Origin of the sequence: Desulfofundulus thermosubterraneus DSM 16057 (genome assembly GCF_900142025.1) — a bacterium.
Taxonomy (GTDB): Bacteria; Bacillota; Desulfotomaculia; order Desulfotomaculales; family Desulfovirgulaceae; genus Desulfofundulus; species Desulfofundulus thermosubterraneus.
In genome coordinates this window covers 1-57,671 of record NZ_FQZM01000013.1, presented here as the reverse complement: position 1 = coordinate 57,671, position 57,671 = coordinate 1, and the positions used below count along the sequence as shown (strand labels likewise).

Annotated in this window: 54 protein-coding genes and 2 riboswitches (1 of these 56 running past the window's edge); of the genes, 41 read left to right on the top strand and 13 right to left on the bottom strand. The window is 54.6% G+C overall.

Features of this window, described 5'->3' with window-relative positions; translation table 11 throughout:
• The 3 genes in view from fabF to ftsY are tightly spaced (at most 18 nt apart) and all read left to right on the top strand, a layout consistent with a single transcriptional unit that may run on beyond the window.
• Positions 1–395, top strand: partial view of a beta-ketoacyl-ACP synthase II gene (gene fabF / locus BUA65_RS06055; protein WP_072868051.1) — the 3' portion only. The gene continues 841 nt to the left of window position 1, outside the view; the window shows 395 of its 1,236 coding nt (coding positions 842–1,236); the start codon falls outside the window, past its left edge; its stop codon occupies positions 393–395.
• Between the two features lie 18 nt (positions 396–413).
• Positions 414–1,133 carry a ribonuclease III gene (gene rnc / locus BUA65_RS06050; RefSeq protein WP_072868050.1) on the top strand — a complete coding sequence of 240 codons (720 nt, stop codon included), beginning with the start codon at positions 414–416 and terminating at the stop codon, positions 1,131–1,133.
• Between the two features lie 14 nt (positions 1,134–1,147).
• Positions 1,148–2,059: a signal recognition particle-docking protein FtsY gene (gene ftsY / locus BUA65_RS06045; RefSeq protein ID WP_072868048.1), complete on the top strand. Its 912-nt coding sequence runs from the start codon at positions 1,148–1,150 to the stop codon at positions 2,057–2,059.
• A gap of 33 nt (positions 2,060–2,092) precedes the next feature.
• On the opposite strand, the gene BUA65_RS06040 is transcribed toward ftsY, so the two are convergent.
• Positions 2,093–3,193 carry an NAD(P)/FAD-dependent oxidoreductase gene (locus BUA65_RS06040; RefSeq protein WP_072868046.1) on the bottom strand — a complete coding sequence of 367 codons (1,101 nt, stop codon included), beginning with the start codon at positions 3,191–3,193 and terminating at the stop codon, positions 2,093–2,095.
• A 115-nt stretch (positions 3,194–3,308) separates the two neighbouring features.
• Between BUA65_RS06040 and BUA65_RS06035 the strand changes: the two genes are divergently transcribed.
• On the top strand, positions 3,309–4,424 hold the full coding sequence (locus BUA65_RS06035; protein WP_165613205.1) for a GerAB/ArcD/ProY family transporter: 1,116 nt from the start codon (positions 3,309–3,311) through the stop codon (positions 4,422–4,424).
• On the opposite strand, the gene BUA65_RS18995 is transcribed toward BUA65_RS06035, so the two are convergent.
• Positions 4,421–5,482 (bottom strand): NAD(P)/FAD-dependent oxidoreductase, encoded by a 1,062-nt coding sequence (locus BUA65_RS18995; protein ID WP_072868042.1) that lies wholly within the window; start codon positions 5,480–5,482, stop codon positions 4,421–4,423. The two genes, BUA65_RS06035 and BUA65_RS18995, sit on opposite strands and share 4 nt — an antisense overlap.
• Positions 5,483–5,625: 143 nt before the next feature.
• On the opposite strand from BUA65_RS18995, the gene BUA65_RS06025 reads away from it, so the two are divergent.
• Positions 5,626–6,066: a hypothetical protein gene (locus tag BUA65_RS06025; RefSeq protein WP_072868041.1), complete on the top strand. Its 441-nt coding sequence runs from the start codon at positions 5,626–5,628 to the stop codon at positions 6,064–6,066.
• A 317-nt stretch (positions 6,067–6,383) separates the two neighbouring features.
• Positions 6,384–6,827 (top strand): hypothetical protein, encoded by a 444-nt coding sequence (locus BUA65_RS06020; protein ID WP_072868039.1) that lies wholly within the window; start codon positions 6,384–6,386, stop codon positions 6,825–6,827.
• Positions 6,828–6,848: 21 nt separating this feature from the next.
• Here BUA65_RS06020 and BUA65_RS06015 read toward each other — a convergent pair whose 3' ends face one another.
• Genes BUA65_RS06015 through BUA65_RS06005 form a run of 3 tightly spaced genes read right to left on the bottom strand, consistent with a single transcriptional unit; the run spans position 6,849 to position 7,637 of the window.
• On the bottom strand, positions 6,849–7,091 hold the full coding sequence (locus tag BUA65_RS06015; protein ID WP_072868037.1) for a hypothetical protein: 243 nt from the start codon (positions 7,089–7,091) through the stop codon (positions 6,849–6,851).
• Positions 7,092–7,105: 14 nt separating this feature from the next.
• The gene (locus BUA65_RS06010; RefSeq protein WP_072868035.1) at positions 7,106–7,312 is read right to left on the bottom strand and encodes a hypothetical protein; all 207 of its coding nucleotides are present in this window, start codon (positions 7,310–7,312) and stop codon (positions 7,106–7,108) included.
• Between the two features lie 49 nt (positions 7,313–7,361).
• Entirely contained in the window at positions 7,362–7,637 is a 276-nt protein-coding gene (locus tag BUA65_RS06005; RefSeq protein WP_072868033.1) for an ArsR/SmtB family transcription factor, read from the bottom strand.
• 196 nt (positions 7,638–7,833) lie between these two features.
• On the opposite strand from BUA65_RS06005, the gene mtnP reads away from it, so the two are divergent.
• The 9 genes from mtnP to BUA65_RS05960 all read left to right on the top strand — a co-directional run bounded on the left by mtnP (position 7,834) and on the right by BUA65_RS05960 (position 15,963).
• Positions 7,834–8,616, top strand: coding sequence for an S-methyl-5'-thioadenosine phosphorylase (gene mtnP / locus BUA65_RS06000; protein WP_072868032.1), 783 nt, complete (start codon positions 7,834–7,836; stop codon positions 8,614–8,616).
• A 17-nt stretch (positions 8,617–8,633) separates the two neighbouring features.
• On the top strand, positions 8,634–9,668 hold the full coding sequence (gene mtnA / locus BUA65_RS05995; protein WP_072868030.1) for an S-methyl-5-thioribose-1-phosphate isomerase: 1,035 nt from the start codon (positions 8,634–8,636) through the stop codon (positions 9,666–9,668).
• Positions 9,669–9,778: 110 nt separating this feature from the next.
• The gene (locus tag BUA65_RS05990) at positions 9,779–11,032 is read left to right on the top strand and encodes an adenosylhomocysteinase (protein ID WP_072868028.1); all 1,254 of its coding nucleotides are present in this window, start codon (positions 9,779–9,781) and stop codon (positions 11,030–11,032) included.
• 43 nt (positions 11,033–11,075) lie between these two features.
• Positions 11,076–11,777 (top strand): class II aldolase/adducin family protein, encoded by a 702-nt coding sequence (locus BUA65_RS05985; RefSeq protein WP_072868027.1) that lies wholly within the window; start codon positions 11,076–11,078, stop codon positions 11,775–11,777.
• A gap of 82 nt (positions 11,778–11,859) precedes the next feature.
• Complete coding sequence (locus BUA65_RS05980; RefSeq protein WP_072868025.1) at positions 11,860–13,161, top strand: amidohydrolase; 1,302 nt, start codon at positions 11,860–11,862, stop codon at positions 13,159–13,161.
• A gap of 258 nt (positions 13,162–13,419) precedes the next feature.
• Positions 13,420–14,595, top strand: coding sequence for a class I SAM-dependent rRNA methyltransferase (locus BUA65_RS05975; protein ID WP_072868123.1), 1,176 nt, complete (start codon positions 13,420–13,422; stop codon positions 14,593–14,595).
• Positions 14,596–14,845: 250 nt separating this feature from the next.
• Positions 14,846–15,268, top strand: a complete 423-nt coding sequence (locus tag BUA65_RS05970) for a hypothetical protein (RefSeq protein ID WP_072868023.1) — start codon at positions 14,846–14,848, stop codon at positions 15,266–15,268.
• Complete coding sequence (locus BUA65_RS19180; protein ID WP_084062103.1) at positions 15,228–15,434, top strand: type II toxin-antitoxin system PemK/MazF family toxin; 207 nt, start codon at positions 15,228–15,230, stop codon at positions 15,432–15,434. The genes BUA65_RS05970 and BUA65_RS19180 overlap by 41 nt, the downstream gene beginning before the upstream one ends.
• Before the next feature lie 157 nt (positions 15,435–15,591).
• Positions 15,592–15,963, top strand: a complete 372-nt coding sequence (locus BUA65_RS05960) for a PD-(D/E)XK nuclease family transposase (protein ID WP_278246268.1) — start codon at positions 15,592–15,594, stop codon at positions 15,961–15,963.
• Between the two features lie 249 nt (positions 15,964–16,212).
• Here the strand turns inward: BUA65_RS05960 and BUA65_RS05955 are convergent, their stop codons facing one another.
• Positions 16,213–17,379: a sensor domain-containing diguanylate cyclase gene (locus BUA65_RS05955; protein WP_072868012.1), complete on the bottom strand. Its 1,167-nt coding sequence runs from the start codon at positions 17,377–17,379 to the stop codon at positions 16,213–16,215.
• Between the two features lie 46 nt (positions 17,380–17,425).
• Here BUA65_RS05955 and BUA65_RS18515 point away from each other — a divergent pair, with 46 nt between their 5' ends.
• Together BUA65_RS18515 and BUA65_RS05950 are read left to right on the top strand one after the other, a co-directional pair.
• Positions 17,426–17,818 carry a hypothetical protein gene (locus BUA65_RS18515; RefSeq protein ID WP_207543864.1) on the top strand — a complete coding sequence of 131 codons (393 nt, stop codon included), beginning with the start codon at positions 17,426–17,428 and terminating at the stop codon, positions 17,816–17,818.
• 228 nt (positions 17,819–18,046) lie between these two features.
• Positions 18,047–19,015 carry a copper amine oxidase N-terminal domain-containing protein gene (locus BUA65_RS05950; RefSeq protein ID WP_072868009.1) on the top strand — a complete coding sequence of 323 codons (969 nt, stop codon included), beginning with the start codon at positions 18,047–18,049 and terminating at the stop codon, positions 19,013–19,015.
• Between the two features lie 159 nt (positions 19,016–19,174).
• Here BUA65_RS05950 and BUA65_RS05945 read toward each other — a convergent pair whose 3' ends face one another.
• The 3 genes from BUA65_RS05945 to BUA65_RS05935 form a co-directional block, all read right to left on the bottom strand.
• On the bottom strand, positions 19,175–19,996 hold the full coding sequence (locus tag BUA65_RS05945) for an aminotransferase class IV (protein ID WP_072868121.1): 822 nt from the start codon (positions 19,994–19,996) through the stop codon (positions 19,175–19,177).
• A gap of 71 nt (positions 19,997–20,067) precedes the next feature.
• Positions 20,068–21,633 carry an aminodeoxychorismate synthase component I gene (gene pabB / locus BUA65_RS05940; RefSeq protein WP_072868007.1) on the bottom strand — a complete coding sequence of 522 codons (1,566 nt, stop codon included), beginning with the start codon at positions 21,631–21,633 and terminating at the stop codon, positions 20,068–20,070.
• A 25-nt stretch (positions 21,634–21,658) separates the two neighbouring features.
• The gene (locus tag BUA65_RS05935; RefSeq protein WP_072868119.1) at positions 21,659–22,225 is read right to left on the bottom strand and encodes an anthranilate synthase component II; all 567 of its coding nucleotides are present in this window, start codon (positions 22,223–22,225) and stop codon (positions 21,659–21,661) included.
• A gap of 356 nt (positions 22,226–22,581) precedes the next feature.
• Here BUA65_RS05935 and BUA65_RS05930 point away from each other — a divergent pair, with 356 nt between their 5' ends.
• Positions 22,582–23,295 (top strand): type 1 glutamine amidotransferase, encoded by a 714-nt coding sequence (locus tag BUA65_RS05930; RefSeq protein WP_072868006.1) that lies wholly within the window; start codon positions 22,582–22,584, stop codon positions 23,293–23,295.
• A 103-nt stretch (positions 23,296–23,398) separates the two neighbouring features.
• Positions 23,399–23,953: an O-acetyl-ADP-ribose deacetylase gene (locus tag BUA65_RS05925; protein WP_072868004.1), complete on the top strand. Its 555-nt coding sequence runs from the start codon at positions 23,399–23,401 to the stop codon at positions 23,951–23,953.
• Between the two features lie 117 nt (positions 23,954–24,070).
• Here the strand turns inward: BUA65_RS05925 and BUA65_RS05920 are convergent, their stop codons facing one another.
• The 3 genes from BUA65_RS05920 to BUA65_RS05910 all read right to left on the bottom strand — a co-directional run bounded on the left by BUA65_RS05920 (position 24,071) and on the right by BUA65_RS05910 (position 28,518).
• Entirely contained in the window at positions 24,071–25,873 is a 1,803-nt protein-coding gene (locus BUA65_RS05920; RefSeq protein ID WP_072868002.1) for a carbon starvation CstA family protein, read from the bottom strand.
• 169 nt (positions 25,874–26,042) lie between these two features.
• Complete coding sequence (locus BUA65_RS05915) at positions 26,043–26,816, bottom strand: LytR/AlgR family response regulator transcription factor (protein WP_072868001.1); 774 nt, start codon at positions 26,814–26,816, stop codon at positions 26,043–26,045.
• The gene (locus tag BUA65_RS05910; protein ID WP_114281465.1) at positions 26,791–28,518 is read right to left on the bottom strand and encodes a sensor histidine kinase; all 1,728 of its coding nucleotides are present in this window, start codon (positions 28,516–28,518) and stop codon (positions 26,791–26,793) included. The genes BUA65_RS05915 and BUA65_RS05910 overlap by 26 nt, the downstream gene beginning before the upstream one ends.
• Before the next feature lie 173 nt (positions 28,519–28,691).
• Between BUA65_RS05910 and BUA65_RS05905 the strand changes: the two genes are divergently transcribed.
• From BUA65_RS05905 to BUA65_RS05840, 14 genes are all read left to right on the top strand, one after another.
• Complete coding sequence (locus BUA65_RS05905; RefSeq protein WP_084062100.1) at positions 28,692–28,943, top strand: AbrB/MazE/SpoVT family DNA-binding domain-containing protein; 252 nt, start codon at positions 28,692–28,694, stop codon at positions 28,941–28,943.
• Positions 28,937–29,368, top strand: a complete 432-nt coding sequence (locus BUA65_RS05900) for a type II toxin-antitoxin system VapC family toxin (protein WP_072867999.1) — start codon at positions 28,937–28,939, stop codon at positions 29,366–29,368. Before BUA65_RS05905 ends, BUA65_RS05900 begins: the two co-directional genes overlap by 7 nt.
• A gap of 189 nt (positions 29,369–29,557) precedes the next feature.
• Positions 29,558–29,839: riboswitch (cobalamin riboswitch) on the top strand.
• 160 nt (positions 29,840–29,999) lie between these two features.
• A riboswitch (cobalamin riboswitch) is annotated at positions 30,000–30,277 on the top strand.
• Between the two features lie 254 nt (positions 30,278–30,531).
• A complete protein-coding gene (locus tag BUA65_RS05895) occupies positions 30,532–32,148 on the top strand; it encodes an S-layer homology domain-containing protein (RefSeq protein WP_072867997.1) in 1,617 nt (538 codons plus the stop codon).
• A 162-nt stretch (positions 32,149–32,310) separates the two neighbouring features.
• Positions 32,311–35,127 (top strand): S-layer homology domain-containing protein, encoded by a 2,817-nt coding sequence (locus tag BUA65_RS05890; protein WP_072867995.1) that lies wholly within the window; start codon positions 32,311–32,313, stop codon positions 35,125–35,127.
• A gap of 257 nt (positions 35,128–35,384) precedes the next feature.
• A complete protein-coding gene (locus BUA65_RS05885; protein WP_072867993.1) occupies positions 35,385–36,116 on the top strand; it encodes a DUF4430 domain-containing protein in 732 nt (243 codons plus the stop codon).
• Between the two features lie 12 nt (positions 36,117–36,128).
• Positions 36,129–37,058, top strand: a complete 930-nt coding sequence (locus tag BUA65_RS05880; RefSeq protein ID WP_072867991.1) for an energy-coupling factor transporter transmembrane component T — start codon at positions 36,129–36,131, stop codon at positions 37,056–37,058.
• Complete coding sequence (locus BUA65_RS05875; protein WP_072867990.1) at positions 37,031–38,776, top strand: ABC transporter ATP-binding protein; 1,746 nt, start codon at positions 37,031–37,033, stop codon at positions 38,774–38,776. The genes BUA65_RS05880 and BUA65_RS05875 overlap by 28 nt, the downstream gene beginning before the upstream one ends.
• Positions 38,743–39,366 carry an ECF transporter S component gene (locus BUA65_RS05870; RefSeq protein WP_084062098.1) on the top strand — a complete coding sequence of 208 codons (624 nt, stop codon included), beginning with the start codon at positions 38,743–38,745 and terminating at the stop codon, positions 39,364–39,366. Before BUA65_RS05875 ends, BUA65_RS05870 begins: the two co-directional genes overlap by 34 nt.
• Positions 39,367–39,615: 249 nt before the next feature.
• A complete protein-coding gene (locus BUA65_RS05865; RefSeq protein WP_072867987.1) occupies positions 39,616–40,908 on the top strand; it encodes a PQQ-binding-like beta-propeller repeat protein in 1,293 nt (430 codons plus the stop codon).
• 460 nt (positions 40,909–41,368) lie between these two features.
• Positions 41,369–41,803, top strand: coding sequence for a DUF3842 family protein (locus BUA65_RS05860; protein ID WP_072867985.1), 435 nt, complete (start codon positions 41,369–41,371; stop codon positions 41,801–41,803).
• Between the two features lie 34 nt (positions 41,804–41,837).
• Positions 41,838–43,874, top strand: a complete 2,037-nt coding sequence (locus BUA65_RS05855; RefSeq protein ID WP_072867984.1) for a putative cobaltochelatase — start codon at positions 41,838–41,840, stop codon at positions 43,872–43,874.
• A gap of 27 nt (positions 43,875–43,901) precedes the next feature.
• Positions 43,902–44,969, top strand: a complete 1,068-nt coding sequence (gene bchI, locus BUA65_RS05850) for a magnesium chelatase ATPase subunit I (RefSeq protein ID WP_072867982.1) — start codon at positions 43,902–43,904, stop codon at positions 44,967–44,969.
• 71 nt (positions 44,970–45,040) lie between these two features.
• Positions 45,041–45,880: an ABC transporter ATP-binding protein gene (locus tag BUA65_RS05845; protein ID WP_072867981.1), complete on the top strand. Its 840-nt coding sequence runs from the start codon at positions 45,041–45,043 to the stop codon at positions 45,878–45,880.
• Complete coding sequence (locus BUA65_RS05840; RefSeq protein WP_072867979.1) at positions 45,873–46,613, top strand: ABC transporter permease; 741 nt, start codon at positions 45,873–45,875, stop codon at positions 46,611–46,613. Before BUA65_RS05845 ends, BUA65_RS05840 begins: the two co-directional genes overlap by 8 nt.
• A 27-nt stretch (positions 46,614–46,640) precedes the next feature.
• Here BUA65_RS05840 and BUA65_RS05835 read toward each other — a convergent pair whose 3' ends face one another.
• Positions 46,641–46,874: a hypothetical protein gene (locus tag BUA65_RS05835; RefSeq protein ID WP_072867977.1), complete on the bottom strand. Its 234-nt coding sequence runs from the start codon at positions 46,872–46,874 to the stop codon at positions 46,641–46,643.
• Between the two features lie 323 nt (positions 46,875–47,197).
• On the opposite strand from BUA65_RS05835, the gene BUA65_RS18200 reads away from it, so the two are divergent.
• The 8 genes from BUA65_RS18200 to BUA65_RS05790 all read left to right on the top strand — a co-directional run.
• Entirely contained in the window at positions 47,198–47,521 is a 324-nt protein-coding gene (locus BUA65_RS18200) for a cobaltochelatase subunit CobN (RefSeq protein WP_072867976.1), read from the top strand.
• On the top strand, positions 47,415–48,773 hold the full coding sequence (locus BUA65_RS05820; RefSeq protein WP_165613203.1) for an ABC transporter substrate-binding protein: 1,359 nt from the start codon (positions 47,415–47,417) through the stop codon (positions 48,771–48,773). The genes BUA65_RS18200 and BUA65_RS05820 overlap by 107 nt, the downstream gene beginning before the upstream one ends.
• A 153-nt stretch (positions 48,774–48,926) precedes the next feature.
• Entirely contained in the window at positions 48,927–50,030 is a 1,104-nt protein-coding gene (locus tag BUA65_RS05815; RefSeq protein WP_072867974.1) for a GerAB/ArcD/ProY family transporter, read from the top strand.
• A 42-nt stretch (positions 50,031–50,072) separates the two neighbouring features.
• Positions 50,073–51,722 (top strand): spore germination protein, encoded by a 1,650-nt coding sequence (locus BUA65_RS05810; RefSeq protein WP_072867972.1) that lies wholly within the window; start codon positions 50,073–50,075, stop codon positions 51,720–51,722.
• Positions 51,719–52,930, top strand: a complete 1,212-nt coding sequence (locus BUA65_RS05805; protein ID WP_072867970.1) for a Ger(x)C family spore germination protein — start codon at positions 51,719–51,721, stop codon at positions 52,928–52,930. The genes BUA65_RS05810 and BUA65_RS05805 overlap by 4 nt, the downstream gene beginning before the upstream one ends.
• A 50-nt stretch (positions 52,931–52,980) precedes the next feature.
• Entirely contained in the window at positions 52,981–53,220 is a 240-nt protein-coding gene (locus BUA65_RS05800; protein WP_072867969.1) for a hypothetical protein, read from the top strand.
• Between the two features lie 205 nt (positions 53,221–53,425).
• Positions 53,426–57,319 carry a cobaltochelatase subunit CobN gene (cobN, locus tag BUA65_RS05795; protein WP_072867967.1) on the top strand — a complete coding sequence of 1,298 codons (3,894 nt, stop codon included), beginning with the start codon at positions 53,426–53,428 and terminating at the stop codon, positions 57,317–57,319.
• Between the two features lie 44 nt (positions 57,320–57,363).
• The coding region (locus BUA65_RS05790; protein WP_131821466.1) for a copper amine oxidase N-terminal domain-containing protein at positions 57,364–57,671 on the top strand (308 nt) is incomplete at its 3' end.

Below are 57,671 nucleotides of genomic sequence, written 5' to 3'. Positions count from 1 at the left end.
TATCCATGGAATTGGCCCTCAAAGATGCCGGCCTTCCGCCGGAAAAGGTGGATTATATCAACGCCCACGGTACCTCCACCCCTCTGGGAGACCGGCTGGAGACAGTGGCCATTAAACGTGTCTTTGGTGATCACGCTTACCGGCTGGCCGTCAGTTCCACCAAGTCCATGACCGGCCACCTCCTGGGGGCGGCGGGTGGCCTGGAGGCAGCCGTCTGCGTGCTGGCCCTTTACCACGGAGTAATTCCCCCGACCATCAATTATGAGGAACCGGATCCGGAATGCGACCTGGACTATGTACCCAACCAGGCCCGCAATGTGCCTGTGGAGGTGGCCTTAAGCAACTCCTTTGGTTTTGGGGGACATAACGCCACCTTAATATTCCGGAAGCTTTAAGGTTAAAATGGTGATAAAATGACGTATCATGAAGATAGAATCGGCATTTTGAAGAATAAACTGGGTTTTAGTTGGCAAAACGAGGATCTGTTGCACCTGGCTTTGACCCACAGCTCCTATGCCTACGAAAAATCTTCCCGGGGCCAGGAAAACAACCAGCGGTTGGAGTTCCTCGGCGATGCGGTACTGGAACTGGTGGTCAGCGATTATCTCTACCGCACCTATCCCGGGCACACCGAGGGGGAATTGACCCGGTTGCGGGCGGCGGTAGTCTGCGAGCCCTCCCTGGCCCGGACGGCCCGGGAACTGGATCTGGGTTCCTGCCTTTACATGGGCCGGGGAGAGGAGCGCTCGGGGGGGCGGGAACGCCCCTCCATCCTGGCTGATGCCTTTGAGGCCCTTTTAGGAGCCGTTTACCTGGACCAGGGGCTGGAGATGGCCAGAAAGGTTGCCCTGCAATATCTCAAACCGGTTATTAAAGATGTGCTAGAAGGCCGTGTGGAGCGGGACTATAAGACAGAACTGCAGGAAATCCTGCAGGAGGAAGGTACAGTGGACATCAGTTACGCCATTTTGCGTGAGGAAGGACCTGATCATCATAAAATCTTCACTGCTGCGGTGTATTTTGGGGGTAAAGAGATGGGTCGGGGACAGGGGCGTTCGAAAAAAGAAGCGGAGCAACAGGCAGCGTGCCGGGCACTGACCAGGCTGGGATATCTCCAGGGGAAAGGGTTGTAGGAGGTTTTATGGGGATGGGACTTTTTAACCGCCTGAAGGAAAGTTTAACCAAAACCCGCCAGGGCCTGGTGGAGAAGATCGAAAATCTCGTTACCGGACGCCAGGCCATTGACGAAAGCCTCTTTGATGAGCTGGAGGAAGCGCTAATCGGTGCCGACGTGGGGGTGGAAACGGCCCTGGAGTTGATGGAAACCCTGCGCCGGCAGGTTAAAGAACGAAAGGTAAAAGATCCCGCGCAGTTGAAGCCCCTTTTGCAGGAGCTCATCCAGGGCATATTAAGTGCGGGAGAGAGTTCCCTTAACAGGGGTGGCCCCCCGACGGTAATCCTGGTGGTGGGGGTGAACGGCGTGGGTAAGACCACCACCATCGGTAAACTGGCCCACTACTTCAAATCACGGGGGGAGCGGGTAATTCTAGGGGCGGCGGATACCTTCCGGGCGGCAGCCATCGACCAGCTGGAGATCTGGAGCCGGCGGGTAGGAGTGGATGTCATCAAACATAAGGAAGGATCCGACCCGGCAGCCGTAGCCTATGATGCCCTGCAGGCGGCCCGCGCGCGTAAAATGGACATGGTCATTATCGATACTGCCGGGCGGTTGCACACCAAAAGCAACCTTATGGATGAACTGAAAAAGATCCGCCGGGTGCTGGGGCGGGAACTGCGCGGGGCGCCCCACGAGGTGTTGCTGGTGCTTGATGCCACCACCGGGCAGAATGCCATTTCCCAGGCCCGCCTGTTTGGCGAAGCCACTGGTGTGACGGGCATTGTTCTGACCAAACTGGACGGTACCGCCAAAGGCGGGGTGATTATCGGCATCAGCCGGATGCTGAAGGTACCCGTTAAGTTTATCGGCATCGGTGAAGGAGTGGAGGACCTTCGTCCCTTTGACCCGCAGGAATTTGTAGCTGCTCTCTTTGAAATATAACCAACCGAACCGGGCGAGACGAGCCTGGTTTTTTTACGTCCCGGGGCGAATTTTTTTCTTTACTTGTTCGGAGAATCTAAGTAATGCCGTTACATATTGTAAAATATCAATGTTGGTGTTATAGATGAACTGTTTAATACCCGGGGTGGTGATCAATTTCACCAGGTTATCGAAGTCTTCGTTTTCCATATTGTTTAAGAGCTGGCGCAAAGTCGCCAGGTAAGAGATCTTCCGGCGCAAATCACTGGTCAGGCTGGTATAGGATTCCCCCCGGGCCAGGGCCCGGCCGGCATAAACCCCGCTCCTGATGGAGGCCATGACGCCGAATCCTAAAAAAGGCTCCATAAAGCCCCCGGCATTTCCGATCATCAATACATTGCCAACTTGCGGCGGATAGCAATAGCCGCTGGTATGTTGTACGGAAAAATTCTCTAAAACCTGGTAATCAAGTTCTTCCATTTCCCAAAAGAGACGCCATTTCTCTTCAACCTCATCGGCATTGCTATTGCTGACTATTAAAATCAGGGAGGCACGGTGAGCATTAAAAGGTGTGAGGTAGGCGTAGGTATGGCGTGTGTATTTGGTATTCACCCACATGATCAGGGTGTTGGGGTCGAAGTTCCCCAGTACCACCGCTCCCCGCACCCAGGTTTTCAAGAACTCCTGCCAGCAGCCCAGCGTACGCGCGACCGTTGGTGTGCCGTCGGCCACCACTACGTAGTCGTAATGGCGCGCCAGCACCTGCCAGTTGGCATAACGGTTGAAATATACCGGCGTTTTTAGAAAGGAATAGAGCTGGCTTTCTGTGGAATTTTCGTCCTGTCCCCGCAGAAGCAAATAGCCCAGCTTTCCGGTGACGGTGCGTGTAACGTTGGGCATGTGCATAATTATCCTCTTCAACGGGGCCAGCGCCTTAACAGGCAAATGCAGTTCTTTTCGCAAGTAATCCATTTCGTCTCTAATAGGCCGGGACATCAGCTGTAAAAGTCCGCCAACGTGGTTAAAAGTTTCCCCAGCACGGGAGCGCTGCTCAAAAATAGCCGGGGCGATGCCGTGACGCTCCAGTTCCAGGGCGCAGGCCAGGCCGGAAATACCGGCGCCGATAATGGCAATCCGGGGCGTGGGGCGACCCATGTTTGTCCCTCCCATGCTCAAGTGAACTCCACCTTAGGTTTCTATAAGAGCATTGGCCATGCATATCGCCCCCCTTTTCCATACACAATATGTGGAAGCAAAGGGGTGTATGCTGGTGAACCAGGGTGGAAGTGGCAACTTCATTGAAAAGGGAAGAATTACCTCCCGCCAGATGGCCATGTTGCTCTTTACTTTAATCATTTCCACTATTGATGTTTACATGCCGGCAGTGGTGGCCGGTGTTGCCGGACGGGATGCCTGGATTGCAGTAATTCTGGCTGTCTTGTATGCCCTGATTATCTGGGCGGTGGCCATAGCCCTGGCCTCCCGTTTTCCCCGTCAGACCATTATCCATTACAGCAGGGAATTATTGGGACCCCTTCTCGGGAGCCTTGTTGGAATATTGCAGGTTATTTTTTTCTTTTTTATAGGGGCCAGCATCACCCGAATTTTGGCAGACATTATGAAAACGTCTTTTATGCCCTATACACCTATGGTTGTTTTTACCATCAGCGTGATGCTGGTGGCTTCTTATGCTGCCTCCGGTGGGCTTGAGGTTATAGCCCGGTTAAACGAAATTTTGCTTCCCCTGGGACTCGCCGCACTTATTTTTGTTGGTTTCGGTTCTTTGCCTCAGGTAGATTTTGGTAACTTCTTACCCGTGATGGAACAGGGTCTGGGGCCGGTGAATTGGGGAGGTGTTGTCTTAGTCAGTATCTTAGCCGAAATTGTGATTGTACTGATGCTCTATCCATATTTAAGTGACCAGACCCGGGCCGGGGTAAATGGCCTGTGGGCGCTCCTGGGTTTGGGGGCGGCCATGCAAATTGGCGTGCTGGCCATCGGTCTTTTTACCGCAGAGGTTACCGCCGCCATGAACTTTCCGGCCCTGGAAATGGTGCGGGCCATCAGGTTAGGACCCTTAATGACCCATCCGGATGTGGTGATCGTGGCCGTTTGGGTGGGAGGCATTTTTATAAAACTGGCCCTGCTTTATTATGTGGTGACTTTGGGGCTAGCCCAGTGGCTGGGCCTGAACAGTTACCAATTCCTGTTGGCGCCAGTAGGGATCTGGATGGTTGTCTATTCACTGGTCGCCTATCATTCCTTGGCCGATTTTTGGGTTCTGGAGACGAAGGTATTTCCCGGATACGCTTTGTTTCATACATTTCTAATTCCCTTGTTTCTTTTACTGGTGGCGTGGGTGCGCGGATTGGGTGCGAAAAGTTAATTTTTAAACCCGGATAAGATGGCATAAATTTTAGGTATTATATCCAACCCGGAGTGGTAAATAAGATGCTTTATACCGAGCATCCCCAGAATGCCTACCAGGCGGTCTAGACCGTGGTTATCCAGTTTGTCCAGCTTTGAGCGCAGCTCGTTCAGTTCGTTAATGCGCCGGGTCAAAGGCTTTACCAGCCTTTCATAATCATCATTGCCGGCAATGGCCCGGGCAGCCAGCACTCCACTGATCATCCCGGGAAAAAGGCCCAGGCCGAGGAGGTTGCAGACAAAGCCCCCACTGTTGCCAATCAGGAGGATGTTGCCCACCTGGCGACGGTTGACCCGGCCGCAGTGAAATTGCTGTTCATGGGTTTCTATGATGTGATAATGCAGTTTCTCCGCTTCCAGAAAAAGTTCCCAGTAATCATCCATCTCTTCAGGTTTAATCCCCCCTACACAGAGGTGGATACTGGCCCGGCCCCGGTCGAGGGGAGCCAGATAACCATAGCCGTGGTTGGCGTAACGGGTGTCCCAGAACATATGGAAGGTGTGGGGATCAAATTGCCCCAGCACAAGGGCCCCCTTGATGACTACACTGTCATATTCCTCCCACAGACCCAGCTGGCGGGCGGGTATGCTGTCTCCCGTGGCCACCACCACCCGGTCGAATTCCCGGGCCAGGTCCCGCGGATCGGCAATGGTATCAAAAACTACCGGCGAGCTGAGTCCGGCTGCCAGCTGGTTTTCAATGGAAAGGGGAGAGCGTCCCCGGTGGACCAGATATCCGAGACGCCGGCTTCGGATGACCATCCGGCGGCTGGGGCTGTACATGATAATGGTACGCAGGGGAGCCATGGGGTGCAGATAAAGGCCGCATTTACGGGCCAGGTAATCCAGCTGGTCTTTTACGGGAAGCCACGCCAAGTGCAAGAGTATATCCGCCCGCTCCACCGGATGGCCTACGCGGTGAAAGCGCTCAAAGACAACCGGTTTAATACCCAGGCGTTGCAGTTGCAGGGCACAGGCCAAACCGCTGGGGCCGGCCCCGATGATGGCTACGCGCAACTTTGATCATCTCCCGTTCATAGTGTTCGTTGCGCCGGGGGATATTATGAGCTGGTGGCTTGATAAAGTCTTATTCCCGGATCTGTAACATGATAGTGCAGGTTGGGGGGGTAGAATAAGGAAAATGCGGAGGAGCAAAGGAGATGCCCTGGGTAATCACTTTTGCAATTAGCTGGCTTGTTTTCTTTGCCCTGGCGGAACGACGGTCCCGCGTATCTCTCCTGGTAGGCGGGTTGGTGGCGTGCGTTATACAACTTTTCACTGATTTCATCGGACAGGATCTGCATCTTTATCGGATTTCTGATCCCGTCCTGCCTATTTTTTGTTCCTCAGCGTTCTTTACCTTCGGCTCGGTGTTTACCATGGGGGCCCTGTTTGGGCAGTATCTTCCTTCCCCACGCTGGCTCCAGGGGCTGCATATACTTGTCTTTTCCGGCCTTTTCCTGTTGCAGGAGCACATGTTCATGCTGGCAGGTGTCCTGGAATACATCCGCTGGTATCATCCGGCCAGTTTTCTGGTGAATTTTACGGTTTTTGTCACCCTGGCCTGGGTGGTGGAAAGTCAGCGAAGGGGCTGGCGGTAGTTTGACCAAGTACGTCTGGCGTGTAAATTGTTCCAGATTTGGGGGGATTGGCGTGAATCTGTTCACCTTTACAGTTTTTTCTCTGGGAGTGGCCCTGGCGGTTGTCCTCTGGCTGCAGGTGGTTAAAGGGTTGCGTTTGTAAGGACACGTTTATTATAAGGGCAACCGTGACGCCGCCCAGCACTCACCCAGCACTCACCGGGTCCAAGTACCTTCGTAGTAACAAAAACTAGCTATGGTTAGCATTCGTACCATTAAAGAATCCTGGTTACGGTGAGTGCTGGGGTGGCAGGCAAAGAAAAAGGAGGGGTATTCCCGTGGCCTGGTTGGTCTGGTTTCTCTTCTCCTTTTTTTTGACGGTTTTGCTCGTGGGGAAAAAAGGTTGGCTTCAACTCTGGCCCGTGGGTCTGGCCGCTTTGGCGGTAGTCTACGTGCTGGACAGCACCCTGATCAGGTTGGGGGCTTTCGCTTATAGTTTTGGCCTCCCGGCTCTGGGAGGGTTGCCATTGCTTTACTTTCTATCCACCTTAATTAACGCTGCCGCGGTAGCCCGGTTTTACCCGGTCAGGCGCTGGCTGCGGTTGCCCTATATAATCGTGCTGTCTGCAGTGTACTTGTTGGTTGAATGGGTGATGATTCTTACGGGAAATTTCCGGCATATTAACTGGTCCTTATGGCGGAGCCTGGGGCTGAACGTGGTTGGCTTTACCCTGTTCCTGTGGTTGGGGGAGTGGCTGGGGGTAATAAAACCTGGGGAATAGAGATGTGAGGGGTAGTCCGGATTACAGCCGGAAACGCAAGCGTTTTTCCAGCCCGGACATAATTCTGTTTGGCGGGAGAGGGTTTGCTTCCATGGCTATGATTTCACTGCGCAGGGCCAGCACGTGCTGGCCTTCTTCATCCCTTAAACGCGTAAAAAGATCCCGTGCCACAGGGTTGACCGTCATGAGCACCTGTTCGTTATAAAAATGCTGGCTCCACAGCTTGTCGGTAAGGGCATCGTACAGTAAATCCAGCTTATTCACCGTTCTTTTGCACCTCAACCAATGTTTAAATTCTTCATTTCCGTCTTCATCAGGGCGATGCGCCGGCGGCTGGTCACGGCAAAGTTGCCGAAAAGCTCCTGTAACTTTTTGTCCCGGGCATTGCGGGCTAAAAAGGCATATTTTGCCTGGCGCTTTTGTTCCATTTCTATGGCCATTTTAAAAGCATAATTGAGGATTTCCTTTTCAGTAAGGAGGGACAAGCAAACCACCTCTATTTTATTCTTTGCCCTTGAAGCTCCGGCTATACACTCACTTATTCATTAAAACCTTCATCAATTCCTTGACCAGCTCACTGGTTACGGTATAACAGATTTCCGTCCCTTTGCGCCGGCCCCTGATGATTCCCCGGGATTTCAAAATGCTCAAATGTTGGGAAACGGTAGATTGTGGTAAATCGAGACATTCTCGCATTCTGGTCACGTTGCATTCATTGTTGATCAGCCCTTCTACAATGCACAGGCGAATAGGGTGGGCCAGGGCTTTTAGGATCTCGGCCTTTTCCTCGTATTGCTGGACTTTGTTCATAGTATCACCTGCTATCGTCTTATCAGTATATTACGATTTTAAAGCGGCTTTTCCCGACCTGTCAATGACCGTTGGGCGGGTCAATTTTGATAAATTAAAAGGAAAGTAAGCGGCAAGGGCGAATAGTAGCTAAGGTTACAAAGAAGGCTAATTGAACGAGGGGAATAACGCTTGCCTGAAACGGAGGGGTTATAATATGACTGTACGCATAGCCATCATTGGCGGGACGGGAGTGTACCCCAATATTTTAAGCGATGTTCGCCAAAAACGCCTGGAAACCCCCTTTGGCCCAGCCTGGGTAAAGATCGGTACCTACCGCGGCAGGGAGGTGGCCTTTATGGCCCGGCACGGGGAAGACCACTCGGTGCCTCCCCACCTTGTTAACTACCGGGCCAACATTTGGGGTCTCAGGCAACTGGGGGTGAAAAACGTCTTTGCCACGGCTGCCGTGGGTTCTTTAAACACGGAAATGAAGCCCAAACAGTTTGTTTTCGTGGATCAATTTCTGGATTTTACCAGGTCCCGGGTTCAGACTTTTGTGGAGAAAGGGGTGGTCCACCTGGACATGACCGACCCCTATTGTCCAGAGTTGCGGATGACGCTGGCCCGGGCCGCGCAGGAGCTGGAACTGGAGTATCATGCCGCAGGTACCTATGTTTGTACCGAGGGGCCGCGCTTTGAAACCCCGGCGGAGATCCGCATGTTCCGGCAGTTGGGAGGGGACCTGGTGGGCATGACCAGTGTGCCCGAGGTGGTTCTGGCCCGGGAGGCGGGTATTTGTTACGCCACCATTGCCATGGTGACCAATTTTGCTGCAGGTATTTCACCCACCCGCCTCTCCCACCAGGAAGTGGTGGATGTGATGGCCGAAAATGTAGGCAACCTGCGCCGGCTGGTTATGCGGGCCATTGAGCTTTTGGACCCGGATCGCACCTGCCTGTGTCACGAGTCACCGCTGGATCCCTCGGCCGTGAAATAAAGGAAGGGGTGGGCACCTTGGACACCATGCGCTGGGAGAACGGGACGCTGGTGCTTCTGGATCAAACTAAATTGCCCGGTATGGTGGAATATATCCACTGCCGGGATCACGAAACTGTGGCGGAAGCCATTCGTAGTTTGCGGGTGCGGGGGGCGCCGGCCATCGGCGCGGCGGCGGCTTACGGCCTGGTGCTGGGGGTTCTGGCAGCGGGAGCTAAAAATCGCGAAGAACTGCTTGCCCGGGCCCGGGAGGTGGCGAACGTTCTAGCTTCCACCCGGCCCACTGCCGTCAACCTTGCCTGGGCCTTGAACCGCCTCCTGGCCCGGCTGGAGGCGTCCCCGGCCTCGGATCCCCAGGAATTAACAGAGCTTTTAATTAACGAAGCCCACGCCATTTACCGGGAGGATCGGGAGGCAAATAAGCGCATCGGTCAATTCGGTCAGGAGCTGGTTCCCTACGGGGCGAGGATTCTTACCCATTGCAATGCCGGCGCACTGGCTACGGCCGGTTACGGCACTGCCCTGGGAGTTATCCGGGCTGCCCACGAGGCAGGAAAACGGGTCAGCGTTTATGCCGGTGAAACCCGGCCCCTGTTGCAGGGGGCGCGCCTTACCACCTGGGAGTTGATCCAGGATAATATACCGGTAACCCTGGTCACGGACAATATGGCCGCTTATCTTATGGGCCGGGGCATGGTGGACCTGGTGGTAGTGGGGGCGGACCGCATTGCGGCCAACGGGGACGTGGCCAACAAAATCGGTACTTACGGCCTGGCCGTACTGGCTAAAGAACACGGCCTGCCCTTTTATGTGGCTGCCCCCCTGTCCACCATAGACCTTTCCCTGGCCAGCGGTAAGGATATTCCCATTGAGGAGCGCAAGTCGGAAGAGGTGACCCACCTGGCCGGGGTACCGGTGGCTCCCCCCGGGGTTAAGGCTTGGAACCCTGCCTTTGACGTTACTCCGGCCCGGCTGGTGACGGCCATTATCACTGACCGGGGGGTGGTCCGGCCGCCATACAGGGAAAGCTTGGCCGGGCTTTACGGCAGCTGAACCTTTGCATGATCTCGGGGTTCGGAAAATAAAAGTCGAAGGAGAATACTCAGATAGCGCCGCATACAAAGGGTTCTTTGAATACTTACGTTGAAGGAGAGCTATAGAATATGCAGGACTATCTTGTTCGGGATATCAACCTGGCGCCCGGGGGGAGACTGAAAATAGACTGGGTGCGTGTTCACATGCCGGTTCTGAACGCCATCCGGGAGGAATTCGAAAGGGAAAAACCCTTTACCGGAGTGCGGGTGGCCATGAGCATTCACCTGGAAGCCAAAACGGCTTACCTGGCCGAGGTGCTCAAGGCCGGCGGGGCACAGGTGGCCATTTCCGGGTCCAATCCCCTCTCCACCCAGGACGACGTGGCCGCGGCTCTGGCGGCAGCCGGCGTTCACGTTTATGCTTGGCACGGCGCCACCGACCGGGAATATACGGAGCACCTGGTCAAAGTTCTGGAAATCCGCCCCCACGTAGTTATTGATGACGGCGGTGACCTGGTCCACCTGCTGCATACCCGTTGCCAGGAGCTGGCCTCGGAGGTGGCCGGGGGATGCGAGGAAACCACCACCGGGGTATCCCGCCTGAAAGCCATGGAGCGGGAGGGCAAACTGCTCTTCCCCATGATTGCCGTTAACGATGCCCGCTGTAAATTCCTTTTTGATAACCGCTACGGGACCGGAGAATCGGTTTGGGCCGGGATTATGCGTACCACCAATCTGCTGGTGGCGGGCAAGACCGTGGTGGTTCTGGGTTACGGTTGGTGCGGCAGGGGGGTGGCCATGCGCGCCGCGGGACTGGGGGCGAAGGTGGTAGTTTGCGAGGTGGACCCCGTAAGGGCACTGGAAGCGTACATGGACGGCTACCAGGTGATGAAAAGCCAGGAAGCTGCAACCATTGGCGATATCTTTATTACTGTTACTGGCTGTCGCAACGTTTTAAGGGGTGAGCATTTCCGGCGCATGAAAGACGGGGCCATTCTGGCCAACGCCGGCCACTTTGACGTGGAAATCAACAAGCCCGAGCTGGCAGTAGCGGCTGTTTCCCGCCGGGTGGTGCGGCAAAATATTGAAGAATTTACCCTCCCGGACGGGCGGCGCATTTACCTCCTGGGGGAGGGGCGCCTGGTGAATCTGGCCGCCGGGGACGGCCATCCGGCAGAAATCATGGACATGTCCTTTGCCCTGCAGGCCCTGTCCGCCCGTTATATCTGGCAGAATAAAGACCGCCTGGCGCCCCGTCTTTACCTGGTACCGGCCGAGCTGGACCGGCAGGTGGCGGAACTCAAATTATCCTCTTTGGGCGTTGAAATTGACCGGTTGACGCCGGACCAGGAAGCCTATATCCAGAGCTGGCAGGGTGAATGAAATTTTTAAGGAGCATCCAATTGCGGGGGGGCATTGGTTTGTCATGACGATAGCAGCGGAAAAATATAAAGAACAGGTATACAAGATGAGTCTGCGTATGGCCACCAGCGGACTGGTGACGGGGACCTGGGGTAATCTTTCCGCCCGGGTACCCAAGGAAGATCTGGTGGTGATCACGCCCAGCGGTGTACCCTATGCCATTCTCCAGGTCCGGGACATGGTGGTTATGGACATGAACGGCCAGGTGGTGGAGGGAGAACGTCGTCCCTCCACGGAATTCCAGCTGCATCTGGCCATTTACCGTGCCCGTCCCGACGTTTATGCCGTGATGCACACCCACAGCGTTTTTGCCAGCGCCCTGGCCGTGGCCCGCAAGCCCATTCCCCCTATTTTGGAAGACCTGGCCCAGACGGTAGGCGACGGGGTACCCGTGGCCAGCTATGCCCGGGCTGGTACGGAGGAACTGGCCTGGGCGGCGGTGGAAGCTTTAGGAAACCGGGGGGCGGTACTCCTGGCCAATCACGGCGTGGTGGGTGTTGGACGCAACCTGGAGGAGGCGTTTATGGTTTGCCAGATTGTAGAAAAGTCGGCCAAGGTTTATGTGTGGGCCGACCTGGTGGGGCAGCCTGCCATTTTACCACCGGGAGAGGTGGAAGCATTGAGGAGTTCCTACCTTCAAAGTTACAGCCAGGCCATGGTACGGAATTACTCCGGAGTGATTAACCGGCCGGGAAATGACCGGTAAGGTATAGGCGGACTGCCCGGCAGGTATTATGTTCTGTCCGCGAAAGTTTTGGAAACTTTTCTGGGTTTGGAGGAGTTAATAAATGAATATATTGATCCGCGGAGCCACTGTGCTGACTATGGAGCAGCCACAACCCCTCCTTCATAATGGGGAAATCATTGTGGAAGGGCAGTACATAACCCATGTGGGTCCGGCTGGGAGCGTTTCCCCGGAGCGCACCTTCGATCGGGTAATGGACGCCCGGGGTATGCTGGCCATGCCGGGCTTTGTGAACTGCCATACCCACGCGGCCATGACCTTATTTCGCGGTTATGCCGACGACCTGCCCTTGATGCAGTGGCTGCAGGAGAAAATCTGGCCTGTGGAAGAACGGCTCGAGCCTGAAGATGTTTACTGGGGTACCATGCTTTGCTGCCTGGAAATGATCCGGTCCGGGACCACTACCTTTGCCGATATGTACTTCCATATGGACGAGGCAGCCCGGGCGGTGGAAAAGGCGGGCTTGAGAGCCAGCCTGTCCCGGGGGATGATTGGGCTTTCCCCGGGGGCGGGGGAGGCCCTGGACTACAGCCGCCGTTTTATCCGTGACTGGCATGGACGGGCCGGGGGTCGCATTACCACCATGCTGGGCCCCCATGCCCCCTATACCTGCCCGCCCGATTTTTTGAACCGGGTTATGGAAGTTGCTGCCGATTTGAAGGTGGGAATCCACATCCACATTGCGGAAACCCGGGCCGAAATCGAGGAAATACGTCAGAAATACGGCAAAACACCTGTTGTGCTCATGGATGAGGTGGGCTTGTTTGAGTTTCCCGTGCTGGCTGCCCATTGCGTCCACCTCAACGAAGATGACATCCGCATTCTGGTCGAAAAGAAGGTGGGTATAGCCCATAACCCTGAAAGCAATATGAAACTGGCCAGCGGTATTGCCCCGGTAACCCGTTTACTGGCCGCCGGAGCGCTGGTGGGCCTGGGCACCGACGGGGCGGCCAGCAACAATAACCTGGATATGATGGAAGAGATGCGTTTTGCGGCGCTGCTCCAGAAGGTGGCCACCATGGATCCCACGGCCCTGGCTGCCTTTGATGCCCTGTCCATGGCCACAGCAAACGGTGCACGGGTGCTGGGACTTCATGATGTGGGCCTGCTTAAACCCGGCTATAAAGCGGATATTATTTTAATTAATCTTGACCAACCCCATTTCTACCCGCGGCATGACCTGGTGGCCCACCTGGTTTACGCAGCCCGGTCGTCCGATGTGGAAACGGTCATTGTAGACGGCCGGGTGGTCATGGAGAAAAGACGGGTGCTGACCATGGACGAAGAAGAGGTATACCATGAAGTGCAGAAACGTTCCCAGAGGTTGGTGGGGACAGGCCTTTAAATACGAGCAGGGTAATTATCCTGCAAAACAGCTGCCCTCGGCACGTTGCCGTGTTGTCCGATAGCGAGCCGCGGTGCTTTCAGCGCGGAGCACCGGAGGAGCGTGGACCCAGCACTCACTGGAAATACCAGGTCTTCGTAAAACCAGAGGTACCAATTGAACCTGAAATATCAGGAGCAGAGCCATATTGTGGTGAGTGCTGAGCGGCACTATAGCGGGATCACTGAAATAATTTACGGAGCAGGTGAAAGCGACTATATGGCAGTAGTTAAACTAACCCGGGGCCGTTACCACCGGGTTTTGAACGGGCACCCCTGGATTTACCGCACCGAGGTGGAGGAAATACACGGCCATTTTAATCCCGGTGATGTGGTGGAAGTGGTGGACCACCGGGGGCGGTTTGTCGGCCGGGGCTATATTAATCCCTCCTCCCAAATTCTGGTGCGCCTGCTTACCCGGGAGCAGGGGGAAAAGATTGACCGGGAATTTTTTCGCCGGCGCTTAGTGGCAGCTATAGAATACCGCCGCCGGGTGGTCAGGCATACCAGTGCCTGCCGGCTGGTTTTTGCCGAGGCCGATTTTCTGCCCGCGCTGATCGTGGACCGGTTTGGCGATTACCTGTCTTTACAGACCCTGGCCCTGGGGATAGACCTGCACAAAGAGACGATCGTCGAGCTTCTTGATGAATTGTTAAATCCCGCCGGTATTTACGAAAGAAACGACGTGGCGGTGCGGCAACTGGAGGGGCTGCCCCTAAAGACGGGTTTTCTCAAAGGCCCCTTTAATCCTGTAGTGGAAATAGAAGAAAATGGACTGCGCTTTTTAGTGGACCTGGCCGGGGGGCAGAAAACAGGTTATTTTTTAGATCAGCGGGAAAACCGGCTGGCCCTGCATGGGCTGGCCGGGGGTGCCAGGGTGCTGGATTGTTTTTGCCACACCGGCACTTTTTCCATCTATGCCGCCCGTTTCGGGGCCAGAGAGGTGGTGGGTATTGATGTGGCGGGCGACGCCCTGGAGATGGCCCGGGAAAACGCGGCCCGGAACGGGTTCGGGCAGGTTTGCACCTTCCGGGAGGGTAACGCCTTTGATGAACTGCGGGCCATGGACCGGGCCGGGGAACGGTTTGACTTAATTATTCTCGACCCGCCGGCCTTTACCAAATCCAAAGAGGCGCTGGAGGGAGCCATCCGGGGCTACAAGGAGATCAACCTGCGGGCCATGAAGCTGTTACCTTCAGGTGGTTTTCTGGTTACCTGCTCCTGTTCTTACCATATGACCGAGGATCTCTTCCTGGAAGTATTGCTGGATGCTGCCCGGGATGCAGGGCGGCAGTTGCGCCTGGTGGAAATGCGCCGCCAGGCCAAAGACCACCCTATGCTTCTCGCTTCGCCGGAAACGTATTACCTGAAATGTTTCGTGCTTCAGGTCTTCTGAAGCCTGAAAAATCGCGGTTGCGCGGGGAATGTCAGCAAACGGCAATGGGGAGCTGTTTTCTTCCATTGTCCGGGCGCTCCGGAGCTTGAGGAAGCGCACTTTGCGGTCATTAGGAAAAAATAAGCTGTATCTGGAGCGGTAATCGAAGTTCCACCAGCAAGAAAGGCCGTCGGGTAAAAAGTTAACCGCCCGGCGGCCTTAAATTTCATCGCTAGAAAGGAGAATTCCCATTCAAAAACTCACGGAATTATTGGTTAACACCACCGAGATCAAAGTCGCCGCAGGTCGTGCTTTTGCGGCGAAATGCCGCATCTACGACCTGGACGCGCAGTTAAAGGCGCAGGAAGCCGCCCTGCCCCCGAACCAGCGGGCAAACTCCCCTGAGCTGGCGAAGCTCCGGGAAGAGCTGAACGCCGCCCGCGTCCGGGTGACCGGCATTTTTCGGAAGGGAGTGGCTATGATGAAAACGTTGTGTTATTATAGTCCTGGGGCGATTCTTATGGGCAAGATAGAAGAGCTTCTTCAGGAAATAAACCAGCTTTCGATTGAAGAAGCAAAAATTCTTTACAAGGAATTACTTCGGCGGATAGCGACGCCACTCCGGGACCCGGAAGAAATTTACGACGACTGGAATGACCCGGAGGTGGATAAAGCCTATGCCAAATCCTGGTGAGGTAGTGGTTACTAATTTCGCGTATTCTGACCTGAGCGGGGCGAAAGTGCGGCCCGCTCTTGTTGTAAGTAAACCCGAATTTACTGCGGTGACAGGCTTAGTTGTCGTAGCGGCAATATCAGGGCAACCGGTGAAAAATGCTTTCGAGTACGCTTTAAACAACTAGAAGGAAGCTGGTCTTAATCTACCCTCTAAGGTTTGTGCGAGCAAGTTATTTGCGGTAAATTCGAGCTTAGTTAAGAAAATAGGGAAGTTAAGCGAAAGCGATTTTGTCGAGGTTAAAAAATTATTGGCAAACGCTTTGGTCTAAATAAAATTACGCACTGGAAGCCTGGTTAATGTACCTGAACAACCTTCCGGGCGACGAATTGGAGGCGATACCGGTGGAAGTGCCGGGCCTGAAAAAAGCGTTGACCATCGAAGAAATCTTCAAGAAAAGCGAGAAAGAACGCCGCCTCTATGAGCTGCGGGAAAAGGCCATCCGGGACGAGATTTCTATGGTGGTCGGAGCTAAAGCAGAAGGCGTAAGAGAATCCATTATTAGATTTGTCCGGAAGAGATTCAAATCGGTATCAAGCGAGTTGCAAGCAAAAATTAAACAGATAACCGATATTGAAGCATTGGAACGCCTTTACGATGAATTGCTTGACGCGGAAACACCGGAGCAGGCGGCAGAAATCGTTTCCAGGATGTGAGCCCTGGTTAACCCGCCTCCTGCTTCAATAAGAATTTTGAACCCGGCAGGGATAAGTGACCCTTGCCGGGTGTTTTTGTTTTCTTGGTGGGGCCTTCTGTCTTAATCGCTGTGTGGTTTTGCGAGAGCCGTCGAACTGAACCACCGGTCGCCGCTTCTTTTCCCGGAGTGCTGTCCGGGTACCTGCGGTTTATTCACTTCGTTAGAACACAAAACCGGGTGCGATAGGTTTCCCTTGAAAGCCGGGAATTTAGTTCAGCTTATCGGCAACTATCCTGTTGCGCCCGCTGCTTTTGGCCAGGTAGAGCCTCTCGTCCGCTGTTTTTAACAGCGAAAGGGCGTCTTCTCCGTCGTGCGGAAACTGAGCGATGCCGCCGCTGAGAGTCAGGTTCTTTGCGCACAGGACATCGGTTAAACTGGCTTCATTAAATACCCTGCAGAATCGTTCGACGACCGCGCATGCCCTCTTGATGTCGGTTTCCGGGAGGATAATTAAAAATTCCTCTCCGCCGAATCTGGCAACCAGGTCCACATTTCTCAAACACTTGCGGGCCAGGTCAGCCATCAGCGTGAGCACTTTGTCGCCTTCGGTGTGGCCGTAGTTGTCGTTCACCAGCTTGAAATTATCGATGTCCAGCATAGCGACAGAGAATACATGGCCGTATCTTTTGCTCCGGTTGATTTCGCCTTGCAGGGCTTCCATACCGAAACGCCGGTTGGGAAGACCGGTTAGTTTATCTGTCAGTGCCTCTCTTTTCACGGTTTTGATGAGCCGGTTATTGTATATTGCCAACGATGCATAGCCCGCTAGAATGTTAATCAAATCTATGTTCTCTTTCAACCGGTCCATCTTAGTTTCATGTTCAAAGAGAATATTTATGCAGCCGAATGCCACGCCCTCCGCGACCAGCGGTACACAGGCATACGTGTACTGGTCGGGTGAGTCCAGCATTTCCGGGCAGGGGACGGTGCTTTCCAGCGGTGAGTAGATTATGGAGCGGCACGTCTTAATTGCAATGCAGTTGAGCGGGCTTTTTGAGCATACGTTTTTGATATCGTGCGCGGCAGATTTCTCTTCCGCAACGGTTTCCAATTTGGTACGACTGCTGGAAGCGCATAAAATCCTGATTGTTACCGGTTCCTGGAGTAATTTGCGCAGGATGTTTATGGCGCTGACGCAGATGCTCTTTTCGTCTTCAATGCTGAACATTAGGGAGCACAGGAATGCCGTTTCTTTCAACATTTTAATCAGTCTTTGCGATTCTTGGTAGTAGCTTTTTACCAGCGTGTAGTGATTGTCCTTGATTTCTGCAACTTTCTGACAAAACACTTTCTGATTTTCAGTTATGTTTTGAACCAGGCTATCAAGGGATTTAAGAATCTGGTAATTTTCTGAAGGGTGTACGAAAGATTGCATAAATAAAAAGCCCCTCCCTGTTTTAACACAAACTGGCAGGCGGCGGTTGCGCTACTGGCTCACTCCGGTCCAAGCGCCCACGTTACAGACCGCAGTTCATCGCTCACCTTTTTACGGGGGGACTTTATTCGACAAAAAAACGGAATCTCCTGCTTTATATGGACAAAATTTTAAACAGCACCACAAAAAACCGGAAAAACCCTGCCTGTACCGGCAGGGTTCTTATTTTTTTAAGGTAAAGCTGCGAAAGGAGCTGTTTGTCATGGGCAGGACCACAAAGAAAAGAAAAAGCCAGAGGCAGGGGCCGGTGGAACTCACGGTTAGGTCACGCCAGCGTAAAGACCACGCTGGATACCTACTCCATCTGCTGCCGGACACCCAGGCAGCGGCTGCCGCAGCTATCGGGGAGGTATTGGGCAACGGCGTTAGCAAGCGTTAGCAAACCGCCAGGAGCGGGCCTGGAACCCTTGCGGCGCAAGGGATTCCGGCCCTACCCTTGATGCATACTATTTGAAGTGTTTTGTTCTTCAAGTATGGTGATAAGATTCTCAAGCACTTGCTGAAATAAGCAGCAATCGGAAAAAAGGTTGGCCCTTCACCCCTTAAAACTGACTGGCCAATCGTATAAAATGTACGAAGCAAAAAACAAAAGAATGGAGGGTGGTTTATGAAGGGGTTGAAAAAGTTTTTCTCCCTGGCACTGGTTACCGTACTGATCTTTTCCCTGGCGGCCGGTGCGTGGGCTGCGCCAAAAGGTTGGGGTCAGTCCGGCCAGGCCAGAGGACACGCTGAACGGAACATTGAGCAAGAACATGAAAGGAACATGAATGAAGGGGCCACAATTGAGGAAAAAGAGCAGAACCAGAATAAGGAAAGAGAGGAAAATGGGCTAAAAAAGCAGGAAAAAAAGAAGAGCGTGACAGAACACGTTTATAAGGGTGTAGAAAACGCCCTGCAGCATGTGAAAAACCCGGTGGCCCGGGCCGCTCTGCAGGCCATTTTGGAAGGGAGAAGCGTTGCCCAGGCGGTTTATGAAGCAAAGCAGTACCTTAAGGATTGGAACGACCAGAATGAGATCGTCATCGTAGCCGGGGAATTGAAAGAGGCGTTAGAAGAGGATATGTCCGCCGATAGCCTTACCAGGGCACAAGGTTATAAACACCTGGGTGAGATGTTCATTAAGGCCGGAAAAATGGAGGATGCCCGTTCGCTGTTAGAGCAGGCCCTGAGGAACAACCCGGGTGACGATGAAATCTATTCTGTCTTAAATAAGGTTTTTGCTAAAATAAAAGATAATAATAAGGTAAAAGTGTATATAAAAGGAAACATGCCCATGTTTGATGTGGCCCCCGTGGTTGAAAATGGCCGCGTCCTGGTGCCGCTCCGGGTACTGGCAGAGGGTCTCGGTGCCGCCGTTGATTACAAGGATAACACCATTAACATTCAACTCAACAACTCCACCGTTAAACTGGTAGTGGGCAGCGGGAAGGCATTGGTTGACGGGAAACCGGTTATGCTGGAGGTTCCCGCCAGGGTTGTTGACGGACGGGCACTGGTGCCTCTGCGCTTTATTGGAGAAGGTTTGAAAGCTAAAGTAAATTACTACCGGGAAGGCAATCTTGTGGCGGTAGAATAGTGAATAAAATGCTCGCAAAAGCCACCCTATCGGGTGGCTTCGATATTATGATCCCCAGAACTGAGGTTACCCCGCGATGAGAACCGCCGGGGGAAGTGGCCTATGCTATGCTTATGGTCACTTACCGTTTATCCGGCCTTTTCCGCATCCGCTCCCGGACTATGATATGTGGTCCCTTACCGCCATTTTTATCTCTTCGGTTACAACTCCTGGTTGTCCGCTTCCGATGGGGCGGTCATAAATTTTTACCAGGGGCATTACCATCATTAAAGAATTGGTCAGGAAACACTCGTCGGCGTCGAGCAGTTCATGCGGCGAGACCGGCCGCTCCTGTGCCGCAATGCCCAGCCGGCGGCAGGTTTCCAGCACCACCTGCCTCATGATGCCGGGCAGCAACCCCTGATCCGGAGAGGGAGTAATCACCTGGCCGTTTTTAACCAGAAAGATATTGCTCACTGCTCCTTCTGCCACATAGCCGGCGGTGTTCAAAAAAAGTGCCTCATCCCACCCCCTTTCCCGGGCTTCCTTTTTGGCCAGCACATTTTCCAGGTAGTTTAAAGTTTTGAATTTTACCAGAGGAGATTGTTCATTACGCCGGAAAGACGACCAGCCGGCCCGAAACCCCTTCTGGTAGTCCGGGGTGCTGTAAGGCAGGGGGCGGGTGGAGATGACCAGGTTACCGGCGGCTTCGCCCGGGGCCGTTCCGGCGGAAAGGGTTAGACGCAGGGCGCCGTCTGTGGTATCGTTTAGTTTTATTGTTTGATGTACCAGACTGCCCAACTCAGTCAGTAACAGGGGCAGGGCCATCCCCAGGGCTGTGCATCCCTTCTCCAGCCGTTTCAGGTGTGCTTCCAGCAACACGGGTTGACCCCCACGTACCAGGATGGTCTCAAAAAGGCCGTAGCCATAAAGGAATCCCTGGTCCAGGGCGGGAACTTGAGCGCGGCTTGCCGGCAAAAACTGGCCGTTTATACATATCACGGTGTTCAATTATCTATCACCTCTTTTGGGGCACTTCAGGGGGAGAAACATCCCGCCAGACGTTATATCTATCACTGGGTTGATCGATGCTCCTCATGCACCACCGGCCTGACGGCCAGGGAAGTAAAGGCCTGCCGGTCATCCAGACCCAGCGCCCGTACCAGTGCCCGGGCCTTGTCCAGCGTTTCTACGTACTCCATGTAAGGATCTGAATCGATAGTAATGCCGCCGCCAACCTGGAAGTAGATTTGTTCCCCTTTAAATATCAGCGTGCGGATCACTATATTTAAATCGGCGTTACCGTCAAAGCCGATGTAACCGATGGAGCCGGTGTAAATACCCCGGCGTACCGGTTCCAGTTCCTCAATGATTTCCATGGCCCGGATCTTTGGCGCCCCGCTGATGGAGCCGCCGGGAAAGGCCGCCGCCAGCAGGTCCACCACATCTTTACCCGGGGCCAGTTCCCCTTCCACAGTGGAAACCAGATGAAATACGGTGGCGTACTCCTCCAGCCGGTAAAGTTCCGGCACCCGCACCGATCCCGTCCGGCAGACCCGTCCCAGGTCGTTGCGCTCCATATCCACAATCATCACCAGTTCGGCCCGGTCTTTTTCACTGTTCCATAACTCCTCCCTGAACAGCATATCGCTGGCCGGGTCTTTTCCCCGGGGGCGGGTTCCTTTAATGGGCCGCGTTTCCACGCGGCGGCCGGTTACTTTTAAAAAGCGTTCCGGTGAAGAGCAGACCACCTGGAATTCTCCAAAGTTCAGGTAGGCCGCCATGGGAGCGGCGTTGATGGCCCTCAGGCGCCGGTACAGGGGCCAGGGCTCCACCACCCGGGGCAGGGAAAAGCGCTGGGACAGGTTGACCTGAAAGATATCCCCGGCGGCAATGTAATCTTTGGCCCGCTGCACCGCCCGGCAGTAGCTGGTTTCGTCAAAATGGGCAAAAAGGACGGGCGCGTTTCGTTTCCCGGGATGGCTTCCATGGTGAGAGCTGTTTACCCGTGGTATGCCCGTGTCGCCGGCATGTGACCACGGTTCCCGGCTTGTTTCTACGGGAACGGTTACCATTTGTTGCCGTTGCAGCCCGCTGGCCAGCAAACTGCAGGTTTCAGCCAGCCTTTGCCGCGCCCGCCGTACGGCAACTGCGGGACCGGTTTCCGGAAAACCAGTGGAAACCACCCATACTTCTCCCGTAACCCGGTCTACCACCGTGACCACGTCGTAAAACCCCAGGCAGAGGTCGGGGGTTTGTAAATCATCCATGGCCAGGGAAGGCATTTTTTCCAGTACCCGCCCCAGGTCATAGCTGAAGTATCCCACCGCGCCGCCGCAAAAAGGAAGGGGACAGCTGCCCGGGGGCAGGCGATAATCGGCCAGTAAATCTTTTAGCTTTTCCAGAGGGTGGCCGGTTAAAAGAGTAGTTTCCCCTTCCCGTTCCAGCCATAAGCGTTTTCCCCGGGAGCGCAACACCAGAAAGGGATCTGCTCCCATGAGGGAGTACCGGCCCAGTCCCTGGACGACCAACCCGCTGTCCAGCAAAAAGCTGTAGGGGCGGGAGGATAGCTCTTCGAAGAGGGCCAATACGTCTGCTGTTACCGGTATTTTCTTTATTAGAGGTAAACACACCGGCATAATCGATCCGCCCTTTCATTGGGATTCAGGCCAGGGTCAGGAAATTTACCAGCAGTTTTTTCCCTACCATCGTTAAAATGGATTCCGGGTGAAACTGTACCCCCTCCACCGGGTATTCCCGGTGCCTTAAACCCATGATTTCCCCCTGATCGGTTTGGGCGGTAATGGTCAGGCAACCCGGGAGGGTTTCTCTTTCCACCAGCAGGGAGTGGTACCGGGCAGCGGCAAAGGGATTGGGTAGCCCGCGGTAAATACCCGTGCCGTCATGGTAGACCAGGGAAGTCTTGCCGTGCATGGGCCGGCCGGCCCTTACGACTCGCCCGCCAAAGGCCTGACCGATGGCTTGGTGGCCCAGGCATACGCCCAGGATGGGGATGCGTCCGGCAAAGTGTTTGATCGCAGCCAGGGATATTCCTGCTTCATCTGGTGTGCAGGGACCGGGGGAAATCACAATGTGGCTGGGAGAAAGATCTTCCATTTCCTCCAGGGTCACCCGGTCGTTACGGAAAACCCGTACCTCTTGCCCCAGTTCTTGCAAGTACTGGACCAGGTTGTACACAAAGGAGTCGTAGTTATCGATCATGATGACCACAGTAAAAACCTCCACCAATTGGAAGATTCAGTGAAACCACTCCCGCACCGTAAAAACAGAAAGACCAGCCCCTGGCTGGTCCTCACCCCGAAATCTCCGAGTCGTCTCAAGCTCCCCCTGGCTCTTCCCTGCTCAGCTCAAGCTCAGCTTTCAGTTGTCAAGGTCAGCTTACCACGGTAATTAGCGGGTGTCAAGATCGAGGTATCCGGTAAGGTAAGGCTTGCCCGGTACGTGCGGTCATGGTAATATGGGAAGTAAAGACGGCTGGAAGGCTGTGACCGGGACTAAAAAATAATGCTATTTCAAAAGATTTTAGGCTAAAAATAATTCAAAAGGCGGACGGGAGGTTTTTTGACTTGCGAGCGCTGGTAGTACAAAATGTGACCATTGAAGGGCCGGGTCTTTTGCAGCCGGCCATGGAGAAAGAGGGCTGGCAGCTTGATATACGGGTGATGGATCAACCGGGGGCACACCTGCCCGCCTCTTTAGATGGCTATGGCGCCCTGGTAATCCTGGGCGGCCCGATGAACGTCTATGAAGAGGAGTCCTATCCGTATTTAAGGCAAGTTGATCAACTGATTAAAGAAGCAATACAAAAAAGTTTACCTGTGCTGGGTATCTGCCTGGGCGGCCAGCTCATCGCCAAAGCCCTGGGAGCTCCCGTCACCCGCAATCCGGTGCAGGAGATAGGCTGGTACAGGCTCCGCCTTACCCCTGCCGGCCAAAAGTCCCCTTTATTTGCCGGACTACCCGGGGAATTCCCCGTTTTTCAGTGGCACGGCGATACCTTTGCCATGCCTGCCGGTGCGTTACACCTGGCGGCCAGCAAGGATTGCCCTAATCAGGCCTTTTCTCTGGGCCGGCACATCTTTGCCCTGCAGTTTCATCTGGAGGTAAACCCGGAGATAATTAACACCTGGGCGGAAGCTTATGCCGATGAATTAGAAGAATACGGCGGTCCCGGTGCCGCCGGCCGCCTGATGCAGGAGACCGCGGCCATCTGGGAGGAATACCGGCAGGTGGCCGGGCAATTTCTGACTAACTGGATCGCTATTTTGTCAAGGCACTAAAACAGGTGTTTTTAGGTTAAAATAAAACGCAAAAAAGAGAGGAAAACTTTGCCCGAACGAGAATTATTTGGGCAAAGTTTTTTGATTCCGGGAGGGATTTTTCATGGAGGTGCGTTTGGGTTCAACCTTGCTACGCTTAATGGTGGGGGATATCACCCAGCAGGATACCGAAGCCATTGTTAATGCAGCCAATTCCAGCCTGATGGGCGGCGGCGGGGTGGACGGGGCCATCCACCGGGCCGGCGGGCCGCAGATCCTGGAGGAGTGCAAACAAATTGTGGCCCGGATAGGCAGCCTGCCTACCGGCCAGGCGGTGATGACCACCGGTGGCAAATTAAAGGCCCGCTTTGTAATCCATACCGTGGGACCAGTCTGGTCCGGAGGCAACCGGGGGGAGGATGAATTGCTCAGAAACGCCTATTACAACAGCCTCTCCCTGGCCGGTGATAAGGGGATCCGTTCCATTTCCTTTCCCTCCATCAGCACCGGGGCCTACCGCTTTCCCATGGAACGGGCGGCGCTCATTGCCCTGACCACGGTACGCGACTTTATCCGGGAACATCATTTCTTTGAGGAAGTGCGTTTTGTCCTGTTCCGGGAGGATGACTACAGGGTATACCGGGAGGCTTGGGAAAAAATATCCGGTGAAACGAATTAAAACAATCACCGGGCGTACTTTAAATTAACGTTGCCCGGCATATGAAAAAACCCGGGGTAACCTCAAAAAAGCCCCGGGTTTTCTGCACGTCTATATTGCATGTACCTGTTCACTGGCTTATTTGGTTGTTCCGGTAAGGGGCGCCCGGACCTTTGTCCCGGGTTTGCTGCCGGAGAGCAGCTGAATCCACACCCTGACGGAATCGGCGATGATCAGGATGACCATGATGAGCATGACTGCGGAAATTCCGGCCAGCAGGTAATTCTGCTTGGGCAGGTAGTTGATGACAATGTTTTGATATCCGGCTGTAATGGTGGTTGCTGACAAGAAGACCATAGGGATGAAGGTGGTCCAGGCATACCGGGCCTTGCCCATCCTGATCAGCATGGTGGTACCAATGGCCAGGGCCATGCTGCCCAGCAGCTGGTTGTTCACACCGAAAAGGGGCCAGATGGTGGAAATACTGCCGCCGTACAGCAGGTATCCCCAGGCCAGGGTGAAAATACCGCTGGTCAGGATGATGCCCGGCCACCAGTTGTGGTCCTTTAACGGCTTATATACCGTACCGCCGATTTCCTGCATCAGGTAGCGCCCGACCCGTGTGCCGGCATCGATTAGGGTGAGGATGAACAGCGCTTCAAACATGATGGCAAAGTGGTACCAGTAGCCCATCAGATGCCGTAAGCCGCCGATTTTGGAGAAGATGTCGGCCATGCCCACGGCTAGGGACACGGCGCCGCCGGGGCGGCCGGCCAGGTTTTCTGACACCAGCTGGGAGAGCACGGGTAGGTCCTGTACCTGCATACCCAGCTTGGCAAAGACCTCCGGCGGGCTGTTGATGGCAAAATAATCGGCGGCTGGCAGCACGGTGGCTGCGATCAGGGCCATCAGGGCCACAAAACCTTCCGTTAACATGGCGCCGTAACCAATGGGCAGAACGTCAGCTTCGTTGCGCACCATTTTAGGTGTGGTGCCGCTGGAAACAAGGGCATGGAATCCCGACAGGGCGCCACAGGCAATGGTAATGAACATGAAGGGCCATACTTTGCCCGGGATAACCGGTCCTCCACCGGCTACAAATTTGGTCACAGCCGGCATTTGCAGCACGGGGTTGACAATAATCACACCTATGGCCAGCAGCAACATGGTACCCACTTTCATGTATGTGCTCAGGTAATCCCTGGGGACCAGGAGCAGCCATACGGGGAGTACTGCGGCCAGGAAGCCGTAAGCGGCAATCATCAGCGAAAGTTGCTGCTTGTTAAAGGTGAGCAGCGGAGCCAGGGCGGAATGCTGGATAACCGGTCCAAGCACCACCCCAAGGATGATCAGGATTACGCCGATTACAGTGGCTTCGACAATGCGTCCGGGACGGAGCCACCTGAGGTAGACACCGATGAACAGGGCTATGGGTATGGTTATACCCACGGTGAAAGTACCCCAGGGGCTCTGGAACAGGGCGTTGACTACAGACACGCTGGCACCCGCCAGTACAATGATTAACAGGAACAGGATGGCTACTGAAGCCAGCCAGTAGGAGAAATTACCCACTTCCCGGCGGGCTATTTCAGCCAGGGATTGCCCGTCATGTCTGATGGAAGCAAACAGAATGACCATGTCGTGGACTGCCCCGGCCACCACGGCGCCAATAAGAATCCACAGGGTGCCGGGCAGGTAGCCGAACTGGGCGGCCAAAACAGGGCCGATCAGGGGGCCGGCGCCGGCGATGGCGGCAAAGTGGTGACCGAACAATATCCAGCGGTTGGTGGGTACGTAGTCCCGGCCGTCATTATGGGCTTCCGCAGGGGTGCGGCGCTTTGGATCCAGGGCCAGGACTTTCGCTGCCAGAAAGGCTCCGTAAAAACGGTAGGCCAGGATAAATACCATAGCTGCTATAATTACCAGGGTTAAGGCACGCACATTTATTCCCTCCCTGTTGAAAAATTGTGAAACCGGCCGGTCCGTGTTTACATTATAAACTCTTCCGGTGAAACAGGTAACAACAGCTTAATCAACGGAACAAAAGAGGTGTTGATCGGAAATATAGGCCCATCAACAGAAAAAACCCCACTTTCCGTGGGGTCGCTTTTTACGAAGCTCCCAATCCCAGTATAGATTTCACTTCCTTCACCTGGCTCTTGCTGACCGGGATTTGAGTCTTTTTAGGGTCACCCATCACCAGCCAGTAAGTCCCTTTGAACCAGGGCAACACCCCCTGAACCTGGTTCAGGTTCACCAGAAAACTCTTGTGTACCCGGAGGAAACCTTCACTGTTTAACCGTGCTTCCAGTTCGGTCATGCTACCGGTGTAGATGCAGGTATCACTGGCGGTAACGATCTGTACGCTGCCATCTTTTGCCCGGCCGAAGATAATATCCTGGTAATCCAGGAGCCTGATTTCCCCGTTTTTTTCCACAGGCAATTTCTTAACCTGGTGTCTTTTTGTTTGCAGCAGCCCGGCCACCCGTTCCACAGCTTCCGCCCAGTCCTCGGAGCGCTTACGCAGTTCTTCAATGCGTTTGATGGTCTTGGCCAGCCTTTTATCCTCAAAGGGCTTCAAAAGGTAGTCCACTGCTCCCAATTCAAAGGCTCTAACGGCGTATTCGTTATAAGCAGTGGCGAAGACCACCAGGGGCGGGCGGGGGAAGGAAAGCATTTGCCGGGCGGCTTCACATCCGGACATTCCACGCATCTGGATGTCAAGGAACACCACATCGGGTTGTAATTCCTGTACTAGTTTCAATGCTTCCTGGGCATCCTCGGCTTCACCGACCACCCGGCATTCCGGGTAGGCCGACAACAGGTATTTTAGCTCGTCCCTGGCCAGGGGTTCGTCGTCAACCACAACAGCTGTAAAGGGCATCTTCCTTCACCCCCTGGGAGCTGGTTTCTTTAGGAAAGCGCAAGACTACTCTGGTACCCTGGCCGGGTATGCTGTGCACCTGAAGCGCATATTCCGGCCCGTACAGGCCCTTCAAACGTTCGTTGACAATGGATAATCCCAGCCCGTGGCCGCGCCCGTAGCCGGGCAGGAGGATTTTATCCAGTTCTTCCGGGAAAATACCCACACCATTATCTTCTATGGTGACTATCACTTCTTCAGGCTGATCTTTAGCTATGATTTTCACCCTTCCGCCCTCCCTCTTGGGTTGCAGGCCGTGTTTGATGGCATTTTCTACCACCGGCTGCAGGGTAAAGGCGGGAACGGGGCAGGTTAAAGCTGCGGGATCTACAAGCTGGACTACCTGTAGCTTGTTGCCGAAGCGTGTTCCCTCGATGGCCAGGTAGGCCTCCACATGGGCCAGTTCTTCCGCCAGGGGAATGGGAGCATCATCCTTTCGCAAACTGTACCGGAAGAAGCTGGCCAGTTTGATCAACAGTTCCCGGGCCTTTTCCGGCCTGGTACGTACCAGGGAGACAATGGTATTTAAGGCGTTAAACAGGAAGTGGGGGTGCACCTGGGCCTGCAGGGCTTTAAGCTCTGCCTGGGAACGTAACCGGGCCTGGTATTCCAGCTCCGCCAGTTCCAGTTGGGTGGAAAATAGGTGGGCCAGACCCCGGGCTAGCTCCAGGTCCACCGGGGTGATGCTGTTCTCTCGGTCGTGATAAAGCTTCAATGTACCAATGGTTAAGTCCCGCCGCTTCAACGGGACCACCACCGCTGAGCCCAGACGGCACCGTTTTTCCTGGCACCCGATTTCCCCTTTGGTTTGAGCAAGCTGCACTTCTCCGGTAGCCAGTGCCTGCAGGGTGGCACTGGTCAAAATGGGATTCCCCGGGTGGTGGTGATCGCTGCCCATACCTACATGGGCCAGGATTTCCCGCGCGTTGGTGATGGCCACGGCGGCCAGCTTGACGGAATTATAAATAATCCGGGCCGTCTGCTCCGCCGACTCCCGGTTCAACCCGTGCCGTAAGAAGGGCAGGGTTTGGGTGGCTATGCGCAGCGCCTGCTGTGCCTGGCAGGCGGCGATGCGTTCCCGCTGTTCGGCGGCGGTTTTGACAATGACCATGAAAATGGCCACCCCAATGGAATTGACTACAATCATGGGCGGGCCGATGATCTGCACCAGTGCCCAGGCCTCGCTGAAAGGACGGGCGGTGGCCAGGATAATGGCCATTTGCAATGTTTCTCCCGCCAGCCCGGCCAGTAAAGCTACATGCCAGGAAATGGGGCCGCGGCGGTAATAGTGCTGCACCAGCCCGCCCAGGGCGCCTTCGGCCACGGCAGCTAGGGCGCAGGAAAAGGCAGTGAAACCACCCAGCAGGTAGCGGTGTACACCGGCGATCAGGCCCGCTCCGGCCCCCACCAGGGGACCGCCCAGCAAACCGGCCACCATTACCCCCACCACCCGGGAGTTGGCCAGGGCGCCGTGGATGGGCACGGCGGCATAAGTACCCACAATGCCCATACCACCCAGGGCCAGAGTCAACAGCAGCTTGTCCCGGGGGGTGAGCTGCCGGGATAAAATACGCCCCAGGGCGGGCATGCGGGAAAGAATAAAGGCCGCTGTGGCCACCATGCTCAATCTGTACGCCAGGGTAAGGGCTAAGGACCAGGTCACGGTAGATCACCCTTTCTAACTGTTTAGTCGACCTGTCCGACAATTAGTATACCACAGGTTCACTCACCGGTACAGGCGGGGCTGGAAGTTATGGGGTGTATGCAGCTAAAAGCTTTACAGGGCGATCTGGTGGTCATATAATAATGTTGGGTAAGATGTGTTCAGGAGGTAAGATGACCGTGATAAAAGTAACCCTTTCGGAAAAAGGTCAGATAGTGCTCCCCGTTGCTTTACGCAATCGTTATGGTTTAAAAAAAGGAGATAAGCTGGCCATTGAAGAAGTGGAGGGTGCTATACTGCTCCGGCCCATTCCCCGTAACCCTCTCCTTGCCCTGCGGGGTAAATACAGGACTAAAGGGCAGGAAAAATTGACGGACATTCTCCTCCGGGAACGATGGCTGGACAGGGAGCGGGAAGAATGGTAGACAGAAAGACAGTTGTTCTGGACACATATGCCATACTAGCTCTCATTGAGGATGAAGAAGGGGCGGATACGGTAGCCGCAGCTATTTCGGATGAGCAGACAACAGTTTATTTTAGCGTGATTAACCTTGGGGAACTTTACTATATTCTTTTACGCAAAAAAGGTGAGCGGGTGGCAGAAGAAGTATTACGGAACATCTTACTGGAAGAATCGATCAACATTGTGGAGGTTCCCTGGCCGAGGGTAAAAGAAGCAGCCCGCATTAAAGCCAGAAGAGGCCTTTCTTATGCCGACTCTTTCGTTCTGGAACTGGCCCGGGAACTTAAAGCGCCGGTGCTCACCGGTGATCCTGAAATTCAGACGGTTGCCAAAGAGCTTGACGTGCCGGTTATCTGGGTGGGCAGCAATTTAACTGTAGACAAATAATCGTTGGTGATGATCCCCATGAGCTTACCGCTGGAATAGCTTAAACCTGGCCCAGTTGAAAGACCACATTTTATTCAACCAGGCCAGTTGGTTGGTTAAACTACCTCATAACGAAAAATGGTTTTTTATTGGGAAGTTTACTATGGACAACTTATCAGAAATGTGTTACTGTTTCATGTAAAAGGATTTAACTAGTAGCCGTGTCCGGGTTCCCCTGCCAATCAGGCGGGGGTAAAAGGGAACCAGGTGAAAATCCTGGACGGTGGGGCCACTGTGAATGGGTAGCGGCTTTCCACAGGGCCACTGGCCCAGCACTCACTGATTGGCTGTTACATTTAAGAGTACTCTGTTCAACAGTGAATGGTAACAGCATGGTTGTTTAACCAATACACTGGTGAGTGCTGGGCTGGGAAGGCGGAAAGCATGCGATGACCCATGAGTCAGGAGACCTGCCCGGGCGCGCGGCACGGAAAGCCTCCCAGGGAACAGGGGCTTGTGCCGGTGGTAGTCTTACCATCTTTTTACGGTGGGCTACAGCCAGTGTAAACAAGCCCCGGTCTCTGACAGGCCGGGGTTATTCGTTTTAGTGATTAAGTGGCAGCAAATGGTTTAATATCCTGCTGCCTGAGGACAATTTCATACCGGAACGGGTGCCTTCACCCCGAGGGGTGAAAGTGAAAAGGGAAGCCGGTGCAAATCCGGCGCGGTCCCGCCACTGTGAGGGGGAGGGACTCCACAGCAAGTCACTGTCCAGCACTCACCGATAATATTGATAAAACCTTAAGCTATATTTTCACTATTTGTCAAGCGTGCCACTGGATGTTACGGTTCATCGGTGAGTGCTGGATGGGAAGACGTGGAGCTCCGGTGAACCCGAGCCAGGAGACCTGCCCGTTCTGAATGACCAAACCAACCTGCGCGGACGGGGGGTGGTTTAATTTGTCGTGGCATGATTTTGCTGCGAGGGCTAATCCTCCATCTGGGTAGATGGGGGATTTTTTTACGGCGAGGCCTGGATATGCACAAGTAACAAGCCTTTATATATCGTTAACCCATTCTCCTTTCAGGAGTAAATATATATCCGGCTTTAAGTCAGGCCGGGCTACTTTTTAAAATTAGCCGGTTGGTTTAAATAAATTAGAAAACAGGGGAGGGAGTTTTTAGTGAAAACCCATCACTTTGCCGGGCGGTTAACAGCCCTGGTTGCAACGGTCTGTTTATTCCTCGGTCTGCTGGTGCCGCTTGGGGTACCGGGCCGGGTGGAAGCGGCAGTTTCACCCCTGGCGGATAAGGCAGTGCAATTCCTGCATCGTGACTATTTAAAAAACGGGTTGATTAACTCGGATGTGGGTGTGGGCTCGTATGCCTTTTATGTGCTAAGCCAGGCCGGTGTTGGTGCCGGAGCCTGGGTGCACCAGGGAGTGACTTACCGGGAGGCAGTGCTGAAGGCGGTCAGGGATGATCTGGATAAAGCAGGTGAAGTGCGGGCGAAGCAGCTTGCTCAGGATCTGGTGGCCATGCAGGCGCTGGGAGAAAAGGAGCTGGCCGGCCGGTTGCTGCAGGTCTTGAAGAACAGGCAGACAGACGAAGGATTTGAAGACACCGGGCCGTTAAGCATCTACAGCAACATGCCTTCCTTTGATCTTTTAAGCAGGGCCGGGTTAATGGATCAGATAAACACCGGCCTGGCCAGGAATTACATCCTGGAAAAACAGTATGTCAAGGCACAAAATGCCCAGTACGGAAGCTGGGGGTCACTGGATGGTAATGCATATTACGCCGATTTCATGGCCACGGCCCAGGCGGTGAGGGTGCTGCACTACCTGGATCCGGAAAAGAAAGATCCCCAGGTGCAGGAGGCCATTAAAAACGGCCTGGCCTGGATGCAAAGACAGCAGAAGGCAGACGGTAGCTTTGTGGCCGGTATGGACGACCCGGTGATCGATACTGCGGAAGTAATTGTGACCCTGAAGACCCTGGGTATGGACCCGGCGGTCTGGAAAAGCGGCACGGGGAAGAGTGCCGTTGATTATCTGATGAATAAGTCATTGAATGCCGATGGGAGCTTCGGTACGTCGGGAAACGCCATGGATGCCACCTGGGTGCTCTGGGCGTGCCTGGCGCTGGAAGCGAAGGCGAAAAGCCAGCCAACACAGCCACAACCTGGATCTCAGGATGAATCCGGCCGTCAAGCGCAACCCGGTATGGTGGCCAGTTTTACGGATTTGAAAGGCCACTGGGCGGAAGGGGCCATCTACCGGCTGGTTCAAATGCAGGTTGCATCGGGTTATCCAGGCGGTATTTTTAAACCCGAAGAGCAGGTGACCCGCTATGAAATAGCCTCCATGATGGTGCGCCTGCTAAAGCCGGCGGCGGCTTCCCGGCAAGACCTGCTTGTGTTCGACCGGAAGTTTAAAGATAGCCGGAATGTTCCCCAATGGGCCCATGAGGCCGTGGCCGTGGCATTGAGGGAAGGGCTCATTTCCGGCTACCCGCAACCGGACGGCACCCTTATTTTTAAAGGGGAGGAACCGGTAAGCCGTGCCGAACTGGCCGCCGTTATGGCCCGGATTATTGAAAAGAAATGCGGGGAGGTGGCGCCGAAAGAGCTGGATTTCGCCGATGCGGACAGGATTCCGGCCTGGGCGAAAGAGGCCGTGGGGGTGGCTTACGCCAAGGGGGTTGCCGGTGGTTATCCCGACCGGACTTTCCGGGCCGAGAAAAAGGTCACCAGGGCCGAAGCGGCCGCCATGCTTTTGCGCCTGGCTGATGTGCTGTAAGGAGGTATCGAAAAGGCCCGGGAGGGTAAAGAAGGGACAATCTGCCGGGTTAAATCGGGCGGTGTTACATGAGGCGGTCATGCTGCCTAAAGAAGGTACAGTAGTGGAAGAAAGTGGAAAAGTCTGTTTTCAGAGTAAAAACATCGTAAGGGGGTCAGGGCGTTGTATCACCATAAAAGGACGGTTAAAAAGCTGAGTTTGTTACTGGTTCTGGTCATGGCCGCAACCCTGCTGACACCGGCGGTAAATGCCGGCGCCAGCGGGGTATCCGGCTCACCGGCCAACAATGCCGTGCAGTTTCTGTACAATGAATACATCCAGAAGGGAATCAATAATTCGGAGTATGGGGTGGGTTCCTATGCTCTTTATGTCTTAAAGCAGGCCGGTGTTGATGTTGCTTCCTGGGTGTATAATGGTGAAAATCTAAATGATGCGGTTATAAACGCTGTTTATAACGATATTTCACAGCCAGATAATGTTCCGGCCAAGATCCTGGCCCAGGACCTTCTGGCCATGCAGGCGCTGGGGCGAAGCGATCTGGCCGATCAGCTTGTGGAGATCTTGAAAAACAGGCAGACTGAGAACGGCTTTGATACGGGAGCTTACAGCCTTTTCAGCAACCTGCCGGCCTTTGACCTGCTGGGCCGGGCGGGGTTGATGAGTGTTGTTAAGTTGGTATACGCTAAGGAATACATTTTAAGCCAGCAACTTACCGTCAACGAAGAGGTATATGGGAGCTGGGGCGGGAGCTGGACGGATGACAAGGGCAACACAAACTATTTTGCCGACTTCATGGCCACGGCCCAGGCGGTAAGGGCTCTGCATTATCTCGATCCCGGCGGGCAGGATGCCAGGGTGCAGGCGGCCATTAATAACGGCCTTAACTGGATGAGGAACCAGCAAAAGGCTGACGGTAGTTTTGTAGCCGGCTGGGACGACCCGGCCATTGACACCGCTGAAGTGGTTGTGACCTTAAAGGCGCTGGAAAGGGATCCAGCTGATTGGAAGACCAGTGACGGAAAAACGGCCGTTGATTATCTGATGAATAATGTCCTCAATCCGGATGGTAGTTTCGGCACCTCAAAGAACGCCATGGATGCCATCTGGGTGCTCAGTGCCTGTAATTCACTGGGCATACAGCCTACCGTCTGGCGTCTTTACCTTGACCCTCCAAGCAACACTTTGAATATAGGCGCCCAACAACAGTTCCGGGCAGTCTGGCAGGACGCCTACGGCCAGTCTGACGTAACGCAATGGGCCACCTGGTCCGTGGCCGACAGCAGCATTGCCAGCGTCGATGACAGTGTTTATGGTCTGGTTAAAGCGATAAAGGCCGGCCAGACGGTGGTGAAGGCCGTATACAACGGCCTGACGGCGGCGGCCACCCTGACCGTGCAGTCTGCGGCTGGAGGCGGCGGGACCGCTACCGCGGTAACGGTCGGGATGGCCGTAGTGGGCCTGAACGGAGAATTGCTCTACGGTCCCTCCTACGTAATGGTACCGAAAGAAAACAAATGGGGCCTCACCGCCCTGGGCGCCCTGGATGCCTCGGGCGTTCCCTACCATACCTCCACGTGGTCCTGGGGCATTCTGGTAGATGAAATTGCCGGGCAGGCCAATAGCGGGATGGCCGGCTGGATGTATACGGTGAACGGGCAGGTTCCCTCCTTTGGCCCGGAAAAGTACAACATTAAAGAGGGCGACAAGATCATCTGGTACTACAGTAAGAGCATGGACCAGCAGCCCCCCAAATGGGACGACCTGGTGAAGCAGGCTTCCGGGGGAAGCAATCAGGCAGCCAACCTGCCCGCACCGGTAAGCGATTCCACCTTAAAGGCGGCCATCGAGGATGCCGGTTCTGCCGGTCGGGTCGTTCTGCAGGCAGAAGATAATCAAACTGTTCTGGCCCTGACGGTGGATCAACTGGCTAAAATAACCGGTGTCAACAAACCCCTGGCCGTTACCGTTCAGGGCGTACAGTTTGTGCTCTCCGTGGACAGCCTGAAAGTGCCGGAGTTGAAGGTTGCCGATGCGGCGCAGTTGCAGGTTAAAGTCCAGAAGTTGAGCAGCACCGAAGCCCAGGATCTGGCCAAGCCTGTTGCCGACAAACTAAAACTGGTGGGCGATGTCTACGAACTGGACGTGCTGGCGGTGAAGAAAGACGGCACTGTGCAGAAGATCGCACAGCTTCCCGACTGCCGGGTGCTGCTGCCGGTACCCGCTGAAGCCAGGGAAGCGGCGGCGGGCGGCCGGGTGAAGGCCTATCGCTATGATGAAAGTAAAAAGACCTGGGAGGAAGTGGGTGGAACCTATGACCCGGCGGCAGGTGGCTTGACTTTTAAAGCCGATCATTTCAGCAAGTACGCCTTGATGGAAACCTCCGCCCCGCCCGAATTAAAAACCTTTGCTGACATTGCCGGGCACTGGGCGCAGAAGGAGATCGAATTTATGGCCACGAAAGGGTACGTTGCCGGTGTGGGCGACAACAAGTTTGCGCCGGAAGCTACCGTCACCCGTGCCGAGTTTGCCACCATTCTGGCCCGTATGGCCGGCCTGACGGCCGAACCGGACGGGGCAAAACGCTTCAATGATGTGCCGCAAAACGCCTGGTACTGCGGCATGGTGGGTGCGGCGGCGAAAGCAGGATTGGTGCGGGGAGTCGGCGAACACAGTTTTGCACCCAATGAGCCCATCACCCGGGAGCAAATGGCAGCCATGATGGTGCGGTTAATGGCCCAGAAAGGACAGGATATGAGTATTGATGAGGCCGGTGCGGCCAGAATACTGGCCGGCTTTGAAGATGCTGCCTCTATTTCTCCCTGGGCGCGAAACTCTGTAGCCCTGGTGGTACGGGAGCAGGTCATGAGGGGCCGGGCGCTGGTCCGGTTCATCCCTGCAGGTCAGACCACCCGGGCAGAAGCTACTGTGGTACTGTACCGGGTGTGGCAAAAGTTACAGCCGCCTGCTCAAAACAAGTAACAGGAAAGATAAAACCTCCATTCTGCATTTAGCTGGAATTAGGGCATGGAAGAACGGGCGGTGGTCGTTCCGGAGCCCAGGAGCGACGGAGGACGACTGCCGCCCGGGTGATTTGGCAACAGTACCTTTTAAGGTGCCGGGTGAATCAGGAGCATGCTGCCGGCCGCGTGCCGCCCTTGTGCGGGAGCGGGTGCCGTTCCGCTCCCGCAGGCACTACAGCGTGAAATGCTTTACTTTTGTTTGCATGGGGTGATTCCATGAAGCGCAAACTCATTTATCTTATTGGTTTGCTGGTGATTTTGGCCGGTGTGCTGGGACCAGCCCTTTACATGCATAAAGTTTTTAGCTCTCAGCAGCAATACCGGCAGGCCCAGAGCAGCCAGACAACTAACTACAGTGCAACCGAACAGGAAAATGCTCTTGCGCAGAGCCAGTCCGCCGCCGGTTCCGGTCAACCTTCTGCCGGAATAAGTGCAACCCGACCCTCCGGCGAATCGACACCAAGTCCGTCACCTGCGGCCAAAGAAAAAGCCGGGGCGGCGGGTGGCAGCCAGAACAAGCAGTCTACCGCTACTTCCCGGCAGAGTACGGCTTCTGGCGGGCCGGATGAAAGTACTTCTGCTGCACCGGAAGATCAAGCCGGGTGCGAGGTCTGGGTGGCCGTCATCGGGAAAAATGATGAGTTTCTTTTCCGGCCGGCACAGGTGACGGTTAAACCGGACAACAAGTGGGGGGTCACCGCCCTGGGCGCCCTGGATGCCACCGGTCTTCTCTACGCCATGAAACCGGCCTGGCCCGATTTTGTGGATTCCATTGGCGGCCAGGCCTGCAGCGGTATGGCCGGATGGATGTATTCGGTAAACGGCGAGGTGCCCATGCACATGGCCAGCAAGCACCCGGTAAAAACGGGGGATAAAGTGATCTGGTGGTACAGCAGGAGCATGGACCAGCCACCTCCCCGGTGGGAAGACCTGGTAAGCAAGAAGTAAAGGGGTGCCGGGATGTTTGACAGGCTTTTTTACCGGGAAAAGGGGCTTTTCCTGCAGAGCTTTCACCCGGCTACGGTCCTGGTTTATCTTCTGGTGCTCCTCATCCTGAGCCTGATCTATGATCATCCCCTCTATCTGCTGGCGCTCTTTCTCCTGCTTGCCCTCCTGATCAGGGAAGTGGACGGCCTGGATGCCTGGGAGGGATTTTTAAAAGCAGGGGTCTTTTTAATGCTGGTGGTGATGATGGTCAACCCCCTGGTGATCCGGGCCGGTAAAACCATCATCTGGCATGGCCCGGCAGTACCTTTTCTGGGGAAGCTGGACATATCCATGGAGGCCGTCTACTTCGGCGCGGCTTCCAGCTTGAGGCTTCTGGTCATCATCAGCATTTTTTGCCTATATAACCTGATGATCAATCCGGACAGGGTATTGAATCTTTTTTCCGGAGTGGCCGGTAAATCAGTCCTGGTGATAACACTGGCCACACGCCTGTTTCCCACCATGGTGAGGGACCTGCAGAGGATCAGGGAAGTACAGCAGCTGCGGGGCGTCGACTTTGACACGGGCAGCCTGTGGCAGCGGGCAAAGAAATACTCCGGTTTATATAACGTATTGCTTTTATCCTCCCTGGAAGGGGCCATGGAAATTGCCGAGTCCATGCAGGCCAGGGCGTTCGGCAGCGGGAAACGTTCCGTTTATAGCCGGAATATGATCAGGCCCCGGGATCTCTTCTGTCTCGGCGGCAGCCTGCTGGCTCTGCTGGCGGCAGTATGGGGGTTGCGTTACGGCTACGGCCGCTATACCTTTTATCCGGAGGCGGACTTTCTTATTAAAGACGGCGCGACTCTGGTGGTCCTGTTTATTGTGTTGTTTTACCTGTCTGTGCCGCTTCTATTGAGCGAGGGGTGGAAGCATTGCCGCTTTTTAAAGTCGAAAATCTGACCTATTACTATCCCGGAACGGAAAAGCCCGCCCTGAAAAATATTAGCCTGGAAATCCGGGAAGGAGAGTTTCTTCTTGTTACCGGCGGTTCCGGCTCGGGCAAATCCACCCTGGCCAGGGTGCTGGCAGGCCTGATCCCTGATTTTTACGGGGGCCGCATTGGGGGTAAGGTTTTCTTCAGGGGTAGGGAGCTCCGGGTGCTGGACCGCCGCAAACTGGCCCGGGAAGTGGGCATGGTCTTTCAGGATCCGGAAAAACAAATTGTGCAGAGCTGTGTGGAGGCGGAAATAGCCTTTGGCCTGGAAAACCTGGGGTTACCACCTGACGAGATGTCGCGCCGGGTTGCCGAAGTGGTCAGTTTCATGAATCTATCCCCGGTTCAGGATGCCTTTACGGCCGATCTCTCAGGCGGTCAGAAACAGAAGCTGGCGCTGGCCTCCGTGCTGGCCATGCAGCCCCGTGTGCTTATTCTTGACGAACCCACCTCTCAACTGGACCCCGTCTCGGCGGAAGAAATCCTGAATGTGGTGAAAAGGCTTAATGAAGAAATGGGCTTTACGGTGATCATGGTTGAGCAGAGGCTGGAAAGATGTTTTCATTTAGCAGACCGGGTGCTGCTCATGGCCGGGGGCGAAATTATCTGCCACGGCAGTGCCGCTGAGGGAGCCCGGGAAGCAGTCAGAAGGGGACTTCCTTTTGTGCCGCCTGTGGCCAGGTTCTTTGCCTGCCTCAACTCGCCGGTTGTACCCGTGACGGTAAAGGAAGGTCGGGAACTCTTACAGTCTTACCTAAAAGGAAATATACCCGTTACGAAACCAGATGTTCCCCGCACTAACCATAATTCCACTGCAAAAGAGCATGAGAAAAATAGCATTATCAGCTTGAAAAATGTATGGTTTGGTTATCCGGGCGGTCGGGAGGTTTTAAAAGATATAAGCCTTGATATAAAAGAAGGAGAATTTGTAGCCATCCTGGGGGAAAACGGCGCCGGTAAATCGACCCTGCTCAAGATCATGGTGGGTTTGCTCAGGCCGGGCCGGGGCAGGGTTTATGTACATGGGAGAGAACCGGGACGTAATGGATTTAAAGAGATCAGAAAGTTTACCGCCTATTTATCCCAGAACCCTAACGACTATCTCTTCCAGGAGACGGTAGAAGATGAGCTGCTTTTTACCATGCATAATTTCGGCTTGAAAGACCGGGGGCAGGTGGATGAAATCCTTCACAGACTGCAACTGGAGCGCTACCGCCAGCGAAATCCCCGGGACCTGAGCAGCGGGGAAAGGCAAAGGGTGGCTTTAGCTTCTATTCTGGTTACCGACCCCGGTTTGATCATTTTAGATGAACCCACCAGGGGGATTGATTTGGGCTTAAAGTCGGAACTGGGACAATTTCTTCGGGAAGAGGCCGCAAAGGGCAAAACAGTTGTCGTGGTAACCCACGATGTGGAGTTTGCGGCCGAGTTTGCCGGAAGAGTGGTGATGATGTTTGCGGGAAGGATTGTCGCTGCCGGGGAAAAGCACGCGGTGTTGGGGAGATCTGTATTTTATTCTCCGCAGATCAGCAAGTTGTGCCGGGGCATTTGCGATGGAGTGCTCACCTTTGCCGAAGCCCAGGAACAGCTTGGGCCGCTTCTAGTTGCTAAACCGGCCGTATTAATTACAAACACGGGAGAGAAGGCCATATGGGGACTAACTGGGGGCTGTACACCACATTGACCGGCATTCTTGCCGTTTTATTGCTTTTGTCCGCCATGGAGAAAAAAGGAGCGCTGGATTCCCGGCAGGTATCGGTTATTGCCGTGCTGGCCGCCCTCTGTGCGGCTGGCCGGGCGGTGACGGGAGTGGGTCTTTTATTTCTGCAGCCCACCATGTTTTTGGTGGAAATAACGGGATTTGTCTATGGTGCGCGGGTCGGCTTCTTTACAGGGGCCATGACCCCTTTGATTTCCAACTTCTTTATGGGACAGGGATCCTGGACGCCCTGGCAGATGCTCTGCTGGGGGCTGGTGGGTGTTTTCGGAGCGGTGGTCAAAGCCCTGTTCCCACAGGCGGGAAACAAAACCCTGACCGCAGTCTGTTTCCTCTGGGGCTACCTTTACGGGGCCATCATGGATGTCTGGCAGTGGACCGTCTTTATGCGCCCCCTGACCTGGCAGACCTATCTGCTCACCTGGGCGGCGGGTTTTAGCTTCGATTCCCTGCGGGCTATCGGCAATCTATTCTTCTGTGCCGCCCTGGGGCACCAGACCTTGAAGATTCTGCAATATTTCCATAAGAAGATGGATGTACAATATCTGGAAAGGTGATAAGGAGAAGAATCCGCATGCATCCTTGAGAGCTGAGCCGCCCAGCACTCACTGAAAAAGTTATACTGGAAAGGCCTGCACTTACTATCTTGCCATAGCAGGCTTAGAATGAGCATCTTTGCCGGTGAGTGCTGGGTTGCCGGGTGCTGTTACCGGCGTGTGCCTGCGTCATTCGCTCCGGACAGTGCATCCTTGTTATAACGGATTTGCTAAATATTTACATGTTTTAGAGAAGGAGGGCAGAATGCTTTGTTTACGAGAAGGCCGTTTTTTCTGATCATACTGCCCTTTTGCCTGGCCGCCGCAGGATTAATTTTTCCCGGGCAGGTAAAAGCAGCTTCCGGGCAGGCTCCGACAGTAGAGTGGTCCTGTACTCCGGACAAAGGAGAGGCCCGCTGTGTGGTCCAGACAAGGGACGCAGGATATATTTGCACCGGCTGGATCGAGTCCAGGGAAGGGGGTTCTGACGTTTTCCTTGCCCGGATGGACCGTAAAGGGAACAGGCTGTGGCAAAAAGTATTCAAGGGCAATGGCTACAGTTGCGGTTACTGTGTAAAGGAAGTCCGCGGCGGCGGTTTTATCATTGTTGGGGATACAAAATCCCTAAACGGGTATGACCACGATGTTTATGTGGTGCGGACGGATGAAAAGGGCGAGCTCTTGTGGGAACAAAACTTCGGCGGCCGGTATTGTGACTATGCCTGGTCCGTGCAGCAGACAAAAGACGGTGGCTTTATCCTGGCCGGGGGTACGGAGTCCTTTGGCGCGGGCATATATGACGTCTACCTGATCAAGCTGGATTCTGCCGGCAAAAAGCTCTGGGAAAAAACATACGGCGGTAAGGGTTCCGACTGCGGCTATGCCGTGCTGGAGGTGGATGACGGCGGTTATCTCATTGCGGGCAATGCTGAATCCTTTGGTAACGGCAATCCCGACGTATACCTTTTGCGAACGGACGGAAACGGGCAGTTGATCTGGCAGAAGACATACGGCGGCAGGGGGTCGGATTACGGCTGGTCACTGGCTCCGTCCCGTGACGGCGGTTATGTGATTGCCGGCGAGAAGGAGGTTACCGGCGGGCAGGGCGGGATTCTGATGCCTTACCTGGTTGGGGTTGACCGTGATGGAAATTTGCTCTGGGAAAAGACGTATGGAAACGGGAAGGCCGGTTCAGCTTATGCCGTCCGCAAGACCAGGGATGGCGGGTATATCCTGGCGGGTAAAAAAGAATCCGCCGAGGGCGACTACGATACCTGGGTGGTGAAAACAGGCAAAGATGGCGATCCTGTCTGGGAGAAGACCATTGCCGGTGCCGGATGCAGCAGCGGCTACAGTATCCTGCAGTCAAAGGACGGCGGGTATGTTGTGGCGGGGAGAAAGGGGATGTCAAAAGATGCCGGGAGTGAGGTTTTGTTGCTGAAATTAAAGGGGACCGGAACATTGACTACTTCATTATTGCTGCTCACCGGTGCTGGGGCCGCCCTTGCCGGCCTGGCTTTGATTTTTACCCTGAAAAGGAAGGGAGCAAAAAATTGCGGATAAAAAATTTACAAGAGCAGCAGGAACTTTGAACTTGATGGCGAACTACTTTTACAAAGATAAATGGGCGGCAGAAGCTGCCCGGCTTCAGGACGATGTAAGGATCACCGGTCGTTAATCGAATTTGAGGTTCAGAGTACTGGCAACCATGAAGGTGCTGTTTTCCTTCCGGGAGGAGGGCAGGCTTTCATGGTTTTCTTATTTTTGCCTGCCCGGGGCAGGCAGTGCGGCATCAGCCGCGGTTTAACTGCGGGGGTCCTAAGCTAAACCTTGGCGTTAGCTTTTAACCCTATACCTGTTTGCCGGACGGGATCCCCGGTAAACGGGTCGACTCCTTCTCAACGAGTATGCAGTGGTCTGGTCAACCCTGCATGCTGTACCTCCTTTCGTCCTGGCATGTGGGGACTGGTCACCCCCACATGCCGCCATTTCTTTTTTTAAAATTGGAGGAGCAGCAAAAGGCATGCGTATAGCAGTAATTGACGGGCAGGGCGGGGGCATCGGGCGGGTCATCGTGGAAAAGTTGCGGAAGGCCCTGCCAAAGGACGATGTGGAAATCATCGCCCTGGGTACCAACGCCATGGCGGCGGCTTTGATGCTTAAGGCAGGGGCCAACGATGCGGCCAGCGGCGAAAATGCCGTTATTTACAATGCGGATAAGGTGGACATTATTGTAGGCACCATTGCCGTACTGATGCCCCACAGTATGCTGGGGGAATTCACTCCAGGCATGGCCGAAGCGGTGGCTAAGAGCCCTGCGAGAAAGATTCTTTTGCACCTAAATCGCTCCAATGTAGAGATAGTGGGGGTAGTTGCCGAGCCGCTGCCCCATTTAATTGATTTTCTGGTAGAACGGGTGAAGACTATAATGGCCGCCAGGTGCGCGGGACAGGGTTAAAGCCGCTGTTTATCTTCACATGGAGGGTCCATTTATGTCGGTTTTTCAGCGGGTAACATACCCCTTTACGGCCATTGTCGGCCAGGAAAAAATGAAAAAAGGGTTAATCTTGAACGCGATTAACCCCCGCCTGGGGGGAATTATCATCCGCGGGCAAAAGGGTACGGCCAAGTCCACCGCCGTGCGGGCACTGGCTGCCCTGTTGCCGGAAATTGAAGTGGTGGTGGGGTGTCCCTTTAACTGCGATCCCAATGACCTTGCTCGCCTTTGTTCCAGGTGTAGAGAACGGTTGGCGGCCGGCCGGAAGCTGGAAAGAACCAGCCGCCGGGTGCAGGTCATTGATCTGCCTGTTTCGGCCACCGAGGACCGGGTGGTGGGTAGCCTGGACTTTGAATACGCCATCAAGTACGGCCGGCCCCGTTTTGAGCCGGGAGTACTGGCCCGGGCCAACCGGGGGATCATCTATGTGGATGAGGTCAACTTGCTGGATGATCATATTGTGGATGTTTTACTGGATGCGGCGGCTATGGGCGTGAATGTGGTGGAAAGGGAAGGCATCTCATACACCCACCCGGCGGAGTTTGTCCTGGTGGGCACCATGAACCCGGAGGAGGGAGAACTGCGGCCCCAGCTGCTGGACCGTTTCGGCCTTTGTGTGCAAATTGAGGGGGTGGACGACCCGGAGCAACGGGTGGAAATCATCCGCCGCCGGGAGGCCTTTGATGCGGATCCAATGGGTTTTTTGGCCTGCTGGGCGCCTGAAGAACAAAGGTTAAGGGAGAAAATCATTGCCGCCCGCGCTATGCTCCCCCGGGTTACCATTACGGAGAATCTGTTACACTTGGCTGCCCGTTTGAGCATGGAAGCCCTGGCGGCCGGGCACCGGGCCGATATTGTCATGGCCGCTGCTGCCCGGACTATTGCCGCCTTCGACGGCCGGATAGAGGTAACCGAAAATGACATCCTGGAAGCGGCAGAGCTGGTTCTTCCACACCGGGCGAGAGAAGCTCCTCCGCTGCCTCAGGAGCAGCCGGAGCCGCCTCAAGAGGAACCGGAACCGCCGCAAGAGGAAGATCATCAGGAACAAAACCCGGAACAAAGCGAAGAGGCCCCGGCCGGGGAGTCTTTTGAAGATAGCCGGCTGGCAGAACAACAGGAATCGCGGGACCAGGAGTCGTCCACACAGGATCATGAGCCGGATCAGGCTTCCGCTCCTCCCGCAGTTGCGCAGGATGTGGTCTTTGCTGTGGGGCAGCCCTTTCCGGTCCGGCGCATTACTTATGACCGGGACCGTCTGTTGCGCAAAGGCTCCGGGCGCCGTTCCCGCACCAGGACGGCCACCCGGGCCGGGCGATATGTGCGCAGTACCATGCAGCGCAAAAACAACGACCTGGCCTTTGATGCCACCTTAAGGGCGGCGGCCCCCTATCAGGTTTATCGAGAAAAGAATGGCCTGGCTGTGGCGCTCACACCGGCAGACATCCGGGAAAAAGTGCGGGAAAAGCGCATCGGGAACTTTTTACTTTTCGTCGTCGATGCCAGCGGCTCCATGGGGGCGCAGCAGCGTATGGTGGAAACCAAGGGTGCGATTCTCTCCCTTTTGATGGATGCCTATCAGAAGCGGGATAAAATCGGTCTGGTGGCCTTTAAGGGGGATACGGCAGAAGTTTTGCTGCCGCCTACCGGTAGCGTGGAGATGGGTTATAAGCTGCTGGAAGAACTGCCCACCGGCGGGAAGACCCCGCTTTCCGCCGGTCTGCTCAAGGCTTATGAGGTAGCCAGGGCCCACCTGTACAAGGACCCGAACATATCGCCTCTCTTGATTCTTATCTCCGATGGGCGGGCGAATGTCAGCATGGGTCAGGATAGGCCTCAGGCTGAGGTCCGCCGCGTGGCAGAGGTAATCCGGGAAGAAGAGCGAATTAAAACTTTAGTCATCGATGTAGAAAAAGATGGTTTTATTACCTTTGGCCTGGCCCGGGAACTGGCTTTTGCCCTGGGGGCGGAATATTACAAAATAGATGATTTAAAGGCCGATACTCTGGTACAGGCAGTGCGAGAAATAATTTAAGAATTCTAAAATACAGGAGATGGGAAGATGAAATATATCTACCCTTTTTCAGCCATTGTCGGGCAGGAGGAAATGAAAAAAGGCTTGTTGTTAAATGCCGTCAACCCCAAACTATCCGGCATTCTCATCCGGGGGGAAAAGGGCACCGCCAAATCCACCGCCGTACGGGCTCTGGCGGCATTATTACCGGAGATCGATGTGGTTGCCGACTGCCCCTTTAGCTGTGACCCCGATGATATCACCACCATGTGTATGGACTGCCGGCAACGCCTTGCCGCGGGCGAGGAACTGCCCCGGGCCAAGCGAAAAATGCGGGTGGTGGACCTGCCCGTATCAGCCACTGAAGACCGGGTGGTGGGGACGCTGGACATTGAGCAGGCCATCAAAAAGGGAGAAAAGCACTTCGAACCGGGTGTTCTGGCCCAGGCCAACCGGGGTATTCTTTATGTGGACGAGGTAAACCTTTTAGACGATCACGTGGTCGATGTGTTGCTGGATTCCGCAGCTATGGGAGTAAACACTGTGGAGCGGGAAGGGGTTTCCTTCACCCACCCGGCACAATTTATTCTTGTGGGCACCATGAATCCGGAGGAGGGAGAACTGAGGCCCCAGTTGCTGGACCGTTTCGGCCTTTGTGTACATATCACCGGTATTATGGACCCGGAGCTGCGGGTGGAGGTGATCAGGCGCCGGGCTGCTTTTGAAGAAGATCCCGAAGGGTTTACCAGGCAGTGGGAGGGGGAAGAGGAAAAGTTACGCCGGCAAATCGTGGCGGCTAAAAAACTGCTTCCGGAAGTAGAAATCCCGGAGGAAATGCTTTATCTGATCGCAAAGATAGCCATTGAAATGGGTGTGGACGGCCACCGGGCCGACCTGGTGATGATGAAGGCGGCCAAAACCATGGCCGCCCTGGCCGGCCGTACCGAGGTTACCCGCGATGATGTGCACAGTTCGGTGAACCTGGCCCTGCTCCACCGCATGCGTCGCAAGCCTTTCCAGGAAATGGATATCGACCGGGAGAAATTGCAGGTAATCATGGGCGGACAAAAGGCACGCCATGCTCACGATTATCACCACGGCCACAGCCACCGGTAATATGACGGCGGGTGCGGAAGAGATTACGGCCGGTTTTTACGCGCAGTGATATTGAGCCGGAGGTTTACAGAGTGATTGAGCTTCGCCAGTTGACCAAACATTACGGAAACATTGTCGCCGTGGATGGCCTGGACCTGCATATTGAGAAAGGGGAGATCTTCGCCCTGCTCGGTCCCAACGGTGCCGGTAAGACTACCACTATAAGGATGCTGACCATGCTCACCAAACCTACCGGCGGCGCGGCCTTAATTAACGGCTATGATGTTATGCGGGATCTGGACAAGGTGAAAAAGGAAATCGGCGTGGTGCCCCAGCATATGAACCTGGACCAGGAGTTGACCGCCCGGGAAAACCTGGAACTGCACGGGCGCCTGCACAGGATTCCTGCTTCCCGCCGGCAGGAGAGAATCGAGGAGCTCCTCGACTACGTGGAACTCCGGGAGCGGGCAGGGGATCTGGTGAGCAAATTTTCCGGCGGCATGAAGCGCCGGCTGATGATTGCCCGGGCATTGATGCACAACCCAAAAGTTCTTTTCTTAGACGAACCTACCGTGGGTCTGGACCCCCAGACCCGCCGCAAGATCTGGGACTTAATCCGGCGCATGAACAATGAAGGCATGACTGTCCTTTTAACCACCCATTACATTGAAGAAGCGGAAGTTCTCTGCCACCGTGTGGGCATTATGGATAAAGGCCGGTTGATTGCCCTGGGGACACCCCGGGAATTAAAGCAAAAGGTAGGAGAAGTGGTGGTGGAATCTTTTGGAGGTAAAGATACCGGTTATAAACTTTTTCCCAGCCGTGATAGGGCCCTGGCCTATGCCGGCCAGCTGGATGGAAATGTTTTAATCCGGGAATCCAACCTGGAAGATGTTTTCGTCGAGCTAACCGGGCGTAAGGTGGGTGATTGAGATCGATTTCTACACCGTATTCTGGCGGGAAATGGTGGTTTTCAGGCGCACCTTTGTTAAATTCTTTGCCTCCCGGCTGGTCAGCCCCCTTTTATATCTGGTGGCCTTTGGCTGGGGGCTGGGCCGGGGGATTCAAATGAATGGGGGCAACTATCTGGAATTTGTAGTGCCCGGGATTATCGCCCTTTCGGCCATGAATACCAGCTTTAACGCCGTGGGCGTTTCCCTGAATATGAGCCGCCTGTACCACAAAACCTTAGAGGAATACCTGATTGCTCCCATCAGCGCCGGTGCTTTTGTGCTGGGCAAAGTGCTGGCGGGCACCGTGCGCGGGCTGGTTGCTTCTCTGATCATTCTGGCCCTGGCTTTTGTGTTTGGAGCCCACCTTGCTATAAATGGGTGGTTTTTCCTGGTGGTCATCCTCACCTGTTTTCTCTTTGCCGCCCTGGGAGTGGTGGCGGCCATGACCATCAACTCCCACGAGGATATGGCCAACTTTGCTACTTTTGTTATTTTGCCCATGTCCTTTCTCTGCGGTACCTTCTTTTCCCCCGACCGCCTGCCCGGGGCCGTAGCGTATATAATAGAGGTGCTGCCCTTAACCCACTCCAGCCATGCCTTACGTGCCCTGGCCCGCGGGGACGGGCTTCTGCCCGTATCCCTGGCAGTGCTGGCGGGGTATGCGGCGGTGTTGTTTGTTGCTGGCGTAATGGTGGTGAAAAGGGTCAGGTAAGGAGGAGGGCCTGTAAGGCCCCCTTCCTTAATGCAGGTGGAGCTGTTTCATCTCCTTGAGCAGTCTTTCGCCGTCATTTATATGTGCCTGCAGGTGACTGATGCGGCCCGGATCGGCATTTGTGCGTTGCAGGTCTTCCAGTTCCAGGCGGTGAGCTGCTAGGGAGCCCTCCAGTTCCCGGTACATTTCCATGGCCCGTTCAAAAGAGAGACCCCTTTGCCTTTCTTCTTCAAAACGGTGCTTGATGCTGGAACAGCTCATTTGCCTTTCCTCCTTTGGATTTATTTATGTTCGTTTTCAGGTTAACCCGTTCAGTGGGAGATAATACATAACTATCTTTAATTCTTCAATTATTTTCCGGCATCTGGAAAATATTTGGTTTAAAACTTTCAATTTAAATTTTTTCACCTTTTTTGCAGGAATTTTTTACTCAACGCAGTACTAATGGAAAATGAACGAAATTTTTGCCGGTAGGACGACCGGAGTCGTCGGGTTTTTAAGAGAGGCTGTCTAACCAGGTAAAAACTCGAACGGTAAAAGCCACGAAGGCAGTATCTTCCTCCTCGAAAGAGGGGCTGCTTTTTGTGGCTTTTAATTTTCAGGCGTGGGGAGGAGAGTGCTATGAAAAAATTGCCGCCGTTATGTGGCATAGCCACACCACTACCATGCGGGTGCTGGATCTGAACGAACGGATCGAAGCTTCCCGGGAAATCGAATCGCTGCTTTCCGGTTTTAACGGCCGGTATATCCCCGCCGGGCCCTCCGGGCTGATCACCCGTGGCAGGAACGATGTACTGCCTGTTGGTTGCAACTTTTATTCCCTGGATCCCCACCGGGTGTCCACCCGGACGGCCTGGGAAGTGGGCAAGCGTCTGGCGGGAAAAAATTCTGGAAAAATACCTGGCTGATGAAGGCCGCTATCCGGAGAACATTGCCCTTTACTGGATGTGCAACGACATCATGTGGGCAGACGGCGAGGGCCTGGGGCAGATGTTCTACCTTTTGGGTGTAAGGCCCCGGTGGCTGCCCAACGGTCGGGTGGCGGGTATCGAAGTAATCCCGCTGGAAGAATTAGGATGCGGAGGTGGTTTTGCTTTGCGGCGGTACTGGATGGTTTTATGGGCGGCGGTATTGGCGGCGGTTCTGCTGGCAGCCGCAGTTTGGCCTGCAGTGGCTGCACAGCAGAAGAGAATTACGGTCACGGAATATTTCGTTACTTCCAAAGGAGAGATTGAAAAGAGCGCGGTCCGGGTGCCCTGCCCGCCCCGGCGGGTAGTGGTTCTAGGTGGATACCCCGCCGAAATGCTGAAGGCCCTCGGAGTCGAAAAGACGGTGGTGGCGGTTGACGATCACACGAAAGATAATGAACAGTGGCCGAATTATGTCACCAAGCTTCCCTCAGTGGGAAAATCGTCTACGCCGAGTGTGGAAAAGATCCTGGCGCTCAAACCCGACCTGGTGATCGAGGGCTTTCTTGATCCCAAGCTCCGCAGTCAGCTGAATCGGGCGGGGATCCCTGTGCTCAGGATATACGGGTACAGAACGGAACTCATCCCGCAGGAGATCAGGACGCTCGGGCTCGTTTTCGACTGTCGGAAGCGGGCGAGCGACTATGCGGGTTATATCGAGAAGCGCTGGCAGGTGGTGCAGGCGCGGACGAAGGGGCTGAGTTCCCGGCAGAAGCCGAAGGTTTACTGGGAGTCGGGCCTTGGCGAGTGGAAGACCAACGGCCGCGGCTCGGGGGCGCACCCGCTAATTGAGTGGGCCGGCGGGATCAATATTGCTGCCGACCGGGGGATCGCCTACCCGGTGGTGACCTCGGAGTGGGTGGCGGCGAAAAACCCGGACGTGATTATCAAGTATGTCTCGGCGCCGGAGTGCGGCTGGGAGGGAGACGTGAAGAAGCTCGAGGAGATCCGACAGCAGATAATGCGGCGGCCGGCGCTTCGGAACACGAGCGCGGTTAAAGAGGGCCGGGTCTTCCTGGTCAGTTCCAAAATCACCTGCGCGCCCCGCGGGGCGGCGGGCGAGTACTACATCGCCAAGTGGCTGCACCCGGAGCTCTTTAAAGACATAGACCCGGAGGCGGTGCACCGGGAGATGCTCAAAAAGTTCTACGGGGAGGAGCTTAAAGGCGTATGGGTTTACCCGTCGAAGTAGGTGGTCCTGGTTCTATATTTCCATTTGTCCGCGGGTTTGAGATGCCGGAATGCGGCCTTTTTTTTTGCATAGGTAAACGAGATAAAAGCAAGAATAAATGCTGGCAGTAAGTAAAAATTCCGGGTCAGACCTGGTTTGGGCGAAGTGGGACCGATGCGTGAAGAAGGAAAAATATCGGCTTACCAGGCTATGGTATATCAGGTGAGTATTGTTTTGGCCACAGCCATCTTATTCGTCCCGGCCATTACAGCAAAGCACGCAAAGCAGGATGCCTGGATCTCCGTAATCATAGCCTGTTTTTTTGGTAGTCTTCAGGTTTATACAGCCGTCAGCCTGGCCCGGCGATTTCCGGATGCGTCGGTTGTGCAGTATGCGCCACTCATTCTCGGCAAGGTGCCGGGTAAGGTGGTGGGATTTGTATACCTCTTTTATTTCTTCTACGTTGGTTATTTCGTATTGCAAGAATTTTCTGCTCTAATGTGCTCCTCCTACATGCCGCGTACGCCACCTATTGTTTTTATGCTTGTTCTTTCTCTGCTTGCCGTTTATGCGGCTTATGGCGGGCTTGAGGTAATCTGCCGGATGAGCTCTATCGTTCTGACGGTAGTACTGGCAACGATGGTATTAGTGGTTTTACTAATTATAAAAGATATTAAAATATGGCGCTTCCTTCCTGCTCTGGAGAACGGGTTGGGCCCAATATTGCTGGGAGCAATTCCACCCGGTGGATGGTTTGGGGAAACCGCGGTGCTCCTGATGCTCTACCCATTTATAGATAATAAAGAAAAAGTGGTTAAGACCAGCTTCCTGGCCATTCTAATCCTTTTTATAGCTATGGAGATGGTGGTTATCGGAGCAGTTGGATTAGTAGGCCCAACAGAGGCAGCCTGTTTTCTTTTTCCCACCTTCAATATGGCCCGGCTGATTAAATTAGAGGCGTTACCGATTTTGGAACGGCAGGATGCTCTTTTCATGATGATCTGGGTGGCGGGTATGCTGATCAAGTTAACCACTTTCTTTTTCGCCGGAGTGCTTGGCCTGGCGCAGTGGCTCAACGTCAAAGACTATCGCCCCTTAATCTTACCCTCCATGGCCATAATGATGGCGCTCGCGGTACAGGCCTGGGAGAATATTGCCGAGTTGTTTGCTTTTTCCGGGGAAGTATTCCCCTTAACCATTATCTTTGTTAATTTTATAATCACCATTTTTCTTTTGATTACAGCCGGTATTCGCCATATTTCCACCAGGAAAGCATGACCATTACTTGCGGGGCTATTAAAAAAGGAGGATGTTCTTTCTGTGCGAAAGCGCGTTGTAAAGAAGCTGCACCATTTGATCCGGAATTATGCGTATAAAGCGGCGGGAAAAAACACCGGCCCGGATGACATGGATTGGATTCACCAGGCCGTCGTGGAAAAATATGATCTGGAGCGTATTCCCATCGAGGCTGACCTGGCGACCAACATCAAGCGCCTGAAGGGAATATCCGGTTATTGTCCGGATTTTATTATCCGGCAGTTTGAAATAGGAGGCGGCATCGGGGAAGCGGCGGCAATTTTCCTGGAGGGTATGGTAGAACGGGTACTTTTAAACGAAAACCTGCTCAAACCATTGATGATCCATTACAGGCCATTTAAACCAGCGCGGGGTTCCTTCCTGGATCAAATTTTAAGTGTTGCCCTTCCCGTGGACGTGGTCAAAAAGTGTGTCAACCTGCACGAGGTAATCGATCATGTTCTGGAAGGTTCGGTCGTTCTTCTGGTGGATGGTGAATCAGAGGGCCTGGCGCTGGAGGCCGCCGGGTTTAAAACCCGTGTTCCGGAAGAACCGATGACAGAAGCGGTGGTACGGGGGTCCCGTGAGGGATTTACCGAAGCTTTGCATACCAACATTACCCTTCTGCGACGGCGGCTCAAGACGCCAAACCTGGTACTGGAAAGCATGGTTCTGGGCCGGATCAGCCACACGCAGGTTGTGGTGGGGTACGTCAGGGGCTTGGCTGCGCCGGAACTGGTTGCCGAAGTCAGGGAGAGGCTTAAGCGTATCGATATTGACGGTATTCTCGAATCAAACTACCTGGAGGAATTGTTGCGGGATCATCCACTTTCTCCTTTTCCGCAGGCCATTACTACCGAACGACCGGACCGGGTGGCAGCCAACCTGCTTGAAGGACGGGTAGCCATACTCACTGAAAATACACCTTTTGTCCTAATTGTGCCGGGTGAACTCGTAGCCCATATGCAGAGTCCGGAGGATTTTTACCACCACTTTATCCTGGGTGTTTTCATTCGCCTTTTGCGCTGGTGCGCTTTCGCCGTTTCCCTTCTCCTCCCGTCCGTATATGTGGCTGTGACTACCTTCCATCAGGAAATGATTCCTATAAGGCTTCTTTTAAACATCGTTGCCGCACGTGAGGGGGTACCTTTCCCTGCCGTGGTGGAAGCACTGGTGATGGAAATTGCTTTCGAAATTTTAAGGGAAGCCGGTGTACGTCTGCCCCGGGCGGTAGGTCAGGCAGTAAGCATTGTTGGGGCATTGGTAATCGGTGAAGCAGCGGTAATGGCAGGTGTAGTATCGCCGCTGATGGTTATCGTGGTGGCCTTAACGGGGATTTCCTCCTTTCTCTCGCCCTCCTTTGATCTGGCCATTTCCATCCGCATTTTACGCTTTCCAATGATGTTCCTGGCCGGCTTGCTGGGTCTTTTCGGCGTGGCCACAGGAATGCTTGCTGTCCTGATCCATCTCGCCGGGTTGCGTTCCGTTGGGTTACCGTACCTGGCCGGATTAACCCCTTTTCACCATGACGACTGGAAAGATCTTTTCATCAGAGCACCGTTATGGATGATGCGCAGGCGTCCTGCAGAACTCTCCGAAAACAACCGGAAACGGCAGGCATCCGGCCTTAAACCTGAACCACCAGACCGGCACCCACAGGGGGGGACGATTTGAAACGCCGCATGCTGATTATTCTTGTTTTACTTATTTGCTTAAACGCCGGTTGCTGGGACCTGCGGGAAGTAGAGGATCTCGGTTATGTTATGGCCATGGCCATCGATAGTGGCCCCCAGGGGAAAATCCGTCTCATTGCACAGGTTCCTAATCCGCGCGTACTCGGAGGTGGACAGCGGGGAGGGATTACACCCGGGGCCAGTATTGCTGCCAAGCCTTACCGCAACTACGAGGGAACCGGATCCACCATTTTTGATGCGCTGCGCGAGATTTCCCGTGAATCATCCCGGCGGCTGTTTTTCGCCCAGAATCGTACCCTTATTTTCAGTGAAGCAATGGCTGAAAAAGGTGTGGGCGGGGTGCTGGACTTTTTAAAACGCAGCGTGGAGATCCGGCATGGTTTAACGATGGTCTTCGTTGCCCGCGGGGATCCGGCAAAAATACTCGATATCCCTAACCCCCATGCTACTGTACCGGCACTCCGCATAGACGACATCGTACGCTGGCGAGGGCAAACTTCCAGATTTGCGCCTGTTCCTCTATCCCGGTTTCTGGAGACCTTAAGCCTGGAAGGGCAGGAACCTTATGCAGGTGTAATTGAAGCAGCTTTTAACCCTGCGGCACAGGTCAGGGAGGGTGAAAAAGCAGCCCTCGAACCACCCTTAACTCTCCGGCTTACCGGGGCTGCCCTCTTCCGTAATGACCGTATGGTGGGGTTTCTTGATGAAACCGAAACTCGTGGACTTTTATGGGTACTCAACGAGGTAAAAGGGGGGCAAATCGTTTTTCCCTGCCCCGGCCAGGAGGGTAAAAAGGCTACCATAGAAATTCTACGCGCCAATGCCAAGATTGAACCAGAGATAACAGAAGATGGAATCATTATGACGGTAAAAATCCGGGAAGAAGGTAACCTCGTTGAGGTGGAAGGACCCCTTGATACCTCTAAACCGGAGGTGATTAAGGAACTGGACCGTTTGCATGCTGCGGCTATCGGTAATGAAGTAATGGCTGCCGTATACAAAGCACAGGAATTGGGTTCCGATGCCTTCGGCTTCGGAGAGGCGTTCCGCCGTAAATTCCCCCGGGAATGGAAGAAAATTAAGAGAGACTGGCCGGAAATTTTTCCGGGCATTGAGGTACGTGTCCAGGTAGTTGCCCATATTCGACGTATGGGGATGACCGGCAAGCCGCCGTTTCTGGCTCCATGAAATGATATCCTGAATCCAAATATCGGAACCATTATGCGGAGAGGGGCAAGATGTTATTAAATGTTTTGCTTATTTTAACCGGCTTTGCGGTTATCATCGCTATAGAGCTGCCGCGGTTACTCAGACAGAAACTTTATCGCGAAACAATAGCCTTCTTCGTTTTAATTGCCATCGGAATCACTTTAAGTTTGGGGCAGGCCTTGCAGTTACCCATACCAAATGTCACAAAGGGGATTGAGGCAATTACCCGTCCACTTTTTAAGGCTATAGAAAAAATTCTATCGCCGTAAGCTTGCAGGAATTTCTTAATTAATGTAGAATAGATTTAGGGCAATAATGTTTTGTAAGAGTAAGACGACCGAAGTCGTCGGGTTTTTAAGAGAGGCTATCTAACCAGGTAAAAATTCGAACGGTAAAAGCCACGAAGGCTATGACTTTTCTTTGAAAGAGAAGCCGGTCTTCGTGGTTTTTTTATTTTGCGATAGGGGGGATTTCATGAAGAAAATTACCGCCGTGATGTGGCACAGCCACACCACCACTATGCGGCGGGCCGCGGAGCTGGTCAGGGACGTGCTGGAGGTTAAGGTGTACTCGGCCCGCTTTTTAGATGAGGGTAAGGAAGATCTCACTGAAGCCCTCGAGGACATGGCCCGGGCCGACCTGATTTTCCTTTACCGTTCAGCGGCAGAAATTGTCTGGGATGAACTGGAAAAGACGGTAAAACGACTGGCCAGGCCCGTGGTTTGCGTGGCCCATGATCCGGCTTTGTGGGTCCTTTCAACAGTGGGGCCGGATGTGGTTTCCAGATGCTACACATATATAGTTCAGGGCGGCAAAGAAAATTTTGCCCACATGCTCCGGTATCTGGCTGTCGAAGTTCTGGGTGAACGGCTGGAATACAGCGAGCCGCTTACCTTCCCCTGGGAGGGTATTTACCACCCGGCCGCTTCTGGTTGTTTTGCTACGGTGGAAGATTACCTGTCCTGGTACGAGACATACCTCAGTAAAGCCGGCTGGCCCGAATCATTGGTCGCTTCCGCTCCCACCGTGGGCCTGCTCTTTGCCCGCAACAACTGGGTAAACGGTAACCTGGCTGTGGAGAACTTGTTAATTCGCCTCCTGGAGGAAAAAGGGTTCAGGGTTATCCCTGCCTTCTGCTACTCCCTGAAAGATGACGGGCTGGGTACGAAGGGTTCCGGTGAGGTGGTGCGCCAGTACTTCTTAGCTCAGGACGGAAGGTCCCGTATCAAGGCCATGGTCAAGCTGATCTCCTTCTTTCTGGAAGCCCGCACCCGAACCGATGACTTCCTGCGCGAGGATGTGGCCACCTCAGGAATGGCCCTCTTACAGCGGCTGGGCGTGCCCGTCTTCCAGCCGGTAACTTCCTTTTACCGCACGGTAGAGGAATGGGTAGAGGATCCCCAGGGTTTAAACCGGGATATTGCCTGGTGTATAGCTCTACCCGAGTTTGAAGGGGTAATCGAGCCAATTTTCATTGCCGGAGCCAGGCGTGAAGGGGAACTGGAAATCCGCGTGCCCGTGGAAGAGCGCTGCCGGCACCTGGTGAACAGGGTGGCCAGGTGGGTTGAGCTGGCGCGAAAGCCGGTCCACGAGCGAAAAGTGGCTTTTATCCTCCACAACAACCCCTGTGCCTCGGTGGAAGCCACGGTGGGCGGTGGAGCCAACCTGGACACCCTGGAGAGCGTGGCCAGGATTTTGTGCCGTATGAAGGAAGCGGGTTATTCCGTGGAAGTTCCCGCCAGCGGCAAAGAGTTAATTGACACCATTATGAACCGGAAGGCCATCTCGGAATTCCGCTGGACTACCACCGATGAAATTATCAGCAAGGGCGGGGCATTAAAGCTCATGCCCGTAGAAGAGTACCGGCAGTGGTTTGATCATTTATCTCTGCGGGTGAAGGAACGGCTTACTGAAGCCTGGGGTGCCCCGCCGGGAGAAGCCAAAAACGGCGTACCCGCGGCCATGGTCCACGAGGGGAAAATCGTCATTACCGGAGTTCAATATGGCAACGCTGTGGTATGCGTGCAGCCGAAGCGGGGCTGTGCCGGTGCCCGCTGCGACGGGCAGGTCTGTAAAATTTTACACGACCCGGACATCCCGCCGCCGCACCAGTACCTGGCCACCTACCGCTACCTGGAGCGGGACTTTGGCGTGGATGTCCTAGTGCACGTGGGCACCCACGGCAACCTGGAATTCCTGCCCGGCAAAGGCGTGGGACTCTCCGGCGAGTGTTACCCGGATTTAGCCATCGGTTCCCTCCCTCACCTTTACATCTACAACGCGGATAACCCGCCGGAGGGCACCATTGCCAAAAGGAGGAGCTATGCCACCCTGGTGGACCACATGCAGACGGTAATGACCGGGGGTGGTCTCTACGACGAGCTGGCCGAGCTAGAGCGCTACCTGGAGGAATACGAAAAGGCCAGGGTGGCCGACCCGGCCCGGGCCCATACTCTGGAGCATTTAATTATTGAAGAAATCAAAAAGACCAACCTGGACAAGCAGATTCCCGTGGAAGGCGGTCACCATAATTTTGCCTTTATAGCGGAGAAGGCCCATGCGGTGCTCTCCGTCATCCGCAACACGCAGATCCAGGACGGGCAGCACATCTTCGGCGAGATACCGCAGGGGGAAAAGCGGGTGGAATTCATCAACTCCATCCTGCGCTTTGACGCCGGGGAAAAGGTCTCTTTGCGCCGGGCCGTGGCCGGCCTCATGAATCTGGATCTGGCCGAGCTTTTGGCAGACCAGGGAAGGTTCTCCCTTCGCTACGGCAAGTCCTATGGTGCCCTCCTGGAAGAAATTGATGCTGCGGTTAAAGCCTTTATTGGCAGGTTCTTAAAGGGACAGGAAGTGGATCCGGGTTTTGCTCAAGAGGTCCTGGGGGATAAGTTTGTCTGCTCCGAGGCTTTGCCGGAAGTAAATGCCCTTTTACCACGGGTGCTGGATTTGAACGAGCGTATTGAAGGTTCTAAGGAGATCGAATCGCTGCTGGCCGGTTTTGACGGGAAATACATCCCCGCCGGGCCCTCCGGGCTGATCACCCGCGGCAGGGACGATGTACTGCCTACTGGCCGCAACTTTTATTCCCTGGATCCCCACCGGGTGCCCACCCGGGCCGCCTGGGAAGTGGGCAAGCGCCTGGCGGAAAAAATTCTGGAAAAACACCTGGCTGATGAAGGCCGCTATCCGGAGAACATTGCCCTTTACTGGATGTGCAACGACATTATGTGGGCCGACGGCGAAGGCCTGGGGCAGATGTTCTACCTTTTGGGTGTGAGGCCCCGGTGGCTGCCCAACGGTCGGGTGGCGGGTATCGAAGTAATCCCGCTGGAAGAACTGGGACGCCCCCGCATTGACCTGACCGTGCGGGTATCCGGCATTACCCGGGACAACTTCCCCAACTGCGTGGAGCTTTTAGATGAGGCCATTCAGACCGTGGCCGCCCTGGACGAGCCTGTTGAACAAAACTACGTCCGCAAGCACACCCTGGCCCAGCTGGACGGGCAAAACGACCCGCAAGCCTGGCGGGATGCCACCTTGCGTATCTTTGCCTCGAAGCCCGGCACCTACCAGGCCGGCGTCAACCTGGCCGTTTACGCTTCGGCCTGGAAAGAGGAGAAAGACCTTGCCGATATCTTTATCTACTGGAACGGTTACGCCTACGGCAAGGGTATTTTTGGCAAGGAGGCCTTCCGCCAGTTGCAGGCCAGCCTGAAGACGGTGGACATCACCTATAACAAGGTGGTTACCGACGAGTACGACCTCTTTGGTTGCTGCTGCTACTTCGGCACCCATGGCGGGATGACTGCCGCCGCCCGGGTGGCCTCCGGTAAAGAGGTGAGGACCTACTACGGCGATACCAGGGAACCGGAGCATGTGGAAGTACGTACCCTGGCCGATGAAATCCGGCGGGTGGTGCGGACAAAACTTTTGAACCCCAAGTGGATCGAGGGTCAGAAGCGGCACGGTTATAAAGGCGCCGGGGACATTTCTAAACGTATTGGACGGGTCTACGGCTGGGAAGCCACCACGCAGGAAGTGGACGACTGGATCTTCGACGACATCACCAGGACCTTTATTCTGGACGAAGAAAACCGCCGTTTCTTTGAAGAACACAACCCCTGGGCGCTGGAAGAAATCGCCCGCCGGTTGCTGGAGGCCCACCAGCGGGGCCTGTGGAATGCCGATCCCGAAGTGCTGGAAGGATTGAAAGAACACTACCTGGAGATCGAAGGCTGGCTGGAGGAAAAAATGGGTGACATCAAGGGCGACTTCCAGGGCGGCGCCATCGACATCCTCACCGCCGAGGAGGTGGCCGACTGGGGAGCAAAGATGCGGGAAATCAAGGAAAAGCTAGGCGGGTAGCCAACGTGGTGGACCATAAAGAATCATGCGACGGAGGGTCTTTAATGCCAGGGATTAAAAAAGCTGTACTTCTTTTCTTATGTCTGGTGTTTCTTTTTGCCCTGTCCGGGGGAAATGTTCTTCCGGCGCAGGCGGCCACCATCGACGTGCAGGTTGACGGCGTCAGGCTGGCTTCTGATGTGCCGCCCGTGATGGAAAAGGGCCGCGTCCTCGTACCGCTGCGGGCGATCTTCGAGGCGTTAGGGGCCGAGGTCCGCTGGGACGAGAAAACGCAGAAGGTAACCGGCAGGAAGGGAACATCCACCGTTGAGCTGGTCATTGGGCGGTATACGGCTCATGTAAACGGTAAACC

Excerpts from the sequence above, each read along its gene's own strand:
- BUA65_RS06040 (WP_072868046.1), bottom strand. The coding sequence starts at position 3,193 with ATGGGTCGCCCCACGCCCCGGATTGCCATTATCGGCGCCGGTATTTCC.
- BUA65_RS05800 (WP_072867969.1), top strand. The coding sequence starts at position 52,981 with ATGTTATTAAATGTTTTGCTTATTTTAACCGGCTTTGCGGTTATCATC.
- BUA65_RS05975 (WP_072868123.1), top strand. The coding sequence starts at position 13,420 with ATGGCAGTAGTTAAACTAACCCGGGGCCGTTACCACCGGGTTTTGAAC.
- bchI (WP_072867982.1), top strand. The coding sequence starts at position 43,902 with ATGAAATATATCTACCCTTTTTCAGCCATTGTCGGGCAGGAGGAAATG.
- pabB (WP_072868007.1), bottom strand. The coding sequence starts at position 21,633 with ATGCCGGTGTGTTTACCTCTAATAAAGAAAATACCGGTAACAGCAGAC.
- BUA65_RS05855 (WP_072867984.1), top strand. The coding sequence starts at position 41,838 with ATGTCGGTTTTTCAGCGGGTAACATACCCCTTTACGGCCATTGTCGGC.
- BUA65_RS05925 (WP_072868004.1), top strand. The coding sequence starts at position 23,399 with ATGGAGGTGCGTTTGGGTTCAACCTTGCTACGCTTAATGGTGGGGGAT.
- BUA65_RS05980 (WP_072868025.1), top strand. The coding sequence starts at position 11,860 with ATGAATATATTGATCCGCGGAGCCACTGTGCTGACTATGGAGCAGCCA.
- BUA65_RS05880 (WP_072867991.1), top strand. The coding sequence starts at position 36,129 with ATGTTTGACAGGCTTTTTTACCGGGAAAAGGGGCTTTTCCTGCAGAGC.
- BUA65_RS05885 (WP_072867993.1), top strand. The coding sequence starts at position 35,385 with ATGAAGCGCAAACTCATTTATCTTATTGGTTTGCTGGTGATTTTGGCC.
- BUA65_RS05990 (WP_072868028.1), top strand. The coding sequence starts at position 9,779 with ATGCAGGACTATCTTGTTCGGGATATCAACCTGGCGCCCGGGGGGAGA.
- mtnP (WP_072868032.1), top strand. The coding sequence starts at position 7,834 with ATGACTGTACGCATAGCCATCATTGGCGGGACGGGAGTGTACCCCAAT.
- BUA65_RS05900 (WP_072867999.1), top strand. The coding sequence starts at position 28,937 with ATGGTAGACAGAAAGACAGTTGTTCTGGACACATATGCCATACTAGCT.
- BUA65_RS06005 (WP_072868033.1), bottom strand. The coding sequence starts at position 7,637 with ATGAACAAAGTCCAGCAATACGAGGAAAAGGCCGAGATCCTAAAAGCC.
- BUA65_RS05870 (WP_084062098.1), top strand. The coding sequence starts at position 38,743 with ATGGGGACTAACTGGGGGCTGTACACCACATTGACCGGCATTCTTGCC.
- BUA65_RS05915 (WP_072868001.1), bottom strand. The coding sequence starts at position 26,816 with ATGCCCTTTACAGCTGTTGTGGTTGACGACGAACCCCTGGCCAGGGAC.
- BUA65_RS05950 (WP_072868009.1), top strand. The coding sequence starts at position 18,047 with ATGAAGGGGTTGAAAAAGTTTTTCTCCCTGGCACTGGTTACCGTACTG.
- BUA65_RS05985 (WP_072868027.1), top strand. The coding sequence starts at position 11,076 with ATGACGATAGCAGCGGAAAAATATAAAGAACAGGTATACAAGATGAGT.
- BUA65_RS06025 (WP_072868041.1), top strand. The coding sequence starts at position 5,626 with ATGCCCTGGGTAATCACTTTTGCAATTAGCTGGCTTGTTTTCTTTGCC.
- cobN (WP_072867967.1), top strand. The coding sequence starts at position 53,426 with ATGAAGAAAATTACCGCCGTGATGTGGCACAGCCACACCACCACTATG.
- BUA65_RS05835 (WP_072867977.1), bottom strand. The coding sequence starts at position 46,874 with ATGAGCTGTTCCAGCATCAAGCACCGTTTTGAAGAAGAAAGGCAAAGG.
- ftsY (WP_072868048.1), top strand. The coding sequence starts at position 1,148 with ATGGGACTTTTTAACCGCCTGAAGGAAAGTTTAACCAAAACCCGCCAG.
- BUA65_RS19180 (WP_084062103.1), top strand. The coding sequence starts at position 15,228 with ATGACCCGGAGGTGGATAAAGCCTATGCCAAATCCTGGTGAGGTAGTG.
- BUA65_RS05815 (WP_072867974.1), top strand. The coding sequence starts at position 48,927 with ATGCGTGAAGAAGGAAAAATATCGGCTTACCAGGCTATGGTATATCAG.
- BUA65_RS05860 (WP_072867985.1), top strand. The coding sequence starts at position 41,369 with ATGCGTATAGCAGTAATTGACGGGCAGGGCGGGGGCATCGGGCGGGTC.
- rnc (WP_072868050.1), top strand. The coding sequence starts at position 414 with ATGACGTATCATGAAGATAGAATCGGCATTTTGAAGAATAAACTGGGT.
- BUA65_RS05905 (WP_084062100.1), top strand. The coding sequence starts at position 28,692 with ATGACCGTGATAAAAGTAACCCTTTCGGAAAAAGGTCAGATAGTGCTC.
- BUA65_RS05955 (WP_072868012.1), bottom strand. The coding sequence starts at position 17,379 with ATGCAATCTTTCGTACACCCTTCAGAAAATTACCAGATTCTTAAATCC.